Origin of the sequence: Brooklawnia propionicigenes (genome assembly GCF_030297015.1) — a bacterium.
Lineage (GTDB): Bacteria > Actinomycetota > Actinomycetes > Propionibacteriales > Propionibacteriaceae > Brooklawnia > Brooklawnia propionicigenes.
The window spans coordinates 2,185,284-2,241,970 of record NZ_AP028056.1 but is presented as its reverse complement, the minus strand read 5'-3'; the positions used below and the strand labels follow the sequence as shown (position 1 = coordinate 2,241,970).

The 56,687-nt window shown below is 64.8% G+C and carries 53 protein-coding genes and 1 tRNA gene (2 of these 54 cut by a window edge); 27 read left to right on the top strand and 27 right to left on the bottom strand.

Annotated features, from left to right (window positions below; all coding sequences use genetic code 11):
- Together QUE25_RS10195 and QUE25_RS10190 are read left to right on the top strand one after the other, a co-directional pair.
- Positions 1-1,458 carry the 3' portion of a type IV secretory system conjugative DNA transfer family protein gene (locus tag QUE25_RS10195; protein WP_286264655.1) on the top strand. The gene continues 291 nt to the left of window position 1, outside the view, so only the last 1,458 of its 1,749 coding nucleotides appear in the window; its start codon lies off the left edge, out of view; it ends in the stop codon at positions 1,456-1,458.
- On the top strand, positions 1,455-1,928 hold the full coding sequence (locus QUE25_RS10190; protein WP_286264653.1) for a DUF4913 domain-containing protein: 474 nt from the start codon (positions 1,455-1,457) through the stop codon (positions 1,926-1,928). Before QUE25_RS10195 ends, QUE25_RS10190 begins: the two co-directional genes overlap by 4 nt.
- A 103-nt stretch (positions 1,929-2,031) precedes the next feature.
- On the opposite strand, the gene QUE25_RS10185 is transcribed toward QUE25_RS10190, so the two are convergent.
- A complete protein-coding gene (locus QUE25_RS10185) occupies positions 2,032-2,184 on the bottom strand; it encodes a hypothetical protein (protein WP_286264651.1) in 153 nt (50 codons plus the stop codon).
- Between the two features lie 567 nt (positions 2,185-2,751).
- On the opposite strand from QUE25_RS10185, the gene QUE25_RS10180 reads away from it, so the two are divergent.
- Positions 2,752-3,693 carry an NYN domain-containing protein gene (locus QUE25_RS10180; protein WP_286264649.1) on the top strand — a complete coding sequence of 314 codons (942 nt, stop codon included), beginning with the start codon at positions 2,752-2,754 and terminating at the stop codon, positions 3,691-3,693.
- Positions 3,694-3,818: 125 nt separating this feature from the next.
- The gene (locus tag QUE25_RS10175; protein ID WP_286264647.1) at positions 3,819-4,676 is read left to right on the top strand and encodes a DUF4062 domain-containing protein; all 858 of its coding nucleotides are present in this window, start codon (positions 3,819-3,821) and stop codon (positions 4,674-4,676) included.
- Between the two features lie 360 nt (positions 4,677-5,036).
- On the opposite strand, the gene QUE25_RS10170 is transcribed toward QUE25_RS10175, so the two are convergent.
- Positions 5,037-5,513 (bottom strand): protein NO VEIN domain-containing protein, encoded by a 477-nt coding sequence (locus tag QUE25_RS10170; protein WP_286264645.1) that lies wholly within the window; start codon positions 5,511-5,513, stop codon positions 5,037-5,039.
- Positions 5,514-5,950: 437 nt separating this feature from the next.
- Between QUE25_RS10170 and QUE25_RS10165 the strand changes: the two genes are divergently transcribed.
- The 3 genes from QUE25_RS10165 to QUE25_RS10155 all read left to right on the top strand — a co-directional run bounded on the left by QUE25_RS10165 (position 5,951) and on the right by QUE25_RS10155 (position 9,674).
- On the top strand, positions 5,951-6,526 hold the full coding sequence (locus QUE25_RS10165; protein WP_286264644.1) for a recombinase family protein: 576 nt from the start codon (positions 5,951-5,953) through the stop codon (positions 6,524-6,526).
- Between the two features lie 921 nt (positions 6,527-7,447).
- Positions 7,448-8,521 carry an IS630 family transposase gene (locus tag QUE25_RS10160; RefSeq protein ID WP_286264642.1) on the top strand — a complete coding sequence of 358 codons (1,074 nt, stop codon included), beginning with the start codon at positions 7,448-7,450 and terminating at the stop codon, positions 8,519-8,521.
- Between the two features lie 244 nt (positions 8,522-8,765).
- On the top strand, positions 8,766-9,674 hold the full coding sequence (locus QUE25_RS10155) for a DNA adenine methylase (RefSeq protein ID WP_286264640.1): 909 nt from the start codon (positions 8,766-8,768) through the stop codon (positions 9,672-9,674).
- Here QUE25_RS10155 and QUE25_RS10150 read toward each other — a convergent pair.
- The 5 genes from QUE25_RS10150 to mobC form a co-directional block, all read right to left on the bottom strand.
- On the bottom strand, positions 9,625-11,133 hold the full coding sequence (locus tag QUE25_RS10150; RefSeq protein WP_286264636.1) for a hypothetical protein: 1,509 nt from the start codon (positions 11,131-11,133) through the stop codon (positions 9,625-9,627). The genes QUE25_RS10155 and QUE25_RS10150 overlap by 50 nt on opposite strands.
- A gap of 299 nt (positions 11,134-11,432) precedes the next feature.
- Complete coding sequence (locus tag QUE25_RS10145) at positions 11,433-12,569, bottom strand: ISAs1 family transposase (RefSeq protein ID WP_286264634.1); 1,137 nt, start codon at positions 12,567-12,569, stop codon at positions 11,433-11,435.
- 1,146 nt (positions 12,570-13,715) lie between these two features.
- Complete coding sequence (locus QUE25_RS10140) at positions 13,716-14,564, bottom strand: hypothetical protein (protein WP_286264630.1); 849 nt, start codon at positions 14,562-14,564, stop codon at positions 13,716-13,718.
- A gap of 51 nt (positions 14,565-14,615) precedes the next feature.
- On the bottom strand, positions 14,616-16,292 hold the full coding sequence (locus QUE25_RS10135; protein WP_286264628.1) for a relaxase/mobilization nuclease domain-containing protein: 1,677 nt from the start codon (positions 16,290-16,292) through the stop codon (positions 14,616-14,618).
- On the bottom strand, positions 16,289-16,684 hold the full coding sequence (gene mobC / locus QUE25_RS10130; RefSeq protein ID WP_286264625.1) for a plasmid mobilization relaxosome protein MobC: 396 nt from the start codon (positions 16,682-16,684) through the stop codon (positions 16,289-16,291). The genes QUE25_RS10135 and mobC overlap by 4 nt, the downstream gene beginning before the upstream one ends.
- 279 nt (positions 16,685-16,963) lie before the next feature.
- Here mobC and QUE25_RS10125 point away from each other — a divergent pair, with 279 nt between their 5' ends.
- The 5 genes from QUE25_RS10125 to QUE25_RS10110 all read left to right on the top strand — a co-directional run bounded on the left by QUE25_RS10125 (position 16,964) and on the right by QUE25_RS10110 (position 24,919).
- The gene (locus tag QUE25_RS10125) at positions 16,964-18,886 is read left to right on the top strand and encodes a type I restriction-modification system subunit M (protein WP_286264623.1); all 1,923 of its coding nucleotides are present in this window, start codon (positions 16,964-16,966) and stop codon (positions 18,884-18,886) included.
- A 5-nt stretch (positions 18,887-18,891) separates the two neighbouring features.
- Positions 18,892-20,037, top strand: a complete 1,146-nt coding sequence (locus tag QUE25_RS10120; protein ID WP_286264620.1) for a restriction endonuclease subunit S — start codon at positions 18,892-18,894, stop codon at positions 20,035-20,037.
- Positions 20,037-23,162 (top strand): type I restriction endonuclease subunit R, encoded by a 3,126-nt coding sequence (locus QUE25_RS10115; RefSeq protein ID WP_286264618.1) that lies wholly within the window; start codon positions 20,037-20,039, stop codon positions 23,160-23,162. Before QUE25_RS10120 ends, QUE25_RS10115 begins: the two co-directional genes overlap by 1 nt.
- Positions 23,159-23,377: a helix-turn-helix transcriptional regulator gene (locus tag QUE25_RS14885; protein WP_425332709.1), complete on the top strand. Its 219-nt coding sequence runs from the start codon at positions 23,159-23,161 to the stop codon at positions 23,375-23,377. The genes QUE25_RS10115 and QUE25_RS14885 overlap by 4 nt, the downstream gene beginning before the upstream one ends.
- A 417-nt stretch (positions 23,378-23,794) precedes the next feature.
- Entirely contained in the window at positions 23,795-24,919 is a 1,125-nt protein-coding gene (locus QUE25_RS10110) for a toprim domain-containing protein (protein ID WP_286264617.1), read from the top strand.
- 173 nt (positions 24,920-25,092) lie between these two features.
- Here the strand turns inward: QUE25_RS10110 and QUE25_RS10105 are convergent, their stop codons facing one another.
- The 3 genes from QUE25_RS10105 to QUE25_RS10095 all read right to left on the bottom strand — a co-directional run bounded on the left by QUE25_RS10105 (position 25,093) and on the right by QUE25_RS10095 (position 27,073).
- Complete coding sequence (locus QUE25_RS10105) at positions 25,093-25,653, bottom strand: hypothetical protein (protein ID WP_286264614.1); 561 nt, start codon at positions 25,651-25,653, stop codon at positions 25,093-25,095.
- Positions 25,654-25,689: 36 nt separating this feature from the next.
- Entirely contained in the window at positions 25,690-26,247 is a 558-nt protein-coding gene (locus tag QUE25_RS10100) for a hypothetical protein (protein WP_286264612.1), read from the bottom strand.
- A gap of 412 nt (positions 26,248-26,659) precedes the next feature.
- Positions 26,660-27,073, bottom strand: a complete 414-nt coding sequence (locus tag QUE25_RS10095) for a hypothetical protein (protein ID WP_286264610.1) — start codon at positions 27,071-27,073, stop codon at positions 26,660-26,662.
- A gap of 57 nt (positions 27,074-27,130) precedes the next feature.
- On the opposite strand from QUE25_RS10095, the gene QUE25_RS10090 reads away from it, so the two are divergent.
- On the top strand, positions 27,131-27,346 hold the full coding sequence (locus QUE25_RS10090) for a hypothetical protein (protein ID WP_286264608.1): 216 nt from the start codon (positions 27,131-27,133) through the stop codon (positions 27,344-27,346).
- Positions 27,347-27,358: 12 nt separating this feature from the next.
- Here QUE25_RS10090 and QUE25_RS10085 read toward each other — a convergent pair whose 3' ends face one another.
- The 3 genes from QUE25_RS10085 to QUE25_RS14880 form a co-directional block, all read right to left on the bottom strand.
- Complete coding sequence (locus QUE25_RS10085; RefSeq protein WP_286264606.1) at positions 27,359-28,816, bottom strand: helix-turn-helix domain-containing protein; 1,458 nt, start codon at positions 28,814-28,816, stop codon at positions 27,359-27,361.
- Positions 28,813-29,334 (bottom strand): hypothetical protein, encoded by a 522-nt coding sequence (locus QUE25_RS10080; RefSeq protein WP_286264604.1) that lies wholly within the window; start codon positions 29,332-29,334, stop codon positions 28,813-28,815. Before QUE25_RS10080 ends, QUE25_RS10085 begins: the two co-directional genes overlap by 4 nt.
- A 646-nt stretch (positions 29,335-29,980) precedes the next feature.
- Positions 29,981-30,232, bottom strand: coding sequence for a helix-turn-helix domain-containing protein (locus QUE25_RS14880; protein WP_425332708.1), 252 nt, complete (start codon positions 30,230-30,232; stop codon positions 29,981-29,983).
- Between the two features lie 109 nt (positions 30,233-30,341).
- Between QUE25_RS14880 and QUE25_RS14875 the strand changes: the two genes are divergently transcribed.
- Positions 30,342-30,656, top strand: coding sequence for a helix-turn-helix domain-containing protein (locus tag QUE25_RS14875; RefSeq protein WP_425332770.1), 315 nt, complete (start codon positions 30,342-30,344; stop codon positions 30,654-30,656).
- Here the strand turns inward: QUE25_RS14875 and QUE25_RS10075 are convergent.
- Positions 30,615-30,690: transfer RNA gene (locus QUE25_RS10075), tRNA-Lys, on the bottom strand. The two genes, QUE25_RS14875 and QUE25_RS10075, sit on opposite strands and share 42 nt — an antisense overlap.
- Positions 30,691-30,828: 138 nt before the next feature.
- Here QUE25_RS10075 and QUE25_RS10070 point away from each other — a divergent pair.
- On the top strand, positions 30,829-31,614 hold the full coding sequence (locus QUE25_RS10070; protein ID WP_286264602.1) for a tyrosine-protein phosphatase: 786 nt from the start codon (positions 30,829-30,831) through the stop codon (positions 31,612-31,614).
- A 126-nt stretch (positions 31,615-31,740) separates the two neighbouring features.
- Here the strand turns inward: QUE25_RS10070 and QUE25_RS10065 are convergent, their stop codons facing one another.
- From QUE25_RS10065 to QUE25_RS10055, 3 genes are all read right to left on the bottom strand, one after another.
- Complete coding sequence (locus QUE25_RS10065; RefSeq protein WP_286264600.1) at positions 31,741-31,974, bottom strand: hypothetical protein; 234 nt, start codon at positions 31,972-31,974, stop codon at positions 31,741-31,743.
- Between the two features lie 198 nt (positions 31,975-32,172).
- On the bottom strand, positions 32,173-32,925 hold the full coding sequence (locus tag QUE25_RS10060; RefSeq protein ID WP_286264599.1) for an MBL fold metallo-hydrolase: 753 nt from the start codon (positions 32,923-32,925) through the stop codon (positions 32,173-32,175).
- A 62-nt stretch (positions 32,926-32,987) separates the two neighbouring features.
- Complete coding sequence (locus QUE25_RS10055) at positions 32,988-33,794, bottom strand: HAD family hydrolase (RefSeq protein WP_286264597.1); 807 nt, start codon at positions 33,792-33,794, stop codon at positions 32,988-32,990.
- Positions 33,795-33,944: 150 nt separating this feature from the next.
- On the opposite strand from QUE25_RS10055, the gene QUE25_RS10050 reads away from it, so the two are divergent.
- The 4 genes from QUE25_RS10050 (at position 33,945) to QUE25_RS10035 (ending at position 39,825) form a co-directional block, all read left to right on the top strand.
- Positions 33,945-35,312, top strand: a complete 1,368-nt coding sequence (locus QUE25_RS10050) for a UTP--glucose-1-phosphate uridylyltransferase (protein WP_286264594.1) — start codon at positions 33,945-33,947, stop codon at positions 35,310-35,312.
- A gap of 233 nt (positions 35,313-35,545) precedes the next feature.
- On the top strand, positions 35,546-37,444 hold the full coding sequence (locus QUE25_RS10045; protein ID WP_340312742.1) for a beta-glucoside-specific PTS transporter subunit IIABC: 1,899 nt from the start codon (positions 35,546-35,548) through the stop codon (positions 37,442-37,444).
- Between the two features lie 105 nt (positions 37,445-37,549).
- Positions 37,550-38,404 (top strand): PRD domain-containing protein, encoded by an 855-nt coding sequence (locus QUE25_RS10040; RefSeq protein ID WP_286264592.1) that lies wholly within the window; start codon positions 37,550-37,552, stop codon positions 38,402-38,404.
- Positions 38,401-39,825, top strand: a complete 1,425-nt coding sequence (locus tag QUE25_RS10035) for a glycoside hydrolase family 1 protein (RefSeq protein ID WP_286264590.1) — start codon at positions 38,401-38,403, stop codon at positions 39,823-39,825. Before QUE25_RS10040 ends, QUE25_RS10035 begins: the two co-directional genes overlap by 4 nt.
- A gap of 152 nt (positions 39,826-39,977) precedes the next feature.
- On the opposite strand, the gene kduI is transcribed toward QUE25_RS10035, so the two are convergent.
- The 7 genes from kduI to QUE25_RS10000 all read right to left on the bottom strand — a co-directional run bounded on the left by kduI (position 39,978) and on the right by QUE25_RS10000 (position 44,929).
- Positions 39,978-40,805, bottom strand: a complete 828-nt coding sequence (gene kduI / locus QUE25_RS10030; protein ID WP_286264588.1) for a 5-dehydro-4-deoxy-D-glucuronate isomerase — start codon at positions 40,803-40,805, stop codon at positions 39,978-39,980.
- A 134-nt stretch (positions 40,806-40,939) separates the two neighbouring features.
- A complete protein-coding gene (locus QUE25_RS10025) occupies positions 40,940-41,539 on the bottom strand; it encodes a 2-dehydro-3-deoxy-6-phosphogalactonate aldolase (protein ID WP_286264586.1) in 600 nt (199 codons plus the stop codon).
- Between the two features lie 45 nt (positions 41,540-41,584).
- A complete protein-coding gene (locus tag QUE25_RS10020; RefSeq protein ID WP_286264585.1) occupies positions 41,585-42,541 on the bottom strand; it encodes a 2-dehydro-3-deoxygalactonokinase in 957 nt (318 codons plus the stop codon).
- Between the two features lie 32 nt (positions 42,542-42,573).
- The gene (locus QUE25_RS10015) at positions 42,574-42,867 is read right to left on the bottom strand and encodes a hypothetical protein (protein ID WP_286264583.1); all 294 of its coding nucleotides are present in this window, start codon (positions 42,865-42,867) and stop codon (positions 42,574-42,576) included.
- A 422-nt stretch (positions 42,868-43,289) separates the two neighbouring features.
- Positions 43,290-43,682, bottom strand: a complete 393-nt coding sequence (locus tag QUE25_RS10010; protein WP_286264582.1) for a hypothetical protein — start codon at positions 43,680-43,682, stop codon at positions 43,290-43,292.
- Positions 43,683-43,799: 117 nt separating this feature from the next.
- Positions 43,800-44,210 (bottom strand): SRPBCC family protein, encoded by a 411-nt coding sequence (locus tag QUE25_RS10005; RefSeq protein WP_286264580.1) that lies wholly within the window; start codon positions 44,208-44,210, stop codon positions 43,800-43,802.
- Between the two features lie 107 nt (positions 44,211-44,317).
- Positions 44,318-44,929, bottom strand: a complete 612-nt coding sequence (locus QUE25_RS10000; protein ID WP_286264578.1) for a DNA-3-methyladenine glycosylase — start codon at positions 44,927-44,929, stop codon at positions 44,318-44,320.
- Positions 44,930-44,952: 23 nt separating this feature from the next.
- On the opposite strand from QUE25_RS10000, the gene QUE25_RS09995 reads away from it, so the two are divergent.
- Both QUE25_RS09995 and QUE25_RS09990 read left to right on the top strand, forming a co-directional pair.
- On the top strand, positions 44,953-45,942 hold the full coding sequence (locus QUE25_RS09995) for a hypothetical protein (protein WP_286264576.1): 990 nt from the start codon (positions 44,953-44,955) through the stop codon (positions 45,940-45,942).
- 27 nt (positions 45,943-45,969) lie between these two features.
- A complete protein-coding gene (locus QUE25_RS09990) occupies positions 45,970-46,665 on the top strand; it encodes an NUDIX hydrolase (protein WP_425332707.1) in 696 nt (231 codons plus the stop codon).
- Positions 46,666-46,853: 188 nt separating this feature from the next.
- Here QUE25_RS09990 and QUE25_RS09985 read toward each other — a convergent pair whose 3' ends face one another.
- Entirely contained in the window at positions 46,854-47,663 is an 810-nt protein-coding gene (locus QUE25_RS09985) for a Bax inhibitor-1/YccA family protein (protein WP_286264574.1), read from the bottom strand.
- 145 nt (positions 47,664-47,808) lie between these two features.
- On the opposite strand from QUE25_RS09985, the gene QUE25_RS09980 reads away from it, so the two are divergent.
- Both QUE25_RS09980 and QUE25_RS09975 read left to right on the top strand, forming a co-directional pair.
- Entirely contained in the window at positions 47,809-49,278 is a 1,470-nt protein-coding gene (locus QUE25_RS09980; protein ID WP_286264572.1) for a DUF2252 domain-containing protein, read from the top strand.
- 66 nt (positions 49,279-49,344) lie between these two features.
- Positions 49,345-50,373, top strand: coding sequence for a lactonase family protein (locus QUE25_RS09975; RefSeq protein WP_286264571.1), 1,029 nt, complete (start codon positions 49,345-49,347; stop codon positions 50,371-50,373).
- Positions 50,374-50,428: 55 nt separating this feature from the next.
- Here the strand turns inward: QUE25_RS09975 and QUE25_RS09970 are convergent, their stop codons facing one another.
- The gene (locus QUE25_RS09970; RefSeq protein ID WP_286264569.1) at positions 50,429-51,427 is read right to left on the bottom strand and encodes a LacI family DNA-binding transcriptional regulator; all 999 of its coding nucleotides are present in this window, start codon (positions 51,425-51,427) and stop codon (positions 50,429-50,431) included.
- 244 nt (positions 51,428-51,671) lie between these two features.
- Here QUE25_RS09970 and QUE25_RS09965 point away from each other — a divergent pair, with 244 nt between their 5' ends.
- From QUE25_RS09965 to QUE25_RS09950, 4 genes are all read left to right on the top strand, one after another.
- Positions 51,672-53,159 (top strand): sugar ABC transporter ATP-binding protein, encoded by a 1,488-nt coding sequence (locus QUE25_RS09965; protein ID WP_286264567.1) that lies wholly within the window; start codon positions 51,672-51,674, stop codon positions 53,157-53,159.
- Between the two features lie 2 nt (positions 53,160-53,161).
- Positions 53,162-54,154: an ABC transporter permease gene (locus tag QUE25_RS09960; RefSeq protein WP_286264566.1), complete on the top strand. Its 993-nt coding sequence runs from the start codon at positions 53,162-53,164 to the stop codon at positions 54,152-54,154.
- Between the two features lie 82 nt (positions 54,155-54,236).
- Complete coding sequence (locus QUE25_RS09955; protein WP_286264564.1) at positions 54,237-55,352, top strand: substrate-binding domain-containing protein; 1,116 nt, start codon at positions 54,237-54,239, stop codon at positions 55,350-55,352.
- A complete protein-coding gene (locus QUE25_RS09950) occupies positions 55,345-55,770 on the top strand; it encodes a VOC family protein (protein ID WP_286264563.1) in 426 nt (141 codons plus the stop codon). The genes QUE25_RS09955 and QUE25_RS09950 overlap by 8 nt, the downstream gene beginning before the upstream one ends.
- Positions 55,771-55,937: 167 nt before the next feature.
- On the opposite strand, the gene QUE25_RS09945 is transcribed toward QUE25_RS09950, so the two are convergent.
- A protein-coding gene (locus QUE25_RS09945; RefSeq protein ID WP_286264561.1) for a CPBP family intramembrane glutamic endopeptidase crosses the window boundary here: on the bottom strand, positions 55,938-56,687 show its 3' portion. It continues 267 nt past the right edge of the window; the window shows 750 of its 1,017 coding nt (coding positions 268-1,017); its start codon lies beyond the right edge, outside the window — the gene reads right to left on this strand; the stop codon is at positions 55,938-55,940.

Sequence of the window (56,687 nt, the reverse complement as noted above, 5' to 3'; positions counted from 1 at the left end):
CGGACCAGGCATAGGACGCGAGTCGACCAGTCGTCCCACTACCTCGGGGTCAGGCACGACATCAGCCCCCTGTCGAAGGCATCCGTTGTTGCGAAGGCGAAGCGTCTCGGTGTTGATCCCAGCACCCCCGGTATCCCGATCGGTGTCACTGTCGCCAGCGGCGAGCGGCTCTATGGCTCGTGGGAAGACATGCACGTCGACATCTGGGGGCCACGAACCGGGAAAACCACCAGCCGCGCTATCCCCGCCATCCTCGCCGCACCCGGCTCCGTGCTGGTCACCAGCAACAAACGCGATGTCGTCGACGCCACCCGCGACCTGCGAGCCGAACGCGGACCCGTCTGGGTGTTCGACCCCCAACACCTCGCCGGCGAACAACCAACATGGTGGTGGAACCCGCTGTCGTACGTCACCGACGAAGTCCAGGCCTCCAAACTCGCCGCCCACTTCGCCAGCGGCTCCCGCGCCCCCGGAGCACGCACCGACGCCTTCTTCGACCCCGCCGGACAAGACCTCCTCGCCGGACTCCTCCTCGCCGCAGCCGTCGACCACCGGCCCATCACCGACGTGTACCGATGGCTCACCCGCCCCACCGACGACACCCCAATGCGACTTGTCGCCGCGGCCGGCTACGAACTCACCGCCGACCAGCTCGCCGGCGTCATCTTCGCCCCCGACAAACAACGAGGCGGCATCTACGGCACCGCCCAACAAATGGCCTCATGCCTCACCAACCGACAAATCGCCGCCTGGATCACCCCACAGGAGCCAGACGACCCCCGCGCCCAGCTGCGTGCAACCGACTTCGTCCACGCCGACGGCGGCACCCTCTACAGCCTGTCCAAAGAAGGCACATCCACCGCCGGACCCCTCGTCACCGCCCTCACCGCCGCCGTCGCTGAAGCCGCCGAAAACCTCGCCGCCCAAAGCGCCGGCGGCCGACTCCAAACACCCCTACTCGGAGTCCTCGACGAAGCCGCCAACGTCTGCCGCTGGACCGACCTACCCGCCCTCTACTCCCACTACGGCAGCCGCGGCATCATCCTCATGACCATCCTCCAATCCTGGTCCCAAGGCGTCGACGTCTGGGGAGAATCCGGCATGCGCAAACTCTGGTCAGCAGCCAACATCGCCATCTACGGCGGCGGCGTCAAAGAACGCGACTTCCTCGATACTCTCGCCGCGATGATCGGCGATTACGACAAGACCACCCGATCGGTGTCGGTCGGCAAAGGCCACCGAAACGTCACCCAACAGCTCAACAGGCAACGCATCCTTGAGGCAGCTGACCTCGCGGCCATGCCACCCGGCAGAGCAGTGGTGTTCGCGTCTGGCGCCCGACCCACTCTCATCGCCACCCAACCCTGGATGACCAGCCCTGACGCGGCCGCAATCCGGGCATCCGTCGACGCCCACGACCCCAGCCGAGACACCCAACTACAGGAGACCCCAACATGACCGACATCCCCGACTGGACCACCAACACCGAGTGGCCCACAGACGATCCCACCACCCCGCAATCAGAAGACACTCCTGGAGCAATGGGCGAGACCGGCAATGATGCGCCCCCGGAGCTGTACTTCGGCAGCACCGACGAATTCGTCCGAGAATTCGTCTGCCCCGTCTTCCGCCGCAACGTCGGCGAAGCCGGACGAGCCGAATACCGCTGGTCAGCCCGCTGGTGGGAATCCGCCGAAGCCGTCATCCGCCTCGAAGCCATGTGGCGATCCTGGGAACACCACCGACTCGACCCCGCCACCGGCATCAGCACCTGGCTCCGCGACCACGCCGACTACCACCTCAGTGTTCTGCTGAGTCCGACCGGACCCTTCGCGCACTCCACCGACAGTGCCAGCGTCACCGACCCCCTGCCGTACACAGCCCCACCCCTAGGATTGTTTTCCGACGTTCGTACAGATCCGGACTGACGGTCGAAGATCGACACGAAGCCCTGGGCGGGCGAACTCGACCTGCGATGCTGCAAAGCGGCTGACAAGCTCGCGCCAGGCTGGCCTGGTGGCGGTCTTCCCCTCAGCTCAGATCGGAGTCGGGGGCAGCGGCAGAGTAACGGTCGATCGTGGCCGGTGACATCTTCTCCAGTTCGCAGCGTACCTGCTGGTCGTAGCGGCATTCGTCGAGTACCAGTGACCTTTCAGCCTCCATCGCGTCCGGCCACTCACTCATCGACGCGGCCAGGTATTTGCCCGCAGACCCCACCACCGGTGGCCCACACCTGCTGCAACGTTTTCAACGCGTCGTAGTAGTACTGACAGGGTTTGGTACGTCGCCGGTCGATTACCGTCACCGTTGCCTGCGCACGGCCTTTCGGCTGCACCAAACGCGCCTTCAGTTATTGAGGGGTATGGTCCCGGTTTCAGCCCGTAGCCTCCACGACCTGGTCCACGATCCGGCCCTTGGCCTTCTTCGCCGCATGCGCGCACGCCGTGGCGCAACTCTCGTGACCTCAACCCGAGCCGACAACGACAGATCCCTCACACTCACACCCCATCGTGGCCGACCCAAGCTTCGCGGAGGAAACTGTATGAGGCACGGCCCCCTCACTCGCGGGGACTATGTATGAGTCTCGTCGACAGGCAGGTTGCGCTTCCCTGAGTCGCGAGGTACTGTGGAGCAGTCGCGTCGAACCACTATGAGTTGTTTGGATTTGGCGCCTATATAAAGCCCCGAAAGGGGCTTTTATTTTGCCAGAAGGTTATTCCGCCCCGCGGGCGGCAGCAGTTCGGAGGAACGATGGACCGCTTTGCGCTTCTAGTGGACGCCGGGTACTTTTTCGCCGGTGGGTCTGAGGCGGCGTTCGGAGTCGTGCTTCCTCGCAAAGACCTAAGGTTGCGCGACACAGGCACGGCGGTGCAAGAACTTCACACACAAGCAGGAACACTGTGCGGTGATGTGCAATTGCTGCGGATCTACTGGTACGATGCCATGCCGGGACCTCAACTGTCGCTCGAGCAGTCTGAACTGGCATTGCAGCCGGGGCTCAAACTCCGCCTCGGCGTCCTCAATAGCGTTGGCCAGCAGAAGGGTGTGGACTCGCTGATCGTGACCGATCTCATCGACTTGGCACGCAACCGCGCCGTCACAGACGCAGTCGTCCTGTCGGGCGATGAAGACATTCGGGTGGGCGTCCAGTTGGCGCAGTCCTACGGACTGAGAGTGCATCTGTGGGGAGCAGGCGATACAGCGCACAACGTAAGTAACGCTCTCCGCATGGAGTCCGATTCCTTCTCGGCGATTGACACATCGTGGTTCCAAGCCTCCCTTGAGCAGGTGCGCGGCCGAATCGACTTGGCCCAGGGGCGTGCCACCGCTCCGCAGGTGGCCGTCGATAGCATCGACGGGGAATCGTTGGAGTCCGCAGCAGATCGCGTGTCGTTGACAATCCTGAGCCCCTTGAGCCGTCGCGATCTTCAACAATTGGAGGCGCACTTCGTACTCGACCAGCGTGTGCCTGTCGAGTACGACCGTTGCCTCATCGCCGCCACCGCTGCGGCCCTCGGGGGAACTAGATTCTCGAGCGATGAAATGCGCACAGTTCGCGGCGTGTTCGTCACTGTTGTGCGAAGGCTTGCGAGCACGGGCACCGACGCGAGCATCCCAACTTCGGGGCTCCCGACCACAGATCAGGTCACATTGAGCCCGGGTGTCCCTGTTCAGGAAATTTCGGCCAACTGATCGCGTAGCTATCCGCAGCCTCAACTGCGACGCCACGCGCGTTCCTGCCCCCAGCATCCGTTTGACGGATGTTGTCTGTGGCGCGGGGCCGTCCATCTGTCGGAGCCATCTTCTAGCCTGAGGGCATGGTGTTTTCAGCAACTGTCCTCCGCGTCATGATCGCGTCTCCCTCGGATGTACCAGATGCTCGGGACGCGGTCGAAAAGGCAATCCATAGTTGGAATGACGCCAATGCCCGCAATAGGGGCGTCGTGCTAGTGCCGTGGCGGTGGGAAACGGCGTCGGTGCCCGTACAGGGTGGACATCCCCAAGAACTCATAAACGCCCAGGGCGTGGACGACTCGGATGTCGTATTCGCGCTGTTCGGCGGCCGGCTCGGGTCACCCACGCCCTCCGCCGTGTCAGGGACCGCCGAGGAAGTGGACCGTGCGCAAGAACAAGGCAAGCCCGTCCACATGCTGTTCTCGACCGCTCCCCTACCTAACGACGTAGATATTGATCAGCTCCAAGCACTTCGCGACTTCCGAAAGTTGATGCAGGAGAAGGGGATCCTTGGAGAATTCAGCAACACGGAAGAACTCACAGTCTTGGTCTGGCGAACCCTCGAGCACGATCTCACTGGCCTCGAGCTCTCATCCGCACCTGCCCAGACCGACCGTAAGGGCGTCGACCTCCTGGTCCAGCCGAGGCAGGAACGTGAAGTCTCGGGCATCCAGCAGAACGGCACTCCGAAGTACACCACTCGACGTTGGGCCGAGGTTACCAACCGCGGTGGCGCAGATGCGGAGCAGGTCACATTCGAGACGATTCCGGAGGGCGCAGCGATGCATCTCGTCGCGCCGCAAGCGCCCGTCACAATCCAGTCTGGTGGTTCGAGGCGAATCCCTTACACGCTGTTACTGCAGTCCCGTGGTGATGAGAAGCTCCGCGTCCATTGGATCGACGACGAGGGGGAGAGATATCGAGATTTCGACCTAGAGTAGCGACCGCTCCTTCTCCGTCCCAGCCTCTCGGAACTTGGACTATTGAACATGCCGCAGGTGCACTCGCGTCAGAGCCGAGCGGACGCACGCGATGGTCTCTGCCCCCACGGCAGTTCCCGTGGGTTCGCGGTCCGCCGTCAGCGCAGTTCGCTCCCGCACCAGGTCGCCCTCATTGTCGGCGCTCGCGCGACCGAAGTCGCGTAACGACCTTCTCGCTAGGTGGCTCCCACCTCGGCCTCATCAAGACTCTTCGCCTCGCCACCGTGAATCCGCACTCGAAAACGGGCGGAACACCAACAGCGCCAACGCAAGACTAGAAGCTCGACCTGTGGACCTGCGCAAACCGTCGAGCCTGATGCTCTACGTCTCCAAGGGAAGACTGTACCGCAGGTGCGTTGGGCGCAGTGAACGAGCCGCCGGGGCCCAGTCGGCCCACAACCGGACGCTCCCTCCCACAGCCGTCACCCCGCCACCCGGTTCTCTCCGGACGATGATTCCGTCGACTATGAAAAGGTCCGTCGGCCGATAGCTGTTGGCGTGGTCGACCTCGCCTTGGGTCAGCTGCACCGACTCGACTCCCGTGCCGGAGGAACCCTTGACCTCGACATGGCGTTCGACGCCACCAACCACCACTTTGAGGTCGTACGGCTTTCCGAGCTCCTCAATGCTCGTGGCACCGTAATCCTTGTAGTGAGAGATGGCCCGCTCGACAGCATGCTGCTCAATAGCTGCTCTCAGCGTAGCGTCGGCGATGTAGCCTTGGCCGCTCTCCCGGCGCGGAGCCGGGTCCGCTGCTCGCCCTTCTCGACTGCGCGCCACATCACGCTGCGCGAACATAATGGGAACCAGCGCTGCAGGGCAGAGGCCCGAGGGCCTCGGACCAGCCGATGATGCCGGGCTCACCGGCCGGCGTCTTGTGCCAGTGGAAGATTCGGTCACCCGGTCGCACGTATGTGGTCAGCTCGTACGACCAGGAGGGTTTACCGCCTGCTGCCGCCACCGGTGTACGAAGGTACTCGCCGAGGCCTCGCGGCTCCTGACGGATCTCCATCCAATAGCACTCCTCGGGATCTGAGTCCCACCAGTTGTTGATAGCCACCCTAGAAGCCTCGCAGAGACGATGGATGCTCAGCAATGCGCGGCCGTTAGCCGACCGGCTTGCGGGACACTCTCGCGGGCGCACCCCAGCGACGAGATCCAGCGGTTCCGGGTGTCCCGCAAGACCCGCCCGCAACACTGCCCGGTGAAGGGACCCCTTACGGTACGCTCGGGCCATGAAGATCGGTTACGCGCGAGTCAGCACCGCCGAGCAGGACCTCACCGCCCAGCGTGACGCGCTGGTGGGCCTCGGCGTCGACGCCAGGCACATCCACGTCGACAAGGGGCTGGCAGGGACGAACCGGTCGCGCCCGGGCTTGGAGAAGGCCCTCGCGGCGGTGCGCCCGGGAGACGAGCTGGTGGTGACGAAGCTCGACCGGCTGGCCCGGTCGATCAGGGACGCCAAGGACATCGCCGACGAGCTGGCGGCCGAGGGCGTCACCCTTCGGCTCGGGGCCAGCGCCTACGACCCGACGGACCCGATGGGCAAGATGATGTTCAACATCCTCGCGACGTTCGCCGAGTTCGAGGCCGACCTGATCAAGATGCGCACGCGCGAGGGGATGCAGGTCGCCAAGGCGAACGGCAAGCTGCGGGGTAAGAAGCCGAAGCTGTCCGGCGTGCAGGAGAGGCACCTGGTCGACCTGTACCGCTCGGGCGGGCACACAACAGCCGAGCTGGCCGAGCTGTTCGGGGTGGCGCGGTCCACGGTCTACCGCGCGGTCGAGCGCGCAGGGGGCGCGCAGTCGTGAGCGACGAAGAGAGTCGTGATGACCATTGACGTGACCTGGAGGTCGATGCCGTCCAGATCTACCAAGCACAATGCATCGCAGCTCGAAGCCCTGCGGTACTCGTTGTTGCCCAGGGGAGGGCCGCCCACCTCCTGGAGAACGAGGCACTGGGCAAAGTCGAGGCGAACGTGGGTGGTCGAAAGGGACGTAAGTATCGCCATCGAGCGGTGGTCGGAGCTTCTGGAGCCACGGATGGAGGCTGCGGACGCGGCCCCAGAGTGGCCGTTGAGGATTGCGGGGCACGGATGGTCACCGGTCACGTCCGCTTATCGCCTCGCGCGGCCAAGCATCTTGTCGTGACCTGCAGGCCCGGACCTTCTCATTTCGCGCAGGGGACACGGCCAGCCCATGGCCCGGCCTCGGTTCGGTGGCCGCGGCCGACGACGACGCGGTAACGCCAACGCGGGTTGTGCGAATCGCGGGAAGGTCGGCAGCTACGGGTTGGCCGCACGCGGATCGCATGAGTCGGAGGCCGTGCGCTTTCCGCGTGGGCCAAGATGCGCGCCTCGGTGGCGCGCTGGTCCCTGGATCTGACGTACTCAGGGCGGGCCTGCGCTATTCAGCCGGATCCGAGCGTCCCCGTTTTTCTGGTCGAGGCTGTCGGTTCGCATCCGCGCCTATCCGGCCTCCGCAAACCTCGCCAGCGCCGACCTGCGTCGCGGGTTCTGGAGGGGAGGTGTTGTCGTCGGCTTGGTGACCGGGCCGATCCTCACGATCAGCTTCGTCCACGTCCACCCAAGAATCCAACCCTCCCAGCGGTGGATCGTGCCACGCAGGCAGTCGGCACGGAACTCATCCCGGCGATCCCGCCCCACTAGCAATGCGCTGCTAGTGTCGCGTTTCGTTAGTTCATAAATGGTTGGTGGTTTGGGAGAATGGGTTATGGCGAATTCTCCTGCTCCGGCATTGGTGTTGCGTGATGGTGACCGGGACGAGTTGGTGTCGTGGACGCGGTCGACGACGATCCGGGCCGGGTTGGCGGTGCGGGCTCGGATCGTTTTGTTGGCTGCTGAGGGGATCGCGAACGCGCGGATCGCGTCCGAGGTGGGTACGACGACGGTCTCGGTGTGGAAGTGGCGGAACCGGTATATCGAGGCTGGGCTTGCGGGGCTGGCCGACGCGCCGCGTGCGGGCAGGCCCAAGCGTGTCGATGACGAGCGGATCATCACGGCGACGTTGACGGTGCCGCCGAAGAAGTATGGGGTGACGCATTGGTCGTCGCGGCTGCTGGCAGGGCATCTGAAGATCGGGAACGCGACGGTTGCGCGGGCGTGGCGGAAGTACGGGGTGCAGCCTTGGCGGAGCGAGACGTTTAAGTTCTCCACGGATCCGGAGCTGGTCGGGAAGGTCACTGATGTCGTGGGCTTGTATCTGGCGCCGCCGGAGAACGCGATCGTGTTGTGTGTGGATGAGAAGAGCCAGATCCAGGCGCTGGACCGGACCGCGCCGATGCTGCCGATGCGGATCGGGGATGTTGAGAAGCGCACGCACGATTACAAGCGGCATGGCACGACGACGCTGTTCGCGGCGTTGGAGATCGCGACCGGGCACGTCACCGGGGCGGTCAAACCGAAGCACCGTCGACAGGAGTTCCTGTCCTTCTTGCGTCAGCTGGATCGGGCATACCCGGAGCCGGAGCTGCACCTGGTGATGGACAACTACGCCACTCACAAGACCCCCGAGGTGAAGGACTGGCTCGACAAGCACCCGCGGTTCCACGTGCACTTCACCCCGACCTCGGGGTCGTGGCTGAACCTCGTCGAGGTTTGGTTCTCGATCATCGACAAGCAGGCCATCCGGCGGGGCGTGTTCACGAGCGTGAAAGACCTCAACGCGAAGATCCGGCAATTCATCACCGGCTGGAACGACCGCAAACACGCCTTCGTCTGGACCAAAACCGCCGACGAGATCCTCATGAAAGCGAACCATAAACCAACTTCAGAAACGCGACACTAGGTCAGCGTGATAACTCACCTATCTCCTCTGTTACGAGTAGTATTTGTAACATGATCGATCTTGGAACTCTCACTGACGCGAGGCTCACCGAGCTTGATCGAGCGCTACGTCATGAACGGCTGCAGCGTCGCGAGGCACGGCGAGGATGCGAACATTGTGGCGAGACGTTTCTTGGGCGCAGCGACGCCCGCTTCTGCTCGGCGCGCTGCCGCGTTGCCGCGCACCGGGCACGGAAGGACTCTTGATGAGCGACATCCTGCGTGTCATCGGGTCACGCCGCTATGGCAGTCTTTCACCGCTCCGCTACCCAGGCGGGAAAGCAGCACTCGCGGGCTTCTTTGCGGACATCATCAAGGGGCTTGGAATAGACAATGCCCGCTACATCGAGCCTTACGCTGGCGGTGTAGGCGCCGGCATCGCGCTGCTTAGAGAGGGAATCGTCCAACACCTAGTGGTAAATGACATTGACCCGGCCGTCTACGCCTTCTGGAAGTCCGCCGTCGGTGACAATGCAAGACTCGTCGAGATGGTCGCCTCAGTACCATTGACCATAGCTGAATGGCAGAAGCAGCGACGTATTTACAGATCGCGAGATGAGAGTGATGCGCTTCGCTTAGGGTTTGCATTCTTCTTCTTGAACAGGACGAACCGTTCAGGGATTCTGAACGCGGGTGTCATCGGTGGACAGAGACAAGAGGGAAAGTACAAGATTGATGCCCGCTTCAATCGGGCGACGCTTATCGAGCGATTGTCCGCCATCGGCAACCTCGCAGACAGTATCACGGTGTCCGACCTCGACGGCCGAACCGTGATCCAGCGGTACTCCCAAGATGACCGAGCATTTATGTACATCGACCCGCCCTACGTGCAGGCAGGTTCGCAGCTCTATCTCAATGCGTTCGATGGACGAGACCATAAGGCGCTTGCAGCGATCGTCAACACCGTCGAGAAGGCGCACTGGTTGATGACTTATGACACTGCGCCACTCATTGAGAGGCTGTATCGTGACCAGTTCCAGTGCCGGCTGGAACTCAACTACTCTGCGCGGCACCCGGGCCAGGCAGAGGAATTGCTCGTGGCGTCCCCTTCCGTCGCGAACGTGGTCAAGGCGTTGCAGTCGAGACCTGCGAAAGTGGACGCAACAAGTGCCTGAGCAAGGGATTCACTACCTTCCATGCTTGCCGCACGTCATCTGCACTCACCAAAGCATCAGCGCTGTGCGCGATGAGGTTGAACCACTGAATAGAACCGTGTTTTTGGGCGTTTCCTGACTGTATAATGCCGACGGTTGACCTGAGTGACTTCTCTTGCCCATAAGACTGCTTGACACACTTGAATACGTCGCTCAACTCGCCAGTTGCTGGAGTTGCAGCGCTCTCGAAATGTACTTTGATCGTAGCCTCAAGGACGGAACGCATTAGGATCGCCGCCGCAATAGGCAGATTCGAGACACTGATCTTTCGCAACTCGAGATACCTCAGTTTGAGGTTTAGTGGCGCGTTCTTGTAGTCCAGGCCCGCCAGGTCAAGCGTGTCTTTGGTATCGGGATGGTTTGGACCACGGCTTCCCGCGCCGTTCGCGGGGCCAGATGGGGTTGGGCCCGCGCCTTCCGCTCGGGCACTGGAGCCACTCGATGGGTCGGTTGAACCACTCTGCGACGGCCCTGAGGATGGGCTTTGGGTGGCAGGAGTTGGTTGTGGCGCAGCAGGCGTCGAGATGCCGTTGAGCCGATCGACGAAGTGCTGGTGGGGTTCCCGGCTGCTCTTCTTGAGCTCCGGCGATCGAGTGCTGAGACGGCGCGCGCGGAACTCGCCTACGAGGTACTCCAAGGCGTCGAGCTTCTTCTTCGGTAGCTTTGCGGCGATCTTCTCGGGAGTCAAGGTTCTCGGGAGCAGTAGGCCATCCTTGTCGAACTCCACCCCGATCGCTGCCGCGATGTCCTTGTTTCGGTATGCATACTCGAAGGCCGACATTGTCAAGATGCCACCGGCGTATTGCCGGAGAGTCTGATCGGAGAACGGTGCTGCACTGAGAAAGCGTCGCATCACCGCCATCTTCATAAACCTGGCGACCTCGACATCGGGGTATTGCGCCTTCACATCATCAACGGTGGTCTGCGCGTCCAAGAGTGAGTAGTAGAACGTGGCCTGCTGGTCGCGGCTCCAGCGCCTCTTCGAGATACCCGTGTGCAGCCGCGCTACGTGCGGTGCCGCCGTCGCCCGATCGGGAGCCACAAGGACACGGATTCGCTCGGGAAGACTCTCCGCCTCAACTGCGTATCGCTTGAGCAAGGATCGAATCTCAGTCTCGTGGCCAGGCACGATCGTGGGGTCATGGAGAGCCTTGAGCGCGCTGACTCGACGGTTTCCCTCCAGCACAATGTAGGTTGGGACGCCGTCTGTTGCCGATGCGAGCATCACGATTGGCACCTCGTTGTCAAAGTAGCCGTCTCGGAGGATCAGCCGCGCCGCGCCGAGGACATCTTCGGATGCGAACAGGTACTTCAGGGCCCCCGCCTCGTCATCACGACGGGTAGGGATGCGGTAGTTCTCCAGATCAAGAAGGAGCTCGTGGAGTTCAGCCTCCACGATCGGCATCTGTTCGTAGGTCATATTCCCCGGCCCTCTGTTTCAGTTTTCTCCGTTCGATCATCCGCACCCTCGCTACGAACGGAGATATCGTCTACTTCCAACCGTAGTCGCGAGGATCCGGCGCTGAGTACCGGACACGTCGATAGCGGCGAACGGACTACCGAGTCTGCGACGCTGATGGATCCCACGACAGGGATGCTGACGTGATTCGACGAGTGGTCAACCCAGCGCAGATATACCTGCCATTCCCCTCAGACAAACGAGTTCCAGGTGCGCGGCCTGGCGCCGCGACCAACCCAGGGCCCCGGAAAGGTCTTGTTTCAGCTTGTGAGGGCGCATGTGATGGCTCTTTCGGGGTTGCGGGCGTGGTGGCGTAGGGCGGTGGCGATGTTGTCCCAGCCGGTGAGTCGCAGGATCGAGATCGCGGTGTTGCGCAGGCTGGCCATGACATGGGCGGCGTGGCCGGTGCGGACGTGGGAGCGGTCTTCGTCGTAGGTGACGTCGCGGACCCAGTGCAGGGCGTTCTCGATCGACCAGTGCCCTTGGACCCAGGCGGCCAGGGTCGCCGGTGGCGCGTCGTGATGGTCGGCGGAGGTGATCAGGTACACCACCTCGACGGTCTTCTTCCCGTTCTTGGTGACTGTGCGGCGTAGCTGGGCGACCTGGGCCGCGCCGGTGAACTCCGGCCAGCCGGGCAGGGTGGGCGTCTCAATGACCTTGATGGTTCGCGTGGCGCGCCTGCCGTGGCCGTGCTGGGTCGAGGTCGATCCGACGGGCACCTTGTTCCAGGGCAGCGCTTTGAGCGCTGCCAGCAGGGTGGGGCGGTTGGCCTTGACGGTGAACACATAGTCCGCGCCGGCAGCGATGATGGCCTTGGCGGTGTCGTCTTGGGTGTGCATCGCATCGGCTGTGATCACGCATCCGGCCAAGTCAGCCGGGTCAAAGCCGGCGAGCAGATCCCGCACCGCAGGGATCTCATTGCTCTTCGCCTCGACCGCGTGCTGGCCGAGCACGACGCCTGTGGCGTGGTCGAGTGCGGCAATCAGATGCGGTGCGCTGCCCGCTTTGGAGCGTGCACCCCGCACCGTCTTGCCGTCGATCGCGACAACCCGACGGCCTGCGATGTGGCGGACCCGGCACCAGGCGAACACCGCCAGCGCAGCATCCAGAGCGGCCGCGTCGATCCGGGCGAACAGTTTGCGCAGTGTGGACTCCACCGGCGCGCGTTCCAAGTCGAGCCGGTCCAGGTGCCCAGCGTCGAGATCCAGCGCCCAGTCCCCGATCGCTGCGAACGAGCGCGCTCCGGCGAGCACCGCACACACTGCGACGGCGAGCATCCCGGCCAGCGGGTAGCGGACCCCGCGTGGGTCTCGGGGATCGGGAACATGGTTCAAGGCGGTCATCAGGTCACCGGCGCGTTCGATCCTGCTCGCGCCGACTGTCGGGGAAGATGGCATCGGCGGGTGTGGTCCTGGGTCGGGGAAGGTTGTATGGCAACTCCCATCCCAGCCCCACAGGCCACACCCGTCCCACACGCCACGCCGGTCACACCCCCACGTTCTCCCAAGTCACAGGCCCATCAACCGACCTTTCCGGGGCCCTGGCGACCAACCCAAGTTTGGCCAATTCTCAGGCCAACGAGCTGCTCCGAGCCAATACGTATGGGCCGACCTCCGCGCGCGCGACGACGCCGGCGCATTGACCTTCCAGATCGGCCACTCCGGCCCGACAGTGGCCCGCGATGTCAATGTTGCATTCGACCCCCGGCTGCCAGCATGGTCCCCGGAAGAGGAACGCCAGGACTTCGCAGCCCTCGAGCAACTGTGCAAGGCGGGCCTAGGCTCGCTTGCTCCGGGGCGCACCTTCATGTGGGATCTGGGTGTGCTGCACAAGTTTTCCCCAACGAAGGTGAAGACCCCGTCCCGGCAATCAACATCAAGATTCCAGCCACCGACTCCACGGGACGGCCGATCCCCGACCTGTCCTATATCATCCAGATGGAGGACCTGAAGCACCAAGCTGCCAGATCGCAAGGGCTCGCTTTGGTTGAAAGGCCGTTGAAGGAGATCTCCAAGACCCTAGCGGACTGGAAGAAGGGTGCTGCACGCTGATCCGGCAGTAGATCCAAACCAGACTCGGGCGTCGTCACTGGCGTCCGGCCCTCAAATGCAGAAGACAGTCACACCGTTGAGCGCGATGGACCGTCATGGTGTCGAGTGTGATTGACCCGGAGACTGCCAGGTGCGTCTGACGCCGCCAGCCGCCCACCCGTGACCAGGCAGAGGGGCGATCCTGGGCACCCGGCACCCGTCCCGCCAGACTCTGCTCATTTCTGGCCGCGCTCGATCCGATATCGCGCCTATTTGAGCTCAGCACGCCAAGCCTGCGCGCTGAGTCCGCGGGCGGCTCCGTCGCCCGACCTACTGCCAGCATGGGCATGCCACTTGACACGGGCAGGCACCGTCATCGCAATGACTCCAAACAAGTGTTGGGAGCTAGATTTTCGATGGCGCTGAGCCGTCGGGCGGTGCGCCGTTGAAGCAACTGCTGTGATTGCGTGCGCCGGTCGTTCACTCCTATTGCGTCGAACTTGAGCATAGGCACTATCGTCCGCGGTCGCCGACGATGCGGTAGTAGGGGCGTGGTTGGTGTGGTCCGTGGGAGGACCGGCGTCTCCGGCCGGGTCGGGTGCGGGTCGCATACTCCGGCGGCAACGCATTTCCCTCGTCAGCCAAAATGCGCGCTTGGGTGGCGCGTTGGTCTCCGGACCGCGCGTAACCCTCGGCCCGAGCGTCGCGTTGTTCGGCCGAGTCGTACCCGTCGGCGCTTTGCTGGTCGAGGCCCTCCGCCCGGATCCGCGTCTGTTTGGCCTCGACGACCTCGTCGGTGCCGGTTACAGTCTCGGATCGCAGTTCGGCTGGTCTGTTGGCTCGTTGCGCCTGCCGGTCCTGATCGTCCGCTTCATCCTCGATAGCTCGCCCACGCCTGCGGTCGTGTTCGGCGCGGTGGTCTTCGGCGCGCTCTTGTTGCCGGTCTTGTTCGGTCTGTTCGAGGAGCCGACGAACAACGGCAGCATCGGCGTCAGCTTGCGGGGTAACACCCCAGTGGGTGGTGATCTCGCGGGTCATGATCTCGCGGGCAGCGTCCGCGTCCTGACGGCCTCGGTAGGCGTCGGCGATCTGCCAGGTGTCGCTGACCTGCCGGACGGTCGCGGCGGCCCACCAGTTGGGGTCATGGACCAGCCGCAACCGTGCCATCGCCGCCTGTTCTTGGGCTGCGGCCTGCGAGATCTGATGCTCGGCCCGTGCGGACGCGGCCGTGACGGCGTGTTCCTGGTCGATGGCGTGTTGTTGGCTGGCGCGGGATTGTGCCTCGCCGAGGCGGGCCAGCATCCCCCCGGTTAGTTGGGCGGCGTTACGTAGTGCGTCGTCGATTCCGTCGTTGTCAGACATGGCAGGTTCCTTTCCTCAGCGACGATGTGCCAATCGGCGTGCACCAGGTCGCTATCGCTCGATCCCGGAACCCGCCCGGGTCGTACGCTCAGCCGGCCGCCCCGGCGGTGGTGTGGGCAGGCTGGGTGGGATCACTGATCCGGCCGGTTGGGCGAACGATGCGGCCACCACCTGCTGTTGATCACTTGCCGCCCGCGCCGGATCGGTGCCGTGCACTGACGGCATGGATGCCTCCAACTGCCGCAGCATCGGCGCCAGCCGCGCGTTCAGGGCATGGTTGATCTGCTCAGCCCGACGCAGCTCCCCCACCGCCTGGTGCGCCTCCGCGGCCGCCCTACCGAGGGCGAGCAACTGCCGCAACAGGAGTGTTTGGGTGAGCATCTCCTGGGTCTTGCGTCCCTTCCCGACTCCGGCCAGTATCAGCCCGGCGATCGACGACATCCCGGGGACGCGGTCCGGTCGCGGCAGCGGCGGGCGACGCAGTTCGGCCGAGCGGGCGATCGCGTCCGCGGCCTGCGCCAACGGGCCTGGGGTGGGTTCGGTGGTCACTGACCACGCCGACAACGCGCCCGACACCTGCCCCGCTGCTCGGCCCCACCCGGCCAGGTCATTGGGTGGAATCGCGTGCAGCTGTGCGCGCATGGCGTCGAGGTCGGCGGTCAGCTGCTGGGGCAGGTCGGGTGCGGGTTCGCGGGTTTCGCGTCCCGGGGCCGCGACCCTGATGCCACGCCAGGCGGCACGCCATTCCGCCGACGCAGCCAAACTGGCTTGGGGTGTATCCGGCCACGCCTCCCGTAACCGGGGCAGCGTCAGATCATGGGCGAGGTGGCCACCGCCGAACCAGATCGGACGCTCACCGTACCGGGGACGCGCCGCCACCCGGTAGCCGACCACGACATCCTGGGTGCCACGGGCGAACCGCGGCCTGATCAACAAACCCTGCCGGCGAACCCGGCGCACGAACTCCCCCTCATCAGCCGCCGCCGTAGCCGCCGCCCGCACCTGCCGGGCCAGCGTCCACCGCACCACCTCAGCCGGCCGGTAGTGCGCGACGATCGCGTGCCGCTCAGCCTTCGGGATCTCGTCCCAGGCGCGCTGCTCTCGTCCAGTCTCGTGTGCCTGCGTATGTGCAGCACGGGCTCTGCGGCGGGCCTCGGCCTCGATCTCGCCGGGCTTGTACCCGATACACGAGCGTCCATTCATGCCCACTTGCCGAAGACCGTGCTGTGCCTCGAGCTCGCGGCATGCCGACTGGGCGCGCTTCCAGTCCCGAAAGACATCGGCGACCGAGCCGTCCTCGTGGACGAGGTTGACCGCCAGATGAATATGGTCGTTGCCGTTGCTCGACACCCCGTGACGGACTGCCACCCACCGCAACGACGGCTGCTCCAGGTCATCGGTGACAAACCCCATGCGGGTCATGAACTGCTCGGCGATCTCGGCCCATTCATCATCGGCCAGCCGTCCTTCGGCAGCGTCCAGCGACAACGAGCAATGCCACACATGCCCGTGCGGCACGTCGACATCGAACGCCCTGGTGGGAGCCTCCAAGTCCTTGCCCATCGCGGTCGCGTCCGGATACGAAAGCTCTGCGTCGCTGTGCCAGGCCATCTGCCACGAACTGCCCGCCACCAGATGCGGATCGGTGTGCTCGTTACGTTTGCCCGGGCCCACCAGATACTTGATGAGCCGGACCATGTCCTGGCCGCGCCGCACGTTCGGGATCATGACAGACCGAACCGTTCGATCTCACGGTCCACGCGGCGCAGCACGGACCAGGCCGCGGACAGCACCGCGTCGGTTTGCGGCGGCAGCTCCCGTGTCGAGTTCGCCACCTTCGCGATCTGATTGACATTGTTCGCCATGTTCCCCAGCAAGCGATGAATCACGAACAACTCCGTGAGCAGCTCTCGCTTGTCCGCTGCGGTGATCTCATCCGAGCGTTCCAGGGCAGACATCATCAGCAATCGCGGGATCGTCATCTGATGCCGGGCGGCGAGGACGACCAGCCGCGCCTCCTCCGCTTCGCTGGCCTTGACGACATGCCGGAACGGCCGGCCGCCCGGCACGTTCCGGGCCCGCTGACGTGACAACCGTCGCAGACCGCCCGGTTCCACCATCTCCGCACCCCCTTCCGGACCCGAAAGCCCAGCGCAGCGCCCCACCCGACCGGGTGGGCTCACCAAAGGTGTGGACACGGGGGTGCACAGCACCCCGACTTGGGGCACCCAAGTCCTAGCTTGCTCTCCGTTTCTCCCCATTGCCCTCCCACATTGGCGGCGTCGGGGGCCTCTGGACACGTCAGCGACGCAGATCGGGTCTGACCAATCGTGAGGCAGCACGTAAACATGCTGATACAGTCCGCTGTGGATGCACCCAGAGTCGAGGAGCGATGAAAGATGGCAACTGAGTCGGGACGCGCGTCCGCCGCCGCCCGGATCGTGTGGGACACGGCCGACAAGTTCCTGCGTAACGTTGTCGAGCCCCAGGAGTATGGCGACTACATTCTGCCATTCACCGTGCTGCGGCGCCTGGAGTGCCTTCTGGAGGACACCAAGCCGGAGGTCATCAAGTACGTCGAGGCATTCAGCAACTTGCCTCCCCACCTGATCGACATCGCCGTCAGGGACAAGTTCAAGCTAAGCTTCTACAACGTCTCGCCCCTCGACCTCGCGACGATCGCCTCGGTCGACGACAACGTCGACAAGTCGCTGCTGAGCTACGTCGCTGGCTTCTCGCAGAACGTCGCGGACATCTGGACGGCCTTCGACTTCCCCAAGCTCGTCGCCAAGCTCGCCGCCGCGAACCGGCTCCACGCCGTCGTCAAGCACTTCTCGACGCTGCCTCTCGGCTCCACCAACGTCGAAGACGCCGTCATGGGCGACATCTTCGAGGACGTCATGTACCGCGCCTTCGACAAGAAGGGGAAGGCCGCCGGTGCGTTCTACACCCCCCGCGACGCCATCAAGCTCATGGTCGACGTGCTGTTCTCGGCCGACGAGGACTCCCTGGCCGGTGAGAACACGCTGCGCTCCATCTACGACCCCACCGCCGGTTCCGGCGGCATGCTGCTGGTCGCCCAGGACGCGCTCAAGGAGCTGAACCCCGACATCAAGGTCACCGTCTACGGCCAGGAGCTGATGGACGCCGCCTACGCCCTCGGCAAAGCCGACCTGCTGATCCAGGGCGGGCGACCGGACGCGATCCGCCAGGGCGACACCCTCATCACCGACCTCTACGACGACCAGACCTTCGACTACGTGCTGTCAAACCCGCCGTTCGGCGGCGACTGGGAGGTCGAGGAGAAGTCGGTCCGCGAGCAGGCCAAGACGCCCGGCTCCCGGTTCAGCCACGGGCTGCCCAGCAAGTCCGACGGCCAGATGCTGTTCCTGTGCCACTGTGCCTCCAAGCTCAGCCCCACCGGCGGGCGCGCCGCCGTGGTCTCCAACGCATCGCCGCTGTTCAACTCCGATGCCGGGCCCAACTCGATCCGCCAGTGGCTGTTCGACCAAGACCTCATCGATGCGATCATCGCCCTGCCGACCCAGATGTTCTACGGCACCGGAATCGCGACCTACGTCTGGATCCTCGACAACAACAAGCCCGCCGAGCGTCGGGGCAAGATCCAGCTCATCGACGCGTCCGGCCTCTGGGAGCCGATGCGCAAGCCGCTGGGCGACAAGCGCCGCGAGATGAGCGCAGCCAACCGCGCAGCGGTCGTCGAGGCCTACGAGGCCTTCACCGACTCCGACGTCTCCCGCGTCCTCACGCCGCAGGACTTCATGTTCCGCGACGTCCCCGTGTTCAAGCAGGCCCGACTGGCCGCCCGCTACTCCGAGGAGGCGGTCGACGCCCTGCGCGGCCGCCGCGACTTCGGCGACGCGCTCGTCCAGATCCTGAAGGACCTCGACGGCACCCCGTGGAACCTGATCCCCAAGCGGCTGCCCGTGGCTGCCAAGGCCGCCGGGCTCAAGGCCCCCGTCGGCCTCGTCGACGCCGTGATGCAGGCCATGGCCGTGCCCGACGAGACCGCCCCTCCGGCCGTGGACCGCAAGGGCAACCCCGTGCTCGCCGACGGCTGGAAGATCACAGAGCGCGTGCCCATGAGCGAGGACCTCGACGAGCACATGGCCCGCGAGGTGCTGCCGTTCGCGCCCGAGGCGAGGTGGGACGAGTCCAAGGCCAAACATGGCAACGAGATCCCGTTCACCCGCATCTTCTACGTGCCCGAGGAGCCGCGCCCGCTCGCCGAGATCGACGCCGACGTGCAACGCATCATGGGCGAGCTGGCCGAGATGTTCCAGGGGGTGAGCGAAGAGTGAAGACAATGCCCTTCTGGGCGGCAGCAACGCTTGTCTCTGACTCTGAGGCGCCGCTTGACTTCCAGGTATCGCTTGAGGACATGGTCTCCAGCACGGGGCGCCTCGTTGAGGGCGACCTCTCCCAGTACTCGGCGAAGGGGACGCCCTTCGTCGAAGGTGACGTCTTGTTCGGCAAGTTGCGCCCCTACCTCGCCAAGCACTGGCTTGCTGACCGCGAGGGCACAGCGGGTGGCGACATACACGTCTATAGGCCTGAGGCTGACGTCGAGCCCCGCTACCTCGCCTATATCGTCGGCAGTCGGAACTTCGTGCGTTTCGCCGAGGCCGCCTCGAAGGGCGTCAAGATGCCGCGCGCGGAGTGGATGAGTCTTCGCGAGTACCCCGTGACCGCGCATGACCTCGGCACCCAACGCGCGATCGCCGACTACCTCGACCGCGAGACCGGCGAGATCGACGCGATGATCGCCAAGATGGACGAGCTGGCGGAGAAGCTTGAGGTTCGTCGGATGTCCGCTATGCAGCGGTCGACTCAGTATGCCGACGACGGCGCTCGGTGGAACGTCGTTCCCACAGCTCACCTCTTCGCTTCCATTGGCAGCGGCACGACGCCTAAGGGGTCAGGGTATTACGTAGAAAGTGGAGCCGGTGTTCCTTGGGTGACCACATCTGAACTCCGAGAGAACCTCGTCACCGCAACGCTTCAGGACGTCACTGAGGAGGCTGTAGCCGCAGTCTCGTCTCTGCGCGTCCACCCTCGCGGAGCCATCGTGATCGCTATGTATGGTGCGACAATCGGGCGGCTTGGCGTGCTCGGTACGGATGCGACGATGAACCAGGCGTGCTGCGCCTTTTCCAGCCCTCGTGACGTCGATCCGCGCTTCTTCTACTACACCCTCTGGGGTCAGCGGGACGACATCATTCGCGAGGCTGCGGGTGGTGGACAGCCGAACATTAGCCAGGGCATGTTGCGCCGCTGGCGTGTGCCGCACCCGCCTGTCGACGAGCAACGTCGCATTGCCGACCACCTCGACGAGGTCACCGGCAAGATCGACGCGATGCTGGCCAAGGTCGCCGAACTGAAATCACTGCTCATCGAGCGCCGCGCCGCGCTCATCACCGACGTGGTGACCGGACGAAAGGCTGTGGCCTGATGGGACACGCACAACTCATGGAACTCGAGTTCGAGTCCAACCTCTGCGCCGAGCTCTCCGAGCGCGGCTGGCTCTACGAGGCCGACGGCAGCACGTCGGCCGCCGGCTGGGACGTGGGCCTCGCCCTGGTGCCGCAGGACGTGCTGCACTGGCTCGCGACGCAGTACCCGGACGAGTACGAGAAGGCGGTGCCCGCCGACCTGGCGGGGACGCCGCGCGCGACCGCTGAGACGAAGCTGCTCACCCACCTGACCAAGGAGCTGGCGAAGCACACTCTCATGGACCCGACCTCGGGCTACCCGGTGGGCGGCCTGCTCGGAGTGCTGCGTAAGGGGTTCTCCTACGCCCAGGTGGGGCGGCCCACGGCGAAGTTCGGACCGATGGTCGCCTTCCCGCCCGCGAACCCGAACCTCGCCGAGGTGGTGGAGGCATCCGACGCCGTGCGCCTGCGCGTCCTGCGCCAGGTGCGCTTCGACACCACCACGAACGAGACCCTCGACGTCGTGCTGACCGCCAACGGCGTCCCCGTGGTCACCATGGAGCTCAAGACCGACAACACCCAGACCATCAACCACGCGATCCGCCAGTACAAGCAGGACCGCAGGCCCGGAAGGAACCGGCCGCTGCTGGCCCCTGGCCGCGCGCTGGTCCACTTCGCCGTCTCCAACGACCTGGTGTTCATGGCGACCAAGCTGGAGGGCGAGGAGACCGTGTTCCTGCCCTTCAACCAGGGCAACGACGGCCACGAGGGCAACCCGCCCTCGGCGACCGGATCGCCGACGAACTACCTGTGGCGTGACATCCTCGCCCGGCCCATGTTCATGCGTGTCCTGAAGGACTTCGCGCTGTACGAGCCGAGCAAGCGGGGCAAGAAGAGCGAGGGGCGCCTGATCTTCCCGCGCTTCCACCAGCTGCGCGCCGTGGAGCGCGTCGTCGCCGACGTCGAGGCCAAGGGCCCCGGCGGGCGCTACCTGATCTGGCACTCGGCGGGCTCTGGCAAGACCAAGACCATCGCCTGGCTGAGCCACCGGCTCATCCGGCACATGGACGCCCAGTCGAGGTCGGCGTTCGACTCGGTCATCGTCGTCACCGACCGCACCGTGCTGGACGAGAACATCCGCGAGGACATGAGCCTGGTCCAGTCCAGCAAGGGCCTGGTCGTGACTGTCGGGGAGAAGTCCGGCGCGAAGTCGCCGCAGCTCAAGAGGGCACTGGTCGAGGGCGACCACATCATCACCTGCACCCTCCAGACCTTCCCCGAGGTCATGAAGCTGATCGAGGACACCACCGAGCTGCGCGGCCGCAGCTGGGCCGTCGTCGCCGACGAGGCCCACTCCTCCCAGTCGGGCTCGACCGCACGTGACCTCAAGGCGCTGCTGGCCGACGTGGAGGTCGAGGACCCCGAGAACGTCAGCGCCGACGAGCTGCTCGCCGCCAAGGACTCCGCCATCGCGGCCTCCAGCAACATCACCTTCATCGCCCTGACCGCGACACCCAAGGCCAAGACGCTGCGCCTGTTCGGCACGCAGGACGCCGACGGCAGCTGGCGCGCCTTCGACACCTACACCATGGCCCAGGCCATCGAGGAGGGCTTCATCCTCGACGTGCTGACCAACTACTCGACCTACGACATGTTCCTGCGCGTCAAGAACGAGATCGAGGGCACCGAGGACGAGTTGCTGGTCGAGACCGGCCCGGCCGTGACCAACATCGTGCGCTTCGCCCGCCTGCACCCGACCTCCATCGCGCAGAAGGTCCGCGTTGTCGTCGAGCACTTCCGCCGCAACGTGATGCCCGCGCTCGGCGGCACCGCCAAGGCGATGGTCGTCACCAGCTCGCGCATCGAGGCCTACCGGTGGTCGCAGAAGATGAACGACTACATCGACGAGAAGGGCTACACGGACATGCGCACCCTGGTGGCGTTCTCCGGCTCCCTGACCACCGACGACGGCTCGACCGTCACAGAGACCTCGCTCAACGGGCTCAGCGACACCCCCAAGGCCTTCCGCGAGGGGGACGACTACAGGGTCCTCATCGTCGCAGACAAGTTCCAGACCGGCTTCGACGAGCCCCGGCTCATGGCGATGTACGTCGACAAGAAGCTCTCCGGGATCGCCACCGTCCAGACCCTCTCGCGCCTGAACCGCACCTACCCGGGCAAGACCGCTCCGATGGTCGTGGACTTCCAGAACACCCCGGCGAGCGTGCAAGAAGACTTCAAGATGTACTACTCGGACGCACATGTCAACGGCGACGTCGACCCCAACGCGCTCATCACCCTCGCGGAGCGTCTCGACACCGCGGGCATCTACACCATGCCCGAGATGGAGGCCGTCGCGGCCGCCTACCTCACTGACGCAGGCGGCGAGGCCATCGCCAGGGCCATGGGGCCGATCAAGAACCGCTGGCAGGGCCAGTGGGCCCAGGCCAGGGTGAGGAAGGACAAGGCGCTCAAGCAGTCGTTGCAGAGCTTCCGGGCCGATGTCATCGGCTACCGCAACGCCTGGCAGTTCCTCAGCCAAATCGTCGACTACCAGGACGTCAGCCTCCACAAGCGCGCGATCCTGACGACCCTGCTGTCCCGCAACCTCCACATGGACGGGGACCAGTTCGACGACAGCTACCTCGAAGGCGTTCAGCTCTCCGGCGTGAAGCTCGTCCCCTCCGCCATCAACGAGGACCACTCCCTGACCGAGGGCAGCCACGACGGCATCAAGCTCCCCGGCTTCGAGGGCGAGTTGCAGGGTGGCAACACACCCGCCCGGGGCCCGCTGGAGGAGGCGATCGACCGCGTGAACGAGATGTTCCGCGCCAAGGGCGTCGACGTCACCCATGGCAGCGTCGCCGGGTTCATCACCACCTACTGGGGATTCCTCGACGCCGACGAGGAGGCCAAGGCGATGGCGAAGAACAACAGCGCAGGACAGCTTAAGGCCTCCTCCGACTTCAGCAACGCCGTCGGCCTAGCAGTGCTGAAGACCTGCCAGGAGTCCCAAGAGATCCAGTCCTACATGACCGACCTCAGTTTCTTGCAGGAGATCATCGAGATCACTGCCGACACCCTATATGCCCAGCACCATCAGGCGCATCCGTCAGACACCATGCCAGCGAACGCAATGAGATGATGAAGGACGATCAGCGGACATCCGCCGTCTTGGGTAGAGCGGTGCGCGCCGCCCGCCAGGAGCGCGGCTGGTCCCAGGAAGAGCTGGGTCGGCGCTCCGGACTCTCGCGTCCCACTATCGCAAGAATTGAACGAGGGGACGATATTTCCACGGCCACGCTCTCCAAAGCAGCCAAAGCTCTGGGGCTTGCGATCAGGGTAGAAAGCGATGGGTAAGTCCACACACAAGCGATAGCTGGACCACTCATAGTCGCAGCAAGCCCCCGTTGCCCAGCGACTCAACGCCTGCCCCGCATAGTGCACGCGCCGCGCCACATCCCTTTTGAACCGAAGGGAGCCCCATGATGAGTCTGCTACTCAAGGCACAATCACTCCAGCACAAGCGCATGGAAGCGCTACGCACCTATGCGGCTGACATTGAGGACATCGACCGCCGGCGCCACGAGCTGGACCTCGCGTCCACGCGCGCCTGGATGAAGGTGATCCGCGCGGGTTGGGCCACTTCTGACCTGGTCAGTTTCGGTCTGAAGGCGCCGAGGAAGCCGCGATCAACACCATCGGCGTCGGCCGGCCACGACCATGCTGAGCCCACATCTCCAGTCGTCGACCCTCCAGACCGGGAAACCGATTCCGATGGGTAGCGCCGACGACGTCCTGGCCCATACCCAGCGGTTCTACCGGCAACGCATCGACAAGTCGTGGGTACGCGACTACCTCGCCAACCGCGATCTGTCGAAAGCGATCTCCGAAGCCGGAATCGGATACGCACCGGCGGGTTGGACTGCCACTACTGACCATCTGCTGTCGCTCGGTCACTCCCCCGACGATCTGGTTCGGGCGGGTGTCTCGATCAAGGGTGATCGTGGGCTTCGCGATGTGATGCGCGATCGGCTGATCCTGCCGGTCCAAGACCACACCGGCCGACTCGTCGGGTTCCTGGGCCGCGCGAACCCGAAAGACACCCGCTCGCCCAAGTATCTGAACACTCCAGCCACCGGATTGTATGAGAAACGGTCGACCCTATATGGGCTCGGCGCTGCCCGGGGTGCGCTGGCGGCCGGCGCCACGCCGTTGATTGTCGAGGGCCCGATGGACAAGCTCGCCGTCGACAAGATGGCATCCCAATTCAGGGCCAACATCGTGGCACTAGCCGCGTGCGGAACAGCCCTGACCACTGAACACCTGGCTCGCATCCGTGCCATCACCGACAAGCCGGTGTGGTTCTGCTTCGATGCGGACGCCGCCGGCCAGCGGGCCCTGCTGCATGCCTGGGAGATTACCGCCGACCAGGGACGAGCGGCCCAGCTTGCCGTCCAGCTGCCAGCCGGTCACGATCCGGCCAGCGTCCGCCCTGCCATCCTCAATCGGGCGATCCGTTGCGCGACGCCGATGAGTGTCGCGGTCGCGCAGGTCCAGCTCGAGCGGTGGGGTCGACCAGACAACCCGGTCACGGCGGAGCTGATGGTCGAGGCCTTGGCCAAGCGCGACGCTGGCCGCATCCGCCCCGACGACTCCACCGAGTGGATCAGAACCGTCGCCCAACTGGCGGACGTCCCGATCAGCAGCGTCCAGACCGCGCTCATCGAGCAGCTCGCGCCAACGCCGACCGCTGCGGATCTCGACGCGTTGCGGGCGGCGAGCTTTCCGCGGCGGATGACAGCGCCGGCTGGCGTACTCCCAGATGCCGGCCCACCACCTTCCGGGTGGCCTGCCGCGCGTGCGAAGTGCCGTAGCTCGGCAGTGGCGAATCAGCGGTAGGCCGGAGTCCGCGAGGCATCGGCGGTCGGTCAGATCGTTGGACGAATGGAATTGCCTCGGGCACGCGGCGATCTGCAGCCAACGATGACGGCAGTGCCGTACTGGCCGGACAGGCTGGCCAGTACGGCACTGATGCGTTCCATACCGCGAGTCACGGTAGGACGAGTTGGCCGTCAGGGCTGACGGGATGGCTTGATGCCATGCTTGCGACGCAGGTCGCGGACAATTTCTGAGAAGGCGTCGTCGAGTGAGGGGCTATCGGGGAAGTCCGCGAGTGCTTCGCGTGCGGCCTTGAGCTCGGCCGTGTAAGTGGCCGCGTCCGGCTTCTCCTCGTATGTCTGGTACTTAATCGCCTGCCGAGCGGCTTCTGCGTAGCTCACTGTTCGGGCCAGGGCCGCACTGAGCGCCAGCATCTGCTCGCTAGCCTCGTCGATCTGAGGGCGGGGTTCACGGAACTCTTGAGTGCGCGTGCAGTCATGGACGCTGATTCGCGGGTCACTCAGGGATCTCGCGAGTGCCGTGGGTAGGTAGTCGATCATTTGACGGAGGTAGCCGAGTAGGATCCCGGTTTCTTCCAACAACACGCTGGCGACGGGAGCGGGCACAACGGGCGCGCTGGCCCCGTTCACCGCTAGACCGAGGTGGTTGACCGCGTCGCGAGCCTGTTGGGCGGCTTGCTCTTGTTGTTGTCCTTCAGCCTTGAGTTGGTCGAGGGTCTTTGTCGTCTTGTTCATCTTGGTCTCCTGGGGTCGTTGGTGAGTGCTTCGGCGCTAGCGCTGTAGTTCCGTGCGGCAGTGACTGCCCGGCTGTGGACGTGGTGAGATGCGGGTGCTCGAGGTGGGAATCGTCGGCCGGCTGTTGGCTGTGTCCGGGAATGCCGCCTGCAGCGGTTCCTGAAGTGGCCGCGAGCCGGCACCGATCTGTGGTCGCGCTTTGTAGCCCTGGCCGCTGATGGCCTGCTGTGCGGCTTCTGCTCGGTCGTATGCCTGCGACAGCAACTCAGTGAGTTCGTGTAGTTGCTCGCTGGCATGTTGGACCTGGATTCTCGGCTCGCGCTCGTTGCCGTCGTAGTCCCGGTCATAGACGTCGAGGCGAGCGTCGTTGAGAGAGCCGGCCAAGGCCTGAGGTAGGTTGTCGGTCACTTCGCTCACGTAGTAGAGGAGCATCTTGATGTCGCCTAGAACGTCATAGGCTGCGGGCCCGGGAATCACGCTGGCGTTTGAGGAGTTGGCTCTTCGCGCGAGTTCCTGTGCGGCATCGCTGGCCTGGATCGCGGCCTCGCGTTGGCGTTCACCGTGGTGTTGCAGTTGCTCGATTGTCTGTTTCATTGGATCTCCTGGGGGTCTCTATAGCCCAGCAGCAATCGTGCTGAGCGGGTTGGCGGGCGAGTTGAGAGCTCGCCGTTCGGTGCTGTTTCCGGCAGTCCCAGTCGGCCCCGGGAAGGCCGCTAGGAGGACTTCTTCGAGGGCTGAATTGGCCGGCACCTTCAACCTAGTTTCTTTCGCTGACAAGGCAAAACTTTGAGTGTTGTCCGTTTGGGGTGCGGTGTTGTCCGTTTGACCGATGGTGTTGTCCGAAGGGGCTGCGGTGTTGTCCGAAGGGGCTGCGGTGTTGTCCGAGCCCAAATTGCCCCCTCCGCGGTGGGTATCTCGGCGTCGGGAAAGCGATCCCATGGAGGTCGCTGGAACCTGCTCGGTGACAGCGGCCAAGCCGTGCGCGGGTTGGGACATTGGGGTGCTCCTATCGTTCGATGCTTGGGCGAAAACGGCTCCAGGTGACGGCGGCTCGCGCGGCTGATCGCGCCGGCTGATCCGGTGCGATTACCGGCTCGGTGAACGCCGCCCGGTAGGGCGCTTGAGAATCGTGGAACGCCTCGAGATGGGCGGCCTCGGCGTCGATGACGGTCGGCTGCCCATCTGGAGGGGCCAGCATGTGTGCGACTACGACCGCCTGCCAGACGGCGAGGTCGGAAGGTTGATCACCTGATGCGGGTTCGCCGCTGATCCGGGCAAGAACCTGGCAGGCCTGCTCGATGTCGCCACGGGTTGTCGCAGCGCGGAACCGGGCGATGACTGCCCGCACTGCGACCACGGGGACGCCGTCGCCGGTGACGATGTGAGCTCCGTTGTCCTGGCTCGGTGGTGGAGCAGTCATACCGGGATGTGCCGGAGATAGAGCACACCGGAAACGGACCGGCGGTGAGGAGCGACCATGAGCACAGAGTCGACGAAGCGATGGCTGTGGCTGGTCGCGCCGCTCCCGGACCCCGAATGGGGTTCAGACCTGCGCTCGACTGCCCGGCTCTTCGAGACCGAGGCCGCAGCTCGTTTGGTCTTGGACAACTGCCCACCCGAGTTCCACCTGTGGAGGGTCCGAGAAACGATCACCGTCGCCCGGGCGATGAGCGACTACGAACTGGTCGAATGAGTGCTGGCACGTTCATGCGGCCGTGATCGCCGCGATCCAGTCGGGAGGAACCGCCTCAGCCAGCGGGATGCCTGCCTGCAGGAGCGCCGAGACCTGTTGTCCTCCGCGACGGGTGCCAGTCACCAGGTTCATCCAGGCCGATGCCTCGCCTGGGGTCAGGCCGAGGAGCTCGAGTTGGTAGTCGTTGCGCGCAGCGGTGTGCCTGCGGCTCTGCGACGTATGCAGGGCGATCTCGACGCATCGGCACAGCACCGGCCATGCCAGGCCGGGATCAACACCGTTGGCGGCGAGCTGGACGACGAGGTCGTCCATGATGGGAGCGTCAGCGATATCGTCAAGCCCGAGGGATCTGCCTCTCAGCTGCTCGTCGCGCGCCGAGGGGATGCGGTCGAGTTCCCAATCGTCGGCCAGGCCAAAGCCTTGGATCTTGCCGGTCTTTCCCAGGTCGACGACGCCGCGCGCAGTCTCGTCTTCGCGTGCTGACCGGGCCGCCACGATCGTGGCCAGCAGCCCCCACGGTCGGTCAGCTGCCATCAGCTGTCCAGCGCATTCACGCAGCACTCTCCAGGCGATTGTTGCGGTATCAGCGACCGAGTCCCGGGCAGTAAACGCGACCCTGCGTCGGATGAGCCTGGACGCGCGTGTCGTCAACCATGTCATCACAGCATCCGCAAGCCGTTCAGCAGCCGCACCCGACCATCCAGCATCGACGGCGTCTCTGATCATCCCAGCAAGATCATCATCGTCCCGGACGATCGCCTGCCTGGCCACGGGTTGACGAGCCGCGCTGGGCGGCGGTCCGGCCTCAAAGCGCGGGCTGCCAGGTGGTGGTGCGTCTGCGATGGTGAGGAACTGGCGGGATAGACCCAGTCGTGCCTCTGCCGCGCGCTGTCCCCGACGCCGGGACTCCCGTTCGATCCACCCTTGTTCCTCGAGGTCGCGAAGGATGCGGTCGGTCGAACGGCGGGAGAGCAGCGACCGGGCAGCGATCGTGGTTCTGGGTGCCAGGCAGACGCCTCGGTGGTCGGCGAGCAACGCCATCGTGCCGAGCACGACTCGATGTGCGGCGCAGTCGACGGGGGCTCGCCACGCCCACGCTGGACCGATCCGCTCCGCTGTGAACGGCACCACGCTCGGCCTGTCGTCACCCGGCAATTGTGACGCGGCCACGATTGCCGGGTGGGGATCTTTCGGCAGGAACAGCGGTGACAGCTGGATCAGTGACCCTCCGTGGCGGCGCCCATCAGCAGACCTGACATGCTCGATCCGAATCCAGCCCGCCGCGACGAGCTCAGCCAGGTGATCGTGAGCCGAGCGGGTCGACATGCCCGCCGCGCGGGCCACCGCAGCGGTGGTCGTGTGGGTCCGGCCATCGGAGTCTGACAGCCATGCGATGCTACCCAGCAACGCGCGCTGCGCCGTGGACTCGACATCGGCCAGCCAGGCCCGCCCTACCAGATGCTCACTCATGCCGGCTCGCTCCCCTCAGCACTTTGAGGCGGGTAGCGGCTGAACCACCACGACAACGGCTGATTGGCGTCCGGAGAACCGGCAGAGCGGGCCTCTGCCCGTTTCTGCAACGCCAACGGCATCACCGCTGGTCTCACCGGCTCGGCGGCCTTCGAGGTGGGCGCGTGGCGCCGGCGCTTCGGCGGACGAATCGGAGTCTGGCCGATGCGATAGCTCACGATCCCCGCGAGATTCCGGATCTCATCAGCCGGCGGCAGCGCATTGCCGGCCAGGGTCGCCCGAAGCGCCTCCGACGACCACCCAGCCTCAAGCCGAGCACGCAACGCGGCGGCGATCTTCGAAACAGCCGATGGCTCAACGTGTCGCATACCGACAGGAAGACACTCCACCAACACCGTCCAGTCATCGGCAGCGATGTCCTCGGCCGAAACCTCAAGCAAACCCTCCAGACCCGACCCGACCGGCCCGGCTGGCAAAGCACGGTCCAGCGGCGACTCCGACGATCGCTGTTCGCACACGGGTGTGGTCTGGTTTGGTTGGGAGACGTCAGTCTCCCAACCATTGGAACCATCGTTAGATGGTTGCGCCTCGGCGCACCGTGGCACGGTGGACCGTGCTACGGATGACCGCGCCTCGGTAAACCGCTGCACGGTGCCACTAGGGGTTTCACGCCGACGCTCAGCTGCCGGCTGCGGTTCGTGTTTTCCCTTGTCGGACCGTGCAGACACATCCTCTGCACGGTCCGACAAGCCACTTTGCTGCGCCGAGTGCAGCCCACCATCGCCTTCACGGTCAATGCGACGACTGCTCAGACACTTGCCGATAGGCCATTCGGATAGTCCCTCGAGCACCTCGCGTGCCTCGTCCTCGGTAGCTGGCCGGTCAAACAACAAGGTCGCCGTGACGATCCGGCCATGATCGCGCCGTTCCACGAAACGCCATCGGTAGCCGGCAGCCTCCAACTCCACCAGCGCTCGCCGCGTCGCGACCTCCCCAAAACCCCGAGACAAGAACTCCCGATAGCTCTGCGACGCACCAGCCGGCCGCGCCCTGATCCAGACCAGCAGCCCAAGCGCCAGCGCGGAGATCGACATGTCCAAAGACACCTGATTCGAGACCGTGACTGACCCAGCGGGCGCCAAGTAGTAGCTAGCACCAGCCACGTCACCCCACCTCCCCGCCCGGCCGTGCACCGGGCACGGGCTCGAAGAAGCGCGCGACCGGCACGTCGAACCAATCGGCGAGCTCGACCAGCTCCTCCGCGGAGAACGGAAGGCGCCCCACGAACCGCCCTGACACCGCGCTTTGGCTAACACCCAACCGCAGGCCTATGTCCAGCTGTCGCAAGCCTCGGCGGGCGGCCTCAGCTCGGACGCTCGCGCCGATCCGTCGCCTCACTTCTACAGCATCTTCCATACTGGCAGCGTATTAACTACATTGCTACGCGTCAAGCTCTTGAACTAATGTCACAAATACGAACTCAGTTCTACTGGTGCGCTCGGCCTGCTTTTAGTACGCTATCGGCATGAGCATCGTGAACCTGGTTCAGGAAGAAACGCTCGCCGAGCGAGTGGGCGGCGAAGTGCGCGGACTCTGCGCGAGGTTCCACCTCAAGCAGTCAGATCTCGCCCGATTGCTCAACATCTCCCAAGGATCCGTGTCGCTGCGCTTCCGCGGCGTGCAGCCGTTCCAGCTGCACGAGATCGAGATGCTCGCCGAGTACTTCAGCACGACAGCGCAAGTGCTCATGGGTTTCGAGACCGAGCCTCGTCCGCGCAAGCCGATGTCGCCCGAGCAATGGTGCGCCCACAGGGGCTCGAACCCTGGACCCGAAGATTAAAAGTCTCCTGCTCTGCCAACTGAGCTATAGGCGCTACGTGCAACCACAAGGGTAGCGGATCGGTCTCCCAGATTCACGACGAGCCCGCCGCAAGATGCGGCAAGCCCGCCCGCGACATAGGCGCAAGTCGACCAGTCAATCCAGCCTTCGCCATCGCGATAGGCTCCCATCCATGGACCGCCGCATCCCACTGCCCAGCGCACCGAACACGCGCGATCTCGGCGGGCTGCCCGTTGACGGCGGAATCGTCCGCGCACGCCAGATCTATCGCTCGACGATGCTCGCCAATCTCAGCGACGAAGATCTGCCCATCTTCGAAAGCCTCGGCGTCACCATCATCTACGACATGCGCACCGAGGGCGAACGCATCTCCGCCCCCGACCGTCTGCCCGCCGGCATTGAGGTCACCGGCCTCGACGTGCTCGCTGACCATTCCACGGATGCCGCAACCAGCATCGGCAATCTCGGCACGAATCCGGAGTTACTCGATGACGTACTCGGGAGCGGCCAGGCCGAAGCGTTGATGGAACAGACCTACCGCGATTTCATCACCCTGCGCTCGGCGCAGGTGTGCTACCGCGACTTCTTCCATGGCCTCGCCTACCCGAACCGCGCCGGCGCCGCGCTCGTCCACTGCACCACCGGCAAGGACCGCACCGGTTGGGCCGCGGCCTCCTTACTGCTCCTACTCGGGGCGGACGAGCAGACCGTCCGCGACGACTATCTGCAGAGCAACACCGACCTACTTCCAGCCCTGCAACCCCTGTTCGACCTTGCCGCCGCCCAAGGCATAACGGCCGATCTGCTGCTGCCGGTTCTGGGCGTCCGCGAGAGCTACCTGGACGCGGCGCTCAATCAGGTCGATTCTCGGTTCGGCAGCATCGAGGGCTACTTCACCACCGGCCTGGGGCTGGATTCCGGGACTCTTGACGCCCTGCGATCCCGGCTCATCGACTGAACCGACCGGGTGCACGATCAGCCAGGAATTGCACGACCAGCCAGGAATAGAGAACGGGCCGACGCGTCCTCCCATCCGGAGAGACGATCGGCCCGTCGCTGAAGCGGGGTGAGTGCTAGCGCCGCACTAGCTGTTGCGGCGACGATTGAGGTACCAGGCGGCGCCGATCGAGGCGGCCACGGCGACGATTGCCAGGGCGGCCGACTGCACCGTGGTGCTGGCCAGGCTGACCACACCGACCAGGAGGAGGACCACCAGCGCTGCAGCTCCCACAGCCAACCAGCTCAGGTTCTGCGCTCCGTGCGCAGCCACCGTCCGCTGCGCGGAATGATTCGTTGTTGGGTGCACCAACGCTGCCATTTCAATGCCCTCTCAAAACAAAAACGCGGCCCTCGTACGGGGACCGCGTCGACTTCGTATGGTTAGACCATACTCCGGACAGCATCGAAACCTGTAACAAACCAGCGTTCAACGACATTTGAACTGCAACTGAGTTTCAGTCAGTTACAAAGTGCGTAGTGCCCCGGCTCTCGGCCTGCGTCCACCCAACAAGCCGCGCTAGCCGGACGATCTACTCCGCACAGACCACGCCATCGCAGCCTCATGCTCGGCGACCAACCACCCAGGCGCACCCTCACCCAGCCGGGCATCGGCCACCGGGCCACCCGCCGCCAGCGAGTCGAGATAGGCCCGGTCCCGCTCGAATCGCGCCCGGACCTCAGCGCCCCCGCAGGCCACTCCCCCGTGCCCGGGAACCAGCACCTCGCAGCGATCACCCGCCAGCCGGGCAAGCCTATTGAGGCCATCCCAGTAGTCTTCGAGAGGATCACGCCCGGCCAGATCGAGCAGCGGCACCTCATCGTCCGAACACATATCGCCGGCGATCAAGACCCCGTCCCCAGGCACGAATAAGCCGAGATGCCCGGGCGCATGCCCGTCATGGACGACGAACTCCACCTGTGGGCCGTCCCACTCGATCCGACCCGACCGGCCCCCATCACGCAGCGACGACACCACCCCGAGCAGCGCAGCATCGCAATCCGGCACCTCGGCCACGGCCTCCGCGCGGCAGGCGGACAATCGTCCGGGCTCGGCCAAGAACTCACAACCGCGCCCCGAGGCCAACCGGGGCACCTCCCCCAGCCCCGTCGACCACAACAGATGATCCCAATGCGGATGGCTCGACACGGCCAGCGCGCATCGTCCGAACCGCTCACGAATCTCGGCGCCCAGCGTCGCGAGCTCATCGGTGTGAACTCCGGGATCGACCAGCAGACAACCGTCAGAACCGGCCACCACTACCGTGTTCATGCGGCAGAAGCGGCTGGTCGCGGTCCAGCAGCGCTCGCTGATCCGTTCCACCGGGCACCGGCTCAGGCGGGCAGCAACTCGTCGAGCACGTCCGCAACGCCCGATTCGCTACTCGGGGCGGTCACCTCGTCGACGATGCTCAGCAGCTCGGGCACTCCATCGGCGACCGCGACCGAGTAGCCGGCGACCTTCATCATCGGGATGTCGTTGTAGTTGTCGCCGAACGCCACGACCTCGCCGAGCGGAATGTCGATCGCCTCGCACAGCCCGCGCAGCGCGCTGCCCTTGTTGACATGCCTGGCGGTGAACTCCATCAGGAAGTCGGCCGACAGCATCGCCTCCCCCTCGTGAGCGAACTCGGTTCGCATCGCCCGGCAGAGCTTGGTGAGTTGCTCCTTGTCGCCGCCCACCAGCAGTTTCACCGGCACGAAGTCGAGAGCGGAGAAGTCGTGCACCTTGACCACGTCCAGATCGTTCGAGTCCGCCTCGAAACGCACCGCGAAGTGATCGGGCTGGTCGCTGAGCAGCCGACGGCCGTGGTGAATCATGACCGCTGCCCCGGCATCGGCGCACATTCGTGCGGCGCGGGCAGCCAGGTCGAGTCCCAGCGGATGACCGAACAGGACTTCCTCGTCCCAGGCCTGTACGGCCAATGCCCCGTTGTATGCGATGAAGTACAGCCCGCCCAGGTCGATGGCGTTGCGCTTCAGCTGCACCTGCAGACCGTGCACGCTTCGTCCGGACGCGACCGCCAGCACCGTGCCTTGCGCCCGCACGCGCTCCAACGCGGCGCGGGTGCGGTCGGGAATCGTCGCACCGAGCGGCACTAGAGTGTCATCCCAATCACTGGCAACCATCGAATAGCTCACGAGCGCGATCTCCTTCCGCAGGCGGCATCGCCTCCTCCATGATCCCAGATTCCCTCGCCGTGAGGCCTTAAGCTCATGGCTGTGGACGTCCCCGAGGCCACCAGCCCAACCCTTCCGGATGTCCTGACCGACTTACGAAGGAGTGCATTCATGACAGATCCAGCGCTCGACGCCGCGACAGCCAAGCTCACCGCCGACGGCGCCGCCTCCTCGGTGATCGCCGCCTTCATCGACCGCTACAACCGGCTGGCCAGCGGTGAGACCGGCTATGTGTATGAAGCCGATCTCGAGCCGCTCACCAATCCGCCGATGCTTGCCGATCAGGAGCTCGGTGACGCCGCGACCCAGGCGCTCGCCCAGACTGCGGTGGTGCGCCTCAACGGAGGGCTCGGCACCTCGATGGGGCTGGCCGGACCAAAGTGCCTCATTCCGGTGCGCGATGGGCTGAGCTTCCTCGACATCGTGGTGCGGCAGATCCTCGCGGTGCGCGAAGCCCACGGGGTGCGGCTGCCGCTGCTACTCATGAACAGCTACAACACGTCGGCGGCCTCACTGGCGGCGCTCGAGGCCTACCCCGACCTCGCGGTCGGCTCGCTGCCGCTGGAATTCGTCCAGAGCCGCGAACCCAAACTGCTGGCCGACACCCGGATGCCCGCCAGCTGGCCGGCCAATCCCAACCTCGAATGGTGCCCACCCGGCCACGGCGACTTCTACCCCTCGCTGTATGCCAGCGGCCTGATCACCAGACTGCTGGACGAGGGCTTCCGCTACCTGTTCGTGGCGAACATCGACAACCTCGGCGCGGTACCCGACCCGCGGCTGGCAGGGTGGTTCGCCGCCAGCGGCGCGCCGTATGCGGCCGAGGTCACCGAACGCACCGAGATGGACCGCAAGGGCGGCCATCTGGCCCACCGGATCTCCGACGGACGCCTGGTGCTGCGCGATACCGCGCAGGTCAGCCCGGGCGAGATGGACTCCTTCGTCGACATCGTCAAACACCCGTGGACGCACACCAACAACCTGTGGCTCGATCTGCAGCAGGTGGTCACGGTGCTGGACGCCAACCAGGGCACGCTCTCACTGCCGTTGATCATCAACAAGAAGACGCTCGACCCTGCCGATGCGACCTCCCCTGCTGTGGTGCAGCTGGAGGGAGCCATCGGTGCTGCGGTCGAGGTCTTCGACGGCGCCCAGGCGATCGGGGTGCCACGCAGCCGCTTCCTGCCGGTCAAGGCGACCGCCGATCTTCTGGTGCTGCGCAGCGACGTCTACGAGTTCACCGATGATGCCCTCCTGGTCGGACGCGAGATCAGCCCGACCGTCCGCCTGGATCCCGACTACTACAAGCTCATCGACGACTTCGAGGCGCGGTTCCCCGATGGCCCGCCCTCACTGGCGCAGGCCCGTTCGCTTCATGTCACCGGCGATTTCACCTTCGGCAAAGGCGTCGTGGCGCACGGCGACGCAGTGCTGACGACCGATACCCCGCAGCGCATTCCCGACGGCACGACGATCTAGGGACGCCATCACCGGGGACGAACCCCCAGCCTCGAGGTTCGCTCGGAGCAGAACGGTCGACCGCCGGCCACGCGATTGACATTGCGGCGCACGCTTATGCTCCTTTCGAAGGTGTAAAAGCCTTCATCAGGGTTGTTACTTTCGAGGCAAGACCTGAGACGCTATCGCGCAATAGTCGCGCGGTGCAGTCTCAGGTCTTTTTTTGTTTTCCGGGCAGATTCAAGGAGGAATAGCTGGCTAAGCCTGACTACCAACTGGTAGCCGACCAGGTGCTTGCCGGCGTTGGCGGAACCGAGAACGTCGCCAGTGCCTCCCATTGCATCACGCGGCTTCGGCTCAAGCTCAAGGACGTCAGCAAGGCCGACAAGGCCAAGATCGAGTCGATCAACGGAGTCTTGTCGGTCGTCGAAGCAGGCGGGCAGTATCAGGTGGTCATCGGTGATGAGGTACCGGTGGTCTACGACTACTTCACCAAGGCCGCCGGTATCTCGGGCAGCGGCGAGGTTCCTCCCGACGATGATGCTCCCAAGGGCAATCTGCTCGACCGGTTCATCGAGTTGATTTCGTCCATCTTCTTGCCGATCCTGTGGCCGCTGGCCGGTATTGCGCTGCTCAAGGCCTTCTTGTCGATGGCGGCGCAATTCGGCTGGATAGACACCGCGGCCAGCACCTACGCGATCCTCAATGCCACCGCGGATTCGGTCTTCTATTTCCTGCCGATGTTCCTCGCCATCACCGCGGCCAAGCGTTTCAAGGCCAACCAGTTCACCTCGTTGGCCATCGCGGGCGCGCTGGTCTACCCCACGATCGTGGCCCTCACCGCGAGCGCCGACCCCGTGACCTTCTTCGGCATCCCGGTCGTCATGATGTACTACACCTCATCGGTCATCCCGATCATCTTCGCGGTGTGGATCCAAGGGCATCTGGAGCGGATACTGACCAAGGCTCTGCCGGCCATGATCCGCAACTTCACCGTCCCGTTGATCACCGTGCTGGTGATGGTGCCGCTCACGCTCATCGTTGTCGGACCCATCACCACGGTGGTCGCCAGCGGTATTTCGGCCGGTGTTCAGTTCCTCTTCGTCCACGCCCCGTGGGCTGCCGGCGCGATCGTCGGTGGCCTGTGGCAGGTGCTGGTGATCTTCGGTCTGCACTGGGGTCTGGTTCCGGTGATCATCAATGACCTCGGCACCCTCGGCTACTCCCTGCTGGCCGGCCCGCTGCCGCCGGCCGTGCTCGCCCAGGCCGCGGCGGCCGTTGCGGTCGCCATCCGGACGAAGTCGAAGGCCCGCCGTGAGGTTGCTCTGCCGGGCGCCGCTTCGGGCTTCCTCGCCGGTGTGACCGAGCCGATCATCTACGGTGTCAATCTCCCGATGCGACGGCCGTTCTACTTCGGTCTGGCCGGTGGCGCCGTGGGCGGCATGATTGCCGCGATCGGCGGCTCCGCCACCACGACATTCGTCGTCCCCTCGCTGCTGTCGCTGCCTGCCTACCTGGGCCAGGGGAGCTTCGTCATGCAGCTGCTCGGCATCGCAGCCGCCGTGACCATCGCCTTCGTGCTGACGCTCCTGTTCGGTGTGACCAGCCAGAACGACTCCCCCGACGCCGGCCCCGACGAGGCCCTTCCGGTCGAGGAAGCCGAGACCGAAGAAGCCTCGGCGCGCGCGCTGACCGGCATCACCCGCAGCATCGTCAGCCCGGTCAACGGCCGGCTGATCGCTTTGGCCGATGTCCCGGACAAAGTCTTCGCGTCCGGCGCACTCGGCGCGGGCGTGGGCATCGTCCCGTCCGACGGCCATTTCGTGGCTCCGATCGCCGGCACCGTGGTGACCGTCTTCCCGACCGGTCATGCCTATGGCATCAAGTCGGACGACGGCATCGACCTGCTCGTCCACATCGGCATCGACACGGTCGCGATGAAAGGCGACGGCTTCACCGCCGAGGTGACCAAAGGACAGCGGGTGAACGCCGGCGACGCGCTGGCCACGGCGGACCTGGCGAAGATCTCCGAGGCCGGGTTCGACCCGACGACCATCGTGGTGGTGACCAACACGAAGTCGCTCGGCGCCATCACGGCCGAGCAGCCCGGTCAGGTTGCCGCCGGCGATGCCGTGCTGGCCGTGGAGGCCTGAGTCCGATGTGCTGCTGCGAACTCTCCGCGCTCCCCGAGGGCTGCTTGCGGGCGCGGAGCGTTCGGCGATCGATTAATCTGGCGACAGTCTGACAAGGGACATCGCATGGAGATCCGCAAGGTACTGAACAACAATGTTGTTCTTGCCACCGACTCGGATGGTTCTCAGGTCATCCTCACCGGGCGAGGCCTCGGCTTCCAGAAGTCGGCCGGCCAGCAGGTGGACGCGTCCAAGATCGTCCAGGTCTTCACTCCCACGAGCCGTGAGGACTACGTGACGCTGCGTGACTTCCTGGTCGACATCTCACCGGAGTATGTCGGATTGGCACGCATGATCGTGGACGCCGCTGAGGCTGCCTGGCAGACCACCTTTCCGCAGGCCCTCATCGTCGCGCTGGCCGATCACCTGGTCTTCGCCGTCAAGCGCGCGGAGACCGGGACGGTCACCGCGCACCCGTTGAAGGCCGAGGTCTCGCACCTGTTCCCCAACGAATACCAACTCGCACAGCGCTCGGTGGCGATGGCCCGCGAACAAGGTCACCTGCCACTCAGCGATGAGGACGCGGTGGCGATCACTCTGCATTTCGTGAATGCGCTTGCCTTCGCCACCAGTGACCTGTCGAAGACCTTCGCGATGACCGAGATCCTCGCACAGGTCTTCGACGTGCTCGAATCGGCCTACGACCGCGACTTTGCGACCGAGGACGTGAACACCGCCCGCTTCATCACGCATCTACGTTATTTCTTCGCCCGCGCCGCCAGCGGGCAGCAACTGTCGGAACAGCCGCACGCGTTCAACACCAGCGTCCGTGACTCGTTCCCCGAGGCAGCCCAAGCGGCGCAGAAGGTTCGCGCGGTGCTGGAACTGAGGCTCGGCACCACGCTGACCGAAGACGCAGCCACATATCTCATCCTGCATATTGCCCGGCTCACCGGGAATCTGAGAAAGGACCCCAGATGACCCCGACCACGCTCACCGCCCAGCCGTTCCCCGAAGGATTCCTGTGGGGCGGCGCGACCGCCGCCAACCAGTTGGAGGGCGCCTGGAACGTCGACGGCAAGGGCCCGTCCATCCAGGACGTGATGCCGCACGGCATCATGACCCCGCCCACCGATGAACCGACCCCCGACAACCTCAAACTCGAGGGCATCGACTTCTACCATCGCTATCGCGACGACATCGCGCTGTTCGCCGAGATGGGCTTCACGGTCTTCCGCTTCTCGATCGCCTGGAGCCGCATCTTCCCGCAGGGGGACGAGACCGAGCCCAACGAGGCCGGTCTGGCGTTCTACGACCGGGTACTCGACGAGTGCGAGAAGCACGGCATGGAGCCGCTGGTCACCATCTCCCACTACGAGACCCCGCTGCATCTGGCCAAGGCCTACGACGGTTGGACGAATCGCGAGCTGATCGGCTGCTACGAGCGCTATGCCCGCACCCTGTTCGAGCGCTATGGCCAGCGGGTGAAGTATTGGCTGACGTTCAATGAGATCAACTCGGTGCTGCATGCGCCCCTGATGTCCGGTGGTATCTGGACTCCCAAGAAGCAGCTGACCAAGACTCAGCTGTATCAGGCGATTCACAACGAGTTGGTGGCCTCGGCGTCGGCTACGAAGATCGCGCGTGAGGTGGCCCCGCAGGCGAAGATCGGCTGCATGATCTTGGCGATGCCGACCTACCCGCTGACCCCCGATCCGGACGATGTCTGGGCTGCCCGGCTGGCCGAACACGACAGCTACGCCTTCGGGGACATCCACGTCCGCGGCGCCTATCCCGGCTACTACCTGCGCAAGCTGCGCGAGGAAGGGATCGAACTCGAGATCACCGATGCCGACCGGGAGGTCCTGACCAACACCGTCGACTTCGTCTCGTTCAGCTACTACATGAGCGTCTGCGAGACCGCCGACCCCGCCAAGAGGATCGTCGGCGAGGGCAACCTCCTGGGCGGTGCGAAGAATCCCACGCTGCCGGTGTCGGAATGGGGCTGGGCGATCGACCCGGTCGGCCTTCGGATCGTCCTCAATGACTTCTGGGAGCGCTGGCAGCTGCCGTTGTTCATCGTGGAGAACGGGCTGGGCGCGGCCGATGTGTTGACCGAGATCGACGGCGTTCCGACGGTGGACGACGGTTATCGCACGGCCTATCTACGCGAGCATCTGGTGCAGGTACGCGAGGCGATCGCCGATGGCGTGGACCTGCTCGGCTACACCTGGTGGGGCCCGATCGACCTGGTCAGCGCGTCCACGGCGCAGCTGTCGAAGCGCTACGGATTCATCTACGTCGACCGCAACGACGATGGCTCCGGCACTTTGGAGCGGTACCGCAAGAAGTCGTTCTATGACTACCAGGAGATCATCGCGTCCAACGGAGCCTGCCTCTAGGCCCAACCGCGGCCCTCTAGGCTCAACCGCGGCCATGGTGCCGGGGCCCGCCTTACGGACCCGGCACCGAGTCGCCGAGACCAGTGCCAGCTACCGGGACCCCGGGGCTGGCGCTGGTCTCGCGCCGACGTGTGGGCGACGAGCGCCCGAGATCAGAGCAGCGTGTCGATCGGCTGATGATCCATGTCGTCGAAGCTCTTGTTCTCGCCGGCCATCGCCCAGATGAAGCTGTAGGCCTGAGTGCCGACACCGGAGTGGATCGACCAGCTCGGCGAGATGATGGCCTCATTGTTGGCGACGATCAGGTGGCGGGTCTCGTTCGGGTCACCCATCAGGTGCACCACGCGAGCATCGTCGGGAACGTCGAGATACAGATAGCACTCGGTGCGGCGATCGTGGGTGTGGGCGGGCATGGTGTTCCACATGCTGCCGGAGTGCAGCTGGGTCAGGCCCATGACGATCTGGCACGACTGGATGCCGTCCTCGTGGATATAGCGGTTCAGGGTGCGGCGATTGGCGTGCTCCTGATCGCCCAGCTCGCGGATGTCACCCTGACCCGGCAGCACCGACGCGGTCGGATAGCTGGTGTGCGCCGGCGCACTGAAGAAGTAGAAGAGCGCCTTCTCGTCATGCTCGGAGGCGAAGCTGATGTCGCGGACACCGCGTCCGATGTACAGGCAGCCGCCCTTGGGCAGTTCGTGCCGGTCGCCGTCGGTGGTGACCACGCCGGTGCCACGAATGACGAACACGCCCATTTCGCGGCCCTGCAAGAAGTAGTCGGCCCGCACTTCCTCGGGGGCCTGCAGCCACAGCGGCTCGTCGATCGGGGCGGCGCCGCCCAGAATCACGCGATCCTCATGACTGTGAACCAAGATGATCTCGTCGTCGACGAACAGATTCGGGACGAGGAAGTTGGCTCGCAGTTCCTCGGTGTTCATGCGGGACGTTTCGGCCATGCTGACCGAATGACGGTTCTCCATGTTGTCGAAGCCTTTCGTTGCTCTGCACCCGACAGTAACCCGGCCGCAGAGACGGCCACCAGCTTGTTGCCAAGATGCCGGACGGGTCTGCTCGTCCGAGATTCGCTCGGGTGGCCTCGGCTACGCCACCGGCACTACCCCAGCCAGGCTCTCACCAGCTCCGCAGTTCGGGCGGTGACCTCCTCGGCGCTGCGTCCGGCCTTGTAGAGCGAACTTCCGAAACCTGCTCCGGCCGCACCGGCCGCTGCCCACTCGCCCACCGTCGAGGCATCCATGCCACCGACCGGCAGCATCGAGATGGCGGCGGGCAATACGTCGCGCCAGGCCTTCATGGACGCCACTCCCAGCACATTGGCCGGGAAGAGCTTCAGATGGCGTGCCCCCGCGTTGATCGCCGTGAAGGCCTCACTGACAGTCGCCACGCCCGGAAAAGGAGTCATGCCCAGATCTACCGCGCGCGCGATGACCGACGGCTCGCAGTTGGGAGACACGATGATCTGCGCCCCGGCGCGGCGGCAGGCGACCACATCGTCGGGAGTCAGCACCGTACCGGCGCCGACCGTCGCACGATCTCCCAGTTGCTCGCGCAAGATGGCGATCGATGCGAGCGGGGACGGCGAGTTGAGCGGTACCTCCAGCGTCGTGACGCCACCGGCCAGCACCGCCTCACCGATCTCGGCGGCCTCGTCCGGACGCAGCCCGCGCAGAATCGCGATCAGACCCTCAGTACCCATTGCTTCTCCTCGTTTGTGCCGGCCGTTGCTGCCGGCGCTTTCTCGCTACTCGCCGACCAGCCCTGCGCCCACCGCCGAGCGCCAGAGGCCGCGGATGGTCACGTCGTCGGGTGCCAGTGTCGCGCTCACCCCGTGCCGAGCCAGCGCGCGCTGGTAGCGCCCGGTCAGTTCCGCACCCCCAACCAGGACGATCGGCATGGACGCCAGGTCGAGCTTCGCTGCCCGGTCGGCAACCTCGGAGCCGATCAACAATCCGGAGATCGCATCACGTACCTGGGATGCGGGCAGTTGGGCGTCCAGCACGGAACTGCGGATCACGAATGCCGCGAATGCCAACGCATCGGTGTGCCCGGCCCGGTCCAGGCCCCAGTCGAATCCGGTCCGCCAATCCTGTCCGGGTTCGGGCGGGGCGCCCGCGCGTCCGACCATCGAACGGTCGGCCAGCAACGCGAAGAGCTCGCCGGACATCGCGGTGTCGAAATCGAGCAGCACGCCGTCGCGCACCTGGGCCCACTTGGTGTGGGTACCCGGCATCACGACCAGCGTCGTCCGGCCTGCCGCCAGCTCGGGCACCAAGCCGGCGAGCTGGGTCTCCTCGCCGCGGATCACATCGGCGTTCGGACGGCTTTTCTTCACCCCGGCGATGATCGGCAACGCTCCGAAATCGGTATCCACCGTAGTCATACCGCCATCGCCGGCCAGGGGTGTCGGCAAGGACCGGTAGCTGGCCTCGCGCCAGCCCTGCGCAGCACCCACCATGCCGCAGGCGATCATCGGCAGCCCCGGGCTCGCCTGCTGCCAGTCGGCCACGAGGGTGCGCAGGATCGCATTGAAGGCTGCGTCCCGGTCGGGATCATCGGGTGAAACCGACAAGATGCCGTCACCGGCCCGCTGATCCAGCAGCCGCGGCGCACCGGTTCCGGGAGCCAGCAGATAGCTACGGGCATGCGTGGTGCCCCAGTCCAACCCGATCAGACGCGCGGCTTCAATGGCATTCGTCATGGTTCCCAGCCAACCGCCTTGCACCGGCACTGTCAAAGCCGGCGCCGGCCCACCGGGGCGGTTGGGCTGGTTCGATCAACGGTCAGACCGTAGGATTGGCTTCCGAACACGATATAGCGACCCGAAGGAGGCGCGATGGCTGAACACACTCCCGAACAAATGCCCGGCGAGCAGCCGACCGCCACCGATAAACCCGAGAAGTTGCCGCTGCTGCATTTCTTCGGACATAACACCTCCGCCAAGGAGTCCAGCGGCGGATTCGTCGGCGCGTTGATCGTCGGCTCCATCGCGCTGGCCGTGGCCTCGATGACGTTGGTCATTGCCATCGGCCGCGCACCGCAGTTGCACGATGCCCAGCAGGTCGCCGCAACGGTCGAAACGCAACTCAGGCCCCGGCCCCGTCCACCAGCTATGCCTCGCCGACGCCGACAGGCACACGCTGGACACCGGAGCCGATCATCATCGGCGTCCCGCAGAAGGGCAGTCCCGAACCGGAGACCCCGACGGCCACGCCTTCGGACGATGAAGACAGCGAGCGTCCTCAGCCGAGCGAAGGATCCACCGAGTCACGGGCGAGCGCGAATCCGTGGGCTCAGGGCAGCTGGGGAGACTTCACCTCCCGGCCCGGAAACGGATCGGGCAACAACGGCCGGTAACCAACACCGGTCGCTGACCACGGCCGGTGATGCGCGCCCCGCAGCCGATGGCGGGTAGCCGGCCCAAGCCGACTACCTGGTGATCCGGTCGGCTACTTGGTCTGTTCGGGACGTTCGCGCGGGGCCTGCTCGGTGGGACCGGGCTGCGGCTCACGGGCATCTGCGACGTGCTTGTCGGTGGTCGTCGCGCGGAGATCTGCGCCGGCATCCAGGCCTGCTTCGAGCCTGCGGGCCTCGGCATACCGGGCCTTGAACGTCTTGTCGGGCAGCGCGATCCCCATCCCGAGCAGCAGACCAGCGACCAGGCCGAGGGCGGCGGCAATCATCACCCAGTTGCGAGGGTTGGCGAAGCCAGCACTGCGGTTGGCGATGGCCACAGCATGCAGCTGGTTGATCTGGACGACGTTGTACACCATCAAGGCCACGAAGGCGATACCAGCCACACTGCCCAGAACGAGCATCAGGTTCTTCGAAAACCGCATCATGGCAATGACACTACCCCGGCGAGGCGTTCACTCGCCGGGGTAGTGACAACGTGATCGAGCGCCGTCGGAGGCCAGGCCGAAATCGGACGACCGGCCTAGCCGGGCTCGGACTAGGTCTTACAGGCAGTCGCTCTCGATGCGCTCCAGCGCAGCCGACCAGCGGTCGAGGGCCCAGCCCCGGTCGATATCGGAGCTCAGGTTCGAATGCTCGATCTCGATCGTGGTGGCGTTGTCACTGGCAGGCTTGAGGTTCACCGCCACCACTGACGGCGTTCTGGCGGCATTTGAACGATACGAGAAGCGGATCTGTTCCAGTGGGTGGAAGCTTCGAATGACGCCCTCGCGTCCGTTGTGTGAGTGCCAGGTGTGTCCTTTGGAGCCCAGCTTGGCGCCCGGGCCCAACAGCGCCTCGGCTCCATCATCGGTCATGAGTACATCCCAGACGACCTTGACAGGTTGCTTCACGGTCCGGCTCACGACCACCGTCGAACCCTCGGTCTCGGCAGTGACCTCACTTGTCTGTTCCATGGGCTTCTCACTTCTTCGTTGAGTTGTGATCCCCCGTACGCCTTGGTTCGGGTTGGCTGCCACCTTAGTGCCACAGCACCCCTCGTGGGTAGGTATCAGACGATTGATCACAGCCGATCTTCAGCCACCCGCGGGGCCTTGGGTGACCTCCGGTAGGGACTCACACTCGGCTCGCCGGCGAGCCAGAATCGCAGCGGCCAGTCGACGGCCTTGGTGATCCCGGTGCGCGGGCCCATCAGCACGTTCCGGCTAGGGGTATCGCTGGGCTCCAGGACGAAATCGTCGCCCAGCCGGGCACCGTCGTCGGTGAGCTTCAGTCCGAGCACGGTGCCCAGATTTCCCGGACCGCTGGCCAACCGGTGATCGGGACGCACCACGTCATCGGCATCCCATCCCCTGCGCTGCCGGGCGAGGTCTCGTCCCGCCACCACCTCGCCGGCGCGCAGCAGCACCGCGGAGGCCGATCCCGCCGGCGAACAGACCAGATTCGCCGCCCGGTGGACGCCGTAGCTGAGGTAGACATACAGGCAGCCGGGGGCGCCGAACATGGTCACCGCTCGCCCGCGGGGACCGCGGTAGGCGTGCGAGGCCGGATCGTCCGGGCCCAGATATGCCTCGACCTCGGTGAGCCGCAATCCCACCGGCCCACGCCACAAGATCGAGCCCAACACCAGCGGGGCCACCTCGTCGGCGCGGCGGTTGAAGTCGATTGAGCACATGTGGCCACGGTAGCCTGCACTATGTGACGGCATGCAGGTTCATTGGCGCGACAGCCCTCGCGCTGGCGGCGATGCTCGCGCTGTCGTCATGCGCGGCGACGCTGCCGGCACAGACCACGTCCCGCTCGCCGTCTCCCTCGATGTCGGCCACGCCGTCCGCCTCGGCCATCCCCGCCAGCCACGATCTGTTCGCGCCGGGGCTGGCTCAACAGGTGGTCTCCGAGCTCGTGACGGCTGCTGCCGGCAAGCCCGTCGTCCGGGTGGTGATCAATCGCACCCAGGCGCGACTGACCTACATCGGCGACGGCGACCGGCCCCGTTCCATGGTCTGGCTGGCCGGTGTGATCACACCCAGCGATGACGGCACCGATCTCGTGGCGGCTACCAGCTTCGACCCGAATACCTTCAATCTTTCGGATGTGGCGAGCCTGTTCACCATCGCGGCCCAGGTGTCAGGGTCGGCCGAACGGCAGGAACTGCAGATCAATGAGTACGACCACCGGCAGATCCTGATGACCGTCACCACCAGTCCCGAATCCTCGACGGTTTTCTTCGACCGGGACGGTAACCCGATTCCGCGACTCGATCTCACCGTCGACAAGGACCTGGCCATCGGGCTGAACGACGTCTATTACCACCGACGCTTTGTGCTGACGGTCAGCGTGACCGTGGACAGCGCCGATGTCATGAGCAGTGCCGACCAGGTGTGGGTCGATGTACTGGACACGCCTGGCGTGGTCGAGCGGCGCATCCGGACCGCCACCGTGCCGATGTTCATCACCCAACGCCGCGAGACACCCTCGACCCTGCCGTTCGATCAGACAGTGATCGACCCAGCGGTGATCGGCCAGCTGATCCGCACCGCGCCGCTGCTGCTCGAGCAGCCCGATGTGACCACCGTGACGGTCACCGTCAACCAACCTGCCGACGCCGACCAGCCACGAATCACCGTTGAATCCGGCGGTTCCAAGGTGGTCACCGATCTGATGGGCAACAAGATCGAGAATCCCTGAGATTGCTGGCCATGGAATGATTGATGCATGAGGATCGTGGGAGTACTGGCACCGGGCGCCAGCATCTCAGTGGATGCGGTCCTGGCCCATGGTGAAGATCCCCGCATGATGTTGTGGCGGCATGGTTTCTTGATGACCCATCCGCTGAGCACTCATCTGGACGATCAGGGCATCGTGCTGACTACCCAGGTCAGGCCGCGAGCGAACAACTCTCGTCCACCCCGGGTCAAGTCGCGGGGGTTGGATCCCAGCCTGACGATCGCCCAGGACGAGAAGCCGGTGCCGCATCAGCGCGTAGCCGCCTACGCCATCGTCCGATCGCAGCGTGGGGTGCTGGGCACGCAATGCTCCGACCGGACGGCGATCCCCGGACTCTGGCAGCTGCCCGGTGGCGGCCTGGAGCAGGGCGAGACCCCCAGTGAAGGCGTGATGCGCGAGATCATGGAGGAGAGTTCGCAGCGGGTTCGTATCAGCAGGCTGATCGACGTCCAGTCCGACCACTGGATCGGACGCTCCCCCTCCGGCGTGCTCGAGGACTTCCAGGCGCTGCGCATCATCTACACCGCGGTCTGCGCCGACCCGACCGACCCGCTCGTCCTCGACGTCGGCGGCACCACGATGGCCGCCAGTTGGGTGCCGGTGCCGCGCTGGCGCTCGCTTCCCTGGACGTCCGGCGCCCGCTCCCTGCTGGACCGCCACCTCAATCACATCCGGCTCCGCTGAGTTCGCTCGGCGAGCGAACTGCACGGACGGCGAGCGCATGGGGCCGACGACGAACCGGGCAGGACGACGAGCGGGCAAAAAGAGAACACCGGCCCGGGGGTGACTCCGGGCCGGTGCACAACCTACTCGCGGTGCGGCAACCCCTACGGCACCGCGACTGTTCTTTTACCTGCGATGTTTCCCGACTGCTAGTTGCGGAAGAAGCTCAGAATGCGCAGCAGCGTGGTGTAGAGCCAGACCATGGTCACCAGCAGACCGAAGGCGCCCCGCCACGATTCCGATTCGGGAGCCCCGCCGCGAACACCGACCTCGATGGCTTCGAAGTCCATGAGCAGGCTGGCCGCTGCCAGCACCACACCAAGACCTGCGGACAGCCACGACAGCGGTCCGGCGTTGGCACCGATGGTGGCCCAGCCGAGGTTCACGCCGACGAAGATCAGGATCAGGTTCAGCAGTGACATCACGGCATACGCGATGATCGATACGACCACGATCTGAGCCAGTCGTCCACGCACCCGGGCACCCAGGAACTTGTAGGCGCCCAGCACCACGAACGCAGCCACGAAGGTCCCGATCACCGCCTGCACGACGATGCCCGGATACATGTACTCGAAGATCTTGCTCCACGCGCCGAGCATCAGGCCCTCGACGACCGCATACGCGAAGACGCCGGGAACCGACACCTCCTTGCGCATCGAGACGATCCAGACCGTCACGAAGGCGACGAGCGAACCGATGATCGCGACCGGGTAGAGCAACGAGATCGGCAGCAGCAGCCAGGTGACGCCGCCGGCTGCGATCATGATCAGCAGAAGGATGGCAGTCTTGGTGATCACGTCGTCGATGGTCATCCGGCCGGTGGCCTGCTGCGGCTGCGGGGTGTATCCGTGTGCCGTCTGGTACCCGTAGACATCGGTCTGGCCGGAGCCGCCCTGCTGATTCGGGTTGTAATACGTGAACGCATTCCGGCCCGTCAAAACGGGATTGTTACTGCGCACCGGACTCCTCCTGGGTCGTTTGCGGCCCCGCTGATCGCGGCACCTCAGACATCCTATTAGAGGCAAGGCCGCTAACCAATGAGGGATTTCCCGGGCAGCGGCGGTATCGCTGTCAACCCGTGGTGCAAGCCTTACACTCGGGACTATGTCGACGCAGACGATGATGGACGCCGAGGCGTTTCGCTCGGTGCGCAAGCCGATCCCCAGTCGTGCCGAATCGCGGGCATACGGCAAGAGCCTGCGCGTGAAGGTGCCCCGCGCCACGCTCGGCTACTGGAGTCCCGCGGACAATCGTCCCGACCCGATCGAGCAGATCATGGAGGCCCATCTGGGACGCATCCCCCGGCTGATCGCGGTGCGGGTCGCCCGGATGGCGGCCTCGCCCTACGGCTTCCTGCGCGGTGCCGCCAACGTCTGCGCGAGTGACTGCGCGTCCCTGCCTGCGACCGGTATCAGCGCGATCATCTGCGGCGACTGCCACCTGGGCAACTTCGGCTTCTACCGTTCGCCCGAGGGCGAACTGGTGCTTGACCTCAACGACTTCGACGAAGCCCATCCGGGCTTGTGGGAATGGGACATGCGGCGGCTGGTCGCGAGTGTCTACGTGGCCGGCCGGCAGAACCAGATGAGCGAGCAGCAGTGCAGCGACGCGGTAAAGGCCTGCGTCAGCGCCTATCGCGATGAACTGACACATCTGGCCCAGGTGCCGCTGCTGTCCCGAAGCTTCCTGCGGGTTGATCTGAACCGGCTCAATGAGACGGTCATCGAGCCGTCACTGCGCAATCAGGTGGTGCGGGCGGCAGCCAAGGCGAAGCAGCGCACCAGCGACCGTGCACTGCCGAAGTTGACCACCAGCGAGGGAGGGGCGCTGGAGATCAGGCCGGATGGCGCGCTGCTGACCCGCGTCTCGGATGCCCGTTTCGAGCAGATCACCCAGGCGCTGGACGATTACCTCGGCACGCTGCCGTTGCAGTGGCGGCGCGTCATCGGCGGTTACCGGCTGGTCGACTGCGCCCACAAGGTCGTCGGGGTCGGTTCGGTCGGATTGCGGGCCTTCATCGCCTTGCTGGAGGGCTCGGCGCCCGACGATCTGCTGTTCCTGCAACTCAAGCAGGCGCAGCGCTCGGTGCTGGCACGCTTCACCCACGGCTCGCACGCCTGGCATCATCACCAGGGCCAACGCGTCGTCGAGTACCAGCAGGCGCTGCAAACGGTCAGTGACCCGCTGCTCGGCTGGGCGACGCTGCCGGCATTCGCCGAACCGAGCACGGCCACCTATCTGGGGCCGTTCACCGAGATGCCGGGCTCGCCGGCGCTGCAGGTCTACGTCCGCCAGTACCGGAACATGAAGGGCGCGGTCATCATCGACGGGCTCGGCGCCGAAGCCGTGGCCGACTACGCGCGGGTGCTCGGGTTGCTGCTGGCCAAGAGCCATGCCCGCACCTCCGGTGCCTCGCGAATCGCGGGCTATCTCGGCAATTCGGACGCCGCCGCGGAGGCATTCGCAAACTTCGCCAGGGCATACGCCGATCAGACCGAGGCAGATCACGCAGCCCTGCTGCGCGCGGTGCAGGCGGGCAGGCTGCCCATCGACGAGTCGGCCGACGCGAAGTAGCCCCGGCGGCGAGCAGTCACGACGAGAAGCAGCCCCGGCGGCGGGCGTCGCCATTAGGCTCGCACCATGACTTCTTCTCTTGTGCTGGTGGGCAACTCCAAGGATGGCACGATCACCACGTTTGACCTGAGCGGCGATGAGCTCACCCCGCTCGCCGTCAGCGAGGTCGGCGCTCCCGGACTGCCGCTGACCGTCGACCCCGCACGCGACCTGGTCTTCGCCGGGACGAGCGACCCGTTCGGCGTTGTCGTCCTGCAGCTGCACCGTTCGTCGGGCCGCACGACCGTGATCGGGCGCACCGACGCTCCCGGGTCACCGGTCTACCTGAAGCTGAGCGCCGACGGCTCCCGGCTGTTCTGGGCGTCCTACCACCAAGGTGTCGGAGGTGTCTTCGCCGTCGCCGATGACGGCTCGCTGTCGCCGGTGGGCGAGACGATCAGCTACCCGAACCTGCACAGCGTCGTGGTCAGCGCCGACGGCGCCTTCGCCTACTACGTGTCGCTGCACGACGACCTGATCGCCCAGTACGCGGTTTCCGCCGACGAGGGGCTTCGTCCGCTGGATCCGCCGACTGTGGCTGCACCGGCCGGCAGCGGTCCACGGCATCTCATCTTCTCGTCCGACCAGAGCTCGGTCTATGTGAACACCGAGTACTCGGGCGAGGTGCTGCATTACCGGCGCGACGCCGAATCCGGACAGTTGACGTTCGTCTCCGCGCAGACCTGCATTCCGACCGATCGCGGGCTCAAGCACAGCCGTTTCGGGGCGGATCCTCGCGCCGAGCAGCTGATCTGGGGCGCCGATCTGCACCTGGACGCGTCCGAGACCCGGCTCTACTGCTCCGAGCGCACCCGGGCGACGATCACGGCTCTCGATATCGCGAGCAACGGCGTGCTCGGCGGGGTCACTGCCCATTCCGATGTGGTGGCCCAGCCGCGCGGTTTCGCGGTGCTGCCCAATGGAGACCTGCTGGTGGCGTCAGAACTCGATCGGGTCGTCGGCCAGTATCGTCCGGACGCCGACTCGGCGCTGACGTTGATCGAGACCTTCCCGGCCGGGCTGGGGGCCTACTGGATCGAGATCATCGAGCGCTGACCGGGGCAGGTGCCGGCCAGGGCGGCGGGCCAGCTGTACTACCACCAAGGTCGGTCTATCGAGGTGCCAAGATCTCGCCACTGCCCCGTTCGATGAACTCAGTGGGCACAATTATGTGTTCGGGTGCCAGGACGCCACCGTCCAGCCTGGAGAACATCCGCTCGGCAGCCACACGTCCTAGCTTCCGAGGATCCTGCCTGATCACCGTGACGCCGGGATCGAGCAGATCAGCAAGCTCAAGGTCATCGAAACCGATCAGTGCAATGCGATGTTGCATGCCCCGGCTGTGTAAAGCGTGCAGCGCGCCGACAGTAATCAGGTTCTGCCCCCCGAATACGGCCGTCGGCGGTTGATCGCTGTCCAGAAGTGCGCCGAGAGCCTCCTGGGCTTCCCGGGCACTGGACAACCCGAAGATCACCGTCGCCTCACCGGTCGGGACACCTGCCTCACCGAACGCATCAAGGAATCCTTGGTGTCGCTCGGCCGAAGTGCGAATAGTGGAGCGCTCTCCAAGAAATGCGATCCGCCGATGCCCGCGGGCGATCAGAGATCGGGTGGCCAAGGCCGCTGCCTCACGATTGTCGCTGGTGACGGCGTCGACCGAAAGACCGAGCGGCCGGCGGTCGATGAAGACCATGGGCATTCCGCGGATCAGCGTGGTACTCAGATAACTCACATCGGTGGACGTGGTGGATAAAATGATGCCGTCGAGACGCCGCCGGATGAAGTCTTCCACTGCGCTCTTTTCTCGCACGGGATCCTCATGCAGGCTCACGGCGAGCACCGCCACCCCGCGCGCCCGAGCGACGTCCTCCACTCCGCGGTGAACTTCGCCGGCGAACGGGTTATCCACACTGCTGACCAGCAAGCCGAGCGTCAGGGTCCGGCCGCCAGCCCGGCGCAGGCTGCCTGCTCGCATATCCACGTGGTAATCGAGTGCTCGAATGGCATCCCAGACCCTAGCCGCCGTCTCCGGCGCAACCCGAGGTTCGTCATTGATCACCCGAGAGACGGTCTTGGCGCCTACCCCGGCCAACGCCGCGACTTGCTTCATAGTCGCAGCCCGTCGTGGAGCCGCGGGGTCAGCGTCGCGAGGTACTGACGTCACCATCTCAATCTCCTTTCGCCCCTTGACAGGCCAATAGCATCAGCCTAGCCTTGCACGCAGAAGTGACATCGATGTCATAGGTGAGACCCGGGCACTACGACGATGGCAGTACCCCGGTTTCTGCTGCCCGAACCATGACGTCGACGTCCGGATCGGAGGGAATGTGAAACCTGAAGAGTTGCGCCTGCGAATGGAGGGTATTTCCAAATCCTTCCCCGGCGTGCAGGCGCTGAAGAGCGCCCGATTCGAACTGCGCGCCGGCGAGGTGCACGCGCTCGTCGGCGAGAACGGGGCCGGGAAATCCACGCTGGTCAAGATCATGACCGGCATCTACCCAGATTATGGCGGGACCTACGAATACCAGGGCAAACCAGTCGCCTTCCGGTCGATCGGGGATGCTCAGCGGGCGGGCATCTCGATCGTCCACCAAGAACTGAACATGATGAGCGACCTCACGGTGGCCCAGAACATCTTCATCGGCCGGGAATCGTCGTCATTCCGTATCTCGGACCGTGATCTCAACCGGCGAGCCCAGGCACTGATCGACGAGTTCGAGATCGGTGTTGACCCCCGAACCCTGCTACGAGATCTCAGTGTCGGCAAGGCACAGATGGTCGAGATCGCGCGGGCAATGTCGTTCGCCGAAACCCAGGTACTCATCCTCGACGAACCGAGTGCGGCGCTGTCAGAAGGCGAGACCATCGAACTGCTGGCCAAAGTCGATCAGATGCGCGCGCGGGGCGTCTCGGTCGTTTACATCTCGCATCGGATGAACGAGATCATGCAGGTTGCCGACCGTGTCACCGTGCTGCGCGATGGCGACTATGTCGACACCCTCAAGACGGCCTCGTGCACGGTCGATGACATCATCAAGCGAATGGTCGGCCGCGAGATCGACAACTCGCAGAAGCAGTCCAGTGACGTACCCGCGGACGCAGAGGTCGTGCTGCGCGCCCGAGGGCTGACCTCGTCGGCAGTGAGAGACGTTTCGTTTGAGCTACGCAGGGGCGAAATCCTCGGCTTCGCTGGGCTGGTCGGTGCTGGGCGCACCGAAACGATGCAGATACTCTGCGGAGCGGACCCCTGGGGCACCGGCGAGATCGAGGTACACGGCATGCCGATGCACTTCACCCACCCCAAGCAGGCGATCAGCGCCGGCATCGCCTACCTGTCAGAAGACCGGAAACGCTACGGGCTGGTACTGAACCTATCGGTCACCGATAACACCGTGCTTGCCTCCTATGACAAGTTGTCGACCGGATGGGTCGTGCGACAAGCCGAATGCCGCAAAGCGGCAGAACGTTACGTCGCAGCGCTACGCACCAAGACACCTAGCGTGAACCAGATCGTCAAGAATCTCTCAGGCGGCAATCAGCAGAAGGTGGTGCTCGCCAAGTGGCTGTTGCGCGATGTCGAGGTTCTCATCTTCGATGAGCCCACCCGCGGCATCGACATCGGTGCACGGGCCGAGATCTACGACATGATGCGCGGGCTCATCGCCGAAGGAAAGTCAATCATCTTGGTCTCCTCGGACCTCACCGAGATACTCCATCTCTCCGACCGGGTCATCGTCATGTGCGAAGGCCGGGTAACCGGCGAACTCGATATCGCCGATGCCACTCAGCTCAAGGTCATGGAGCTCGCCACTCAGCATCAAGCGAAGAACAGTAAGGAATAGCGATGAGTTCAACCGGAATCCTCAGCAGGCTCAAGTCGTCGGCGTCCGGTCCGGCGATGCAGCAGATTATCGCCCTAGCGGCACTCGTCGTCCTTTATGGCTTCTTCGCGATTTTCGGAAACCACTTCTTGAGCGCCGACACCTTCCTCAGCATGCTGAGCTCGTCGTACTACATCGGCTTCCTGGCTATCGGCATGACCTTCGTCATCATCACTGGCGGCATCGACCTGTCCTCGGGCACTGTCATGGTGGGGGCAGCTCTGGTCGGCGGCGTGGCCTACAACGTCTGGCATTTTCCGATCGCGCTCGCGCTGCTCATGGTGATCCTCACTGGCGTGGTATTCGGGGTGGGGAACGGCGTGCTCATCGGCATCCTCGGACTGCCACCATTCATTGCCACCCTCGGTATGCAATTCGTTTCACTCGGGCTGTGCGCAGTTGTGGCGAAGGTCCAGACCCAGACCTACCCGAGCCTGGGCACTCCCAGTGGCGTGTTCAAGAGCATCATCTACAAGTGGGGCGCCGTTCCGATGGGCGCGGTTTGGCTGGCACTGTTCTTCGTGATCGCCTGGTTCCTACTGACCCGTACCAAACTCGGACGCTACACCTACGCCATCGGCTCCAACGAGGAGGCGGTCACGCTGTCCGGCGTGCAGGTTTCGTACTGGAAGGTCTGGGTCTACGTTCTCAACGGCTTTTTCTGCGGCCTGGCCGGGGTCATCTACGCTGCCACCTTCAGCTCAATCACCCCGCAGACCGGCAACGGTCAAGAGATGTACGCGATCGCGGCGGCAGTAATCGGCGGCACATCGCTGGCCGGTGGAATCGGATCGCTATGGGGCACGATCATCGGCGTCTTCGTAATCAGCGTCCTGAAGACCGGCCTGCTTTCCATGCAACTGCCCGTGCAGTGGCAGCAAGTACTGATCGGCGTCGTCGTCATCCTCGCTGTGCTGCTCGATGTCGTGCGAACACGAAGACTCAACCGCACCTAACCACTGCCAGCAAGCACATACATCGATCGATGGACCACTTACAACTGACCACCATTCACCATCAATTACAAGGAGAAATGCAATGAAAACGCGGAAGACAGTCGCGCTTGCACTGAGCGCGACGTGCATGCTGGCAGCGCTGGCGGGCTGTGGCAGCGGTGACAGCGGAGGCTCTAGCAGCCCGGGCGCGGGCGACAAGCCGAAGGTGATCATCATCTCGAAGAGCTACCAGAACCAGTTCTATCAGGCGGCGTTCAAGGGGGCCCAGGACGCCGCCGACGCGCTCGGCGTTGACCTGACCACCAACGGGCCGGATGCCGAGAGCAATATCCCCCAGCAAGTGGAGCAACTCGCATCGGCGGTGAACCAGCGGCCTGCAGCGATCGCGCTCGCTGCCAGTGATCCCAACGCTGTGCAAGACACCCTCGTGCAGGCAAAGTCGGCTGGAATTCCGGTGATTGGCTTCGATTCCGGCGTGCCGGGCGACCAGTCGGGCGCGGTCGTGGCTACGGCTGCGACCGACAACGAGGTGGCCGGCGCCAACGTCGCCACCAACCTGCTCGCCAACGCGGACGTGCAGAAGGCCCTGTCGGCCGGAACCACAGACAAGCCGGCCGTGATCGGAGTGCTGGCCCAGGACTCTACCTCCGGCTCGATTGTGCAGCGGGTGAATGGCTTCGTCGATGCTGCCGTCACCGAAGTGGAGAAGCTGCCCGGGATGCAGGACGCTGTCGACGTGTCTGGCCAGGAGAAGTGGACCAAGCCATCCAGTAGTCCCGCCAAGGTGAAGATCGTCGTCACCGTTCCGCCGACGACCAGCCAGTCCGATATTCAGGCCGCTGCGAACACAATACTGGCGACCGACGGCTTGGTCAGCCTCTTCGCCGCCAATCAGGACGCCGTGAACGGCGTGATCAGCGCTACCGGGGACGCCACCGAACTCAACCGGGAGACGGGCAAGTACAAGGACATCTTCGTCGTCGGCTTCGACGCGGGTGCATCGCAGAAGGCTGCGGTGGCCTCGGGCGCCTTCCTGGGCTCTGTCACCCAGGACCCGTACCAGATGGGCTACAAGGCCGTCGAGTTGGCAGTGGCCGCGTCCAAGGGCGAGGCTGTCGCTGATGTTGATACCGGTTCGCACTGGTACGACAACTCCAACATCACTGATCCCCAGATCGCGATCCTCCTCTATGACTAGTCACCCAGTAGCCGCCGCGGGTAACCCGCCGGTCAAGCCGCACCTGGACCACGTGGCATTGGTAGTGGGCTCGCTGGATCGGGCAACCCACTTCTACAGCCACCTGCTTGATCTCGAGGTGCTGAACCGGGTGAGGTTGTCGGATCACACGATCCAGTATCTGAGCAGTGGTACCGGCGCACCTCTCGAACTGATCGCCTACGACGAAGGTGCCGCGGGTCAGCCCCTCAACCCGCCGAGCATGCCGGCATCGCATCATCTCGCCTGGCAGGTACCCGATGTCGAGGACCTGCAGCACCGGGTCATCGAATTGGGTGGTTTGGTCATCTCAGCACCGGTCTACATGCCTGAGCTGCAGCAGACCTCCCTACTGATCCGTGATCCGGATGGGTTCTTGATCGAGCTGGTTGAGCGGTAGACAGAACCCGACGTCATCGCACCGGACCTGCTGGTGAGTGCCTGGAGACTCACCAGCAGGTCCTTCTCCGTCCGGACAAGACAGCGATTCCGGCACCAGCATGACATCGTTATCACCCAATCCGCCCGCGCCGCGCATGACTGCCGTCAGCGCCGACTGGATCGAGGTCATCGAGCGCTGACCGGACGGAAGGCCCGGCAGACCAGCAGCACGACGACAGCGACCACCAACACCGGCCAGCCACCCCAGCCCAGGATGGTGCCGCTGAGCGTGTCGACGGTGAAGTCGGCGTCCGCGAAGATGATCATGAATCCGCCGGCCGCGGCGTTGAGCGCGCCGTGGCCCAGGGCGGCCGGCCAGATGGAGCCGCCGCGCTGCGCCAGCCAGGCCAGGATGGCACCGATCCCCGTGGTGAATACGCACATTGCGACCAGCCCCAGGACCGGATTCGACGGATAGTTGTAGCCGAGCAGGATCAGCGGGGCATGCCACAATCCCCAGATGACCCCGGAGACGAGCACCGCGAGTCCGGGGCCCAGGCGGTCGAGAAGCCTCGGGAACAGATAGCCACGCCAGCCGATCTCCTCCCCCGCCGCCGGCAGGGTGTTGATCACGGCGCCGACGGCCACGGTGGCGAACTGCAGCGCCCACAGCAACCGGATCGGCATGTTGAGACTGTCGGCCGACGTGCCTGCGGCTTGCAGTTGGCTGTCCAGGACCTGACGGAACCCCGACAGACCGACCAGATCGAAGGCATACGTACCGAAGATCGCGCTGGAGACCAGGCCGAGCAGTACGACCGCCCAGATGACGAGCAGCGCAAGCGCCAGGAACCCGATCGTCCGACCGGCTCCCACCCGAGGCTTGATTCCCAGGGTGACCAGCACCGGGCGGTGCTCGATGAACTTGGTCACGAT

Bases quoted from the DNA above. Each gene is read 5' to 3' on its own strand.
- QUE25_RS10190 (WP_286264653.1), top strand. From the start codon at position 1,455: ATGACCGACATCCCCGACTGGACCACCAACACCGAGTGGCCCACAGAC.
- QUE25_RS10185 (WP_286264651.1), bottom strand. From the start codon at position 2,184: ATGAGTGAGTGGCCGGACGCGATGGAGGCTGAAAGGTCACTGGTACTC.
- QUE25_RS10180 (WP_286264649.1), top strand. From the start codon at position 2,752: ATGGACCGCTTTGCGCTTCTAGTGGACGCCGGGTACTTTTTCGCCGGT.
- QUE25_RS10175 (WP_286264647.1), top strand. From the start codon at position 3,819: ATGGTGTTTTCAGCAACTGTCCTCCGCGTCATGATCGCGTCTCCCTCG.
- QUE25_RS10170 (WP_286264645.1), bottom strand. From the start codon at position 5,513: ATGTTCGCGCAGCGTGATGTGGCGCGCAGTCGAGAAGGGCGAGCAGCG.
- QUE25_RS10165 (WP_286264644.1), top strand. From the start codon at position 5,951: ATGAAGATCGGTTACGCGCGAGTCAGCACCGCCGAGCAGGACCTCACC.
- QUE25_RS10160 (WP_286264642.1), top strand. From the start codon at position 7,448: ATGGCGAATTCTCCTGCTCCGGCATTGGTGTTGCGTGATGGTGACCGG.
- QUE25_RS10155 (WP_286264640.1), top strand. From the start codon at position 8,766: ATGAGCGACATCCTGCGTGTCATCGGGTCACGCCGCTATGGCAGTCTT.
- QUE25_RS10150 (WP_286264636.1), bottom strand. From the start codon at position 11,133: ATGACCTACGAACAGATGCCGATCGTGGAGGCTGAACTCCACGAGCTC.
- QUE25_RS10145 (WP_286264634.1), bottom strand. From the start codon at position 12,569: ATGCCATCTTCCCCGACAGTCGGCGCGAGCAGGATCGAACGCGCCGGT.
- QUE25_RS10140 (WP_286264630.1), bottom strand. From the start codon at position 14,564: ATGTCTGACAACGACGGAATCGACGACGCACTACGTAACGCCGCCCAA.
- QUE25_RS10135 (WP_286264628.1), bottom strand. From the start codon at position 16,292: ATGATCCCGAACGTGCGGCGCGGCCAGGACATGGTCCGGCTCATCAAG.
- mobC (WP_286264625.1), bottom strand. From the start codon at position 16,684: ATGGTGGAACCGGGCGGTCTGCGACGGTTGTCACGTCAGCGGGCCCGG.
- QUE25_RS10125 (WP_286264623.1), top strand. From the start codon at position 16,964: ATGGCAACTGAGTCGGGACGCGCGTCCGCCGCCGCCCGGATCGTGTGG.
- QUE25_RS10120 (WP_286264620.1), top strand. From the start codon at position 18,892: ATGCCCTTCTGGGCGGCAGCAACGCTTGTCTCTGACTCTGAGGCGCCG.
- QUE25_RS10115 (WP_286264618.1), top strand. From the start codon at position 20,037: ATGGGACACGCACAACTCATGGAACTCGAGTTCGAGTCCAACCTCTGC.
- QUE25_RS14885 (WP_425332709.1), top strand. From the start codon at position 23,159: ATGATGAAGGACGATCAGCGGACATCCGCCGTCTTGGGTAGAGCGGTG.
- QUE25_RS10110 (WP_286264617.1), top strand. From the start codon at position 23,795: ATGGGTAGCGCCGACGACGTCCTGGCCCATACCCAGCGGTTCTACCGG.
- QUE25_RS10105 (WP_286264614.1), bottom strand. From the start codon at position 25,653: ATGAACAAGACGACAAAGACCCTCGACCAACTCAAGGCTGAAGGACAA.
- QUE25_RS10100 (WP_286264612.1), bottom strand. From the start codon at position 26,247: ATGAAACAGACAATCGAGCAACTGCAACACCACGGTGAACGCCAACGC.
- QUE25_RS10095 (WP_286264610.1), bottom strand. From the start codon at position 27,073: ATGACTGCTCCACCACCGAGCCAGGACAACGGAGCTCACATCGTCACC.
- QUE25_RS10090 (WP_286264608.1), top strand. From the start codon at position 27,131: ATGAGCACAGAGTCGACGAAGCGATGGCTGTGGCTGGTCGCGCCGCTC.
- QUE25_RS10085 (WP_286264606.1), bottom strand. From the start codon at position 28,816: ATGAGTGAGCATCTGGTAGGGCGGGCCTGGCTGGCCGATGTCGAGTCC.
- QUE25_RS14880 (WP_425332708.1), bottom strand. From the start codon at position 30,232: ATGGAAGATGCTGTAGAAGTGAGGCGACGGATCGGCGCGAGCGTCCGA.
- QUE25_RS14875 (WP_425332770.1), top strand. From the start codon at position 30,342: ATGAGCATCGTGAACCTGGTTCAGGAAGAAACGCTCGCCGAGCGAGTG.
- QUE25_RS10070 (WP_286264602.1), top strand. From the start codon at position 30,829: ATGGACCGCCGCATCCCACTGCCCAGCGCACCGAACACGCGCGATCTC.
- QUE25_RS10065 (WP_286264600.1), bottom strand. From the start codon at position 31,974: ATGGCAGCGTTGGTGCACCCAACAACGAATCATTCCGCGCAGCGGACG.
- QUE25_RS10060 (WP_286264599.1), bottom strand. From the start codon at position 32,925: ATGAACACGGTAGTGGTGGCCGGTTCTGACGGTTGTCTGCTGGTCGAT.
- QUE25_RS10050 (WP_286264594.1), top strand. From the start codon at position 33,945: ATGACAGATCCAGCGCTCGACGCCGCGACAGCCAAGCTCACCGCCGAC.
- QUE25_RS10040 (WP_286264592.1), top strand. From the start codon at position 37,550: ATGGAGATCCGCAAGGTACTGAACAACAATGTTGTTCTTGCCACCGAC.
- QUE25_RS10035 (WP_286264590.1), top strand. From the start codon at position 38,401: ATGACCCCGACCACGCTCACCGCCCAGCCGTTCCCCGAAGGATTCCTG.
- kduI (WP_286264588.1), bottom strand. From the start codon at position 40,805: ATGGAGAACCGTCATTCGGTCAGCATGGCCGAAACGTCCCGCATGAAC.
- QUE25_RS10025 (WP_286264586.1), bottom strand. From the start codon at position 41,539: ATGGGTACTGAGGGTCTGATCGCGATTCTGCGCGGGCTGCGTCCGGAC.
- QUE25_RS10020 (WP_286264585.1), bottom strand. From the start codon at position 42,541: ATGACGAATGCCATTGAAGCCGCGCGTCTGATCGGGTTGGACTGGGGC.
- QUE25_RS10015 (WP_286264583.1), bottom strand. From the start codon at position 42,867: ATGGCAATGACCAACGTCATCGAGGCCACGGCCAGCGCGATGGAGCCG.
- QUE25_RS10010 (WP_286264582.1), bottom strand. From the start codon at position 43,682: ATGATGCGGTTTTCGAAGAACCTGATGCTCGTTCTGGGCAGTGTGGCT.
- QUE25_RS10005 (WP_286264580.1), bottom strand. From the start codon at position 44,210: ATGGAACAGACAAGTGAGGTCACTGCCGAGACCGAGGGTTCGACGGTG.
- QUE25_RS10000 (WP_286264578.1), bottom strand. From the start codon at position 44,929: ATGTGCTCAATCGACTTCAACCGCCGCGCCGACGAGGTGGCCCCGCTG.
- QUE25_RS09990 (WP_425332707.1), top strand. From the start codon at position 45,970: ATGAGGATCGTGGGAGTACTGGCACCGGGCGCCAGCATCTCAGTGGAT.
- QUE25_RS09980 (WP_286264572.1), top strand. From the start codon at position 47,809: ATGTCGACGCAGACGATGATGGACGCCGAGGCGTTTCGCTCGGTGCGC.
- QUE25_RS09975 (WP_286264571.1), top strand. From the start codon at position 49,345: ATGACTTCTTCTCTTGTGCTGGTGGGCAACTCCAAGGATGGCACGATC.
- QUE25_RS09970 (WP_286264569.1), bottom strand. From the start codon at position 51,427: ATGAAGCAAGTCGCGGCGTTGGCCGGGGTAGGCGCCAAGACCGTCTCT.
- QUE25_RS09965 (WP_286264567.1), top strand. From the start codon at position 51,672: ATGGAGGGTATTTCCAAATCCTTCCCCGGCGTGCAGGCGCTGAAGAGC.
- QUE25_RS09960 (WP_286264566.1), top strand. From the start codon at position 53,162: ATGAGTTCAACCGGAATCCTCAGCAGGCTCAAGTCGTCGGCGTCCGGT.
- QUE25_RS09955 (WP_286264564.1), top strand. From the start codon at position 54,237: ATGAAAACGCGGAAGACAGTCGCGCTTGCACTGAGCGCGACGTGCATG.
- QUE25_RS09950 (WP_286264563.1), top strand. From the start codon at position 55,345: ATGACTAGTCACCCAGTAGCCGCCGCGGGTAACCCGCCGGTCAAGCCG.